General features: G+C 68.1%; 52 protein-coding genes and 10 pseudogenes. 32 read left to right on the plus strand and 30 right to left on the minus strand.

Going from position 1 to position 55,079, the window contains the following annotated elements:
• Positions 1-878: 878 nt before the first annotated feature.
• Positions 879-1,217 (plus strand): hypothetical protein, encoded by a 339-nt coding sequence (locus tag IE321_RS21080; RefSeq protein WP_190224113.1) that lies wholly within the window; start codon positions 879-881, stop codon positions 1,215-1,217.
• Positions 1,218-1,696: 479 nt separating this feature from the next.
• Positions 1,697-2,680 (plus strand): UDP-glucose 4-epimerase GalE, encoded by a 984-nt coding sequence (gene galE / locus IE321_RS21085; protein WP_268257416.1) that lies wholly within the window; start codon positions 1,697-1,699, stop codon positions 2,678-2,680.
• 223 nt (positions 2,681-2,903) lie between these two features.
• Here galE and IE321_RS21090 read toward each other — a convergent pair.
• Positions 2,904-3,713, minus strand: a pseudogene (locus IE321_RS21090) (transposase family protein).
• Positions 3,714-3,934: 221 nt separating this feature from the next.
• Here IE321_RS21090 and IE321_RS21095 point away from each other — a divergent pair.
• From IE321_RS21095 to IE321_RS21115, 5 genes and pseudogenes are all read left to right on the plus strand, one after another.
• Positions 3,935-4,360: pseudogene (locus IE321_RS21095) on the plus strand (ATP-binding protein); the annotation flags it as partial.
• Positions 4,361-4,394: 34 nt separating this feature from the next.
• Positions 4,395-4,919 carry a DUF1877 family protein gene (locus IE321_RS21100; protein WP_190224115.1) on the plus strand — a complete coding sequence of 175 codons (525 nt, stop codon included), beginning with the start codon at positions 4,395-4,397 and terminating at the stop codon, positions 4,917-4,919.
• Between the two features lie 138 nt (positions 4,920-5,057).
• Positions 5,058-6,713 (plus strand): ISL3 family transposase, encoded by a 1,656-nt coding sequence (locus IE321_RS21105; protein ID WP_226652889.1) that lies wholly within the window; start codon positions 5,058-5,060, stop codon positions 6,711-6,713.
• A 255-nt stretch (positions 6,714-6,968) separates the two neighbouring features.
• Complete coding sequence (locus tag IE321_RS21110; RefSeq protein ID WP_190224117.1) at positions 6,969-7,277, plus strand: hypothetical protein; 309 nt, start codon at positions 6,969-6,971, stop codon at positions 7,275-7,277.
• A 69-nt stretch (positions 7,278-7,346) separates the two neighbouring features.
• Positions 7,347-7,505: pseudogene (locus IE321_RS21115) on the plus strand (IS5/IS1182 family transposase); the annotation flags it as partial.
• 27 nt (positions 7,506-7,532) lie between these two features.
• Here IE321_RS21115 and IE321_RS21120 read toward each other — a convergent pair.
• Positions 7,533-8,108, minus strand: a complete 576-nt coding sequence (locus IE321_RS21120) for an Imm21 family immunity protein (protein ID WP_226652890.1) — start codon at positions 8,106-8,108, stop codon at positions 7,533-7,535.
• 141 nt (positions 8,109-8,249) lie between these two features.
• On the opposite strand from IE321_RS21120, the gene IE321_RS21125 reads away from it, so the two are divergent.
• Entirely contained in the window at positions 8,250-8,705 is a 456-nt protein-coding gene (locus IE321_RS21125) for a hypothetical protein (protein ID WP_190224118.1), read from the plus strand.
• A gap of 636 nt (positions 8,706-9,341) precedes the next feature.
• Here the strand turns inward: IE321_RS21125 and IE321_RS21130 are convergent.
• Positions 9,342-9,815 carry a DIP1984 family protein gene (locus IE321_RS21130; RefSeq protein ID WP_190224119.1) on the minus strand — a complete coding sequence of 158 codons (474 nt, stop codon included), beginning with the start codon at positions 9,813-9,815 and terminating at the stop codon, positions 9,342-9,344.
• Between the two features lie 454 nt (positions 9,816-10,269).
• On the opposite strand from IE321_RS21130, the pseudogene IE321_RS42115 reads away from it, so the two are divergent.
• Positions 10,270-10,445: pseudogene (locus IE321_RS42115) on the plus strand (ATP-binding protein); the annotation flags it as partial.
• A gap of 100 nt (positions 10,446-10,545) precedes the next feature.
• Positions 10,546-10,929, plus strand: a complete 384-nt coding sequence (locus IE321_RS21135; protein WP_190224120.1) for a barstar family protein — start codon at positions 10,546-10,548, stop codon at positions 10,927-10,929.
• Between the two features lie 76 nt (positions 10,930-11,005).
• Here IE321_RS21135 and IE321_RS21140 read toward each other — a convergent pair.
• From IE321_RS21140 to IE321_RS21170, 7 genes and pseudogenes are all read right to left on the minus strand, one after another.
• Positions 11,006-12,198, minus strand: a protein-coding gene (locus IE321_RS21140) for an IS3 family transposase (protein ID WP_226652891.1) whose coding sequence is annotated in 2 segments (ribosomal slippage) — positions 11,006-11,934 and positions 11,934-12,198 — 1,194 coding nt in all. Because the reading frame shifts where the segments join, the coding sequence is not laid out codon by codon here.
• Positions 12,199-12,741: 543 nt separating this feature from the next.
• The gene (locus tag IE321_RS21145) at positions 12,742-13,239 is read right to left on the minus strand and encodes an SMI1/KNR4 family protein (protein ID WP_190224121.1); all 498 of its coding nucleotides are present in this window, start codon (positions 13,237-13,239) and stop codon (positions 12,742-12,744) included.
• A 218-nt stretch (positions 13,240-13,457) separates the two neighbouring features.
• Positions 13,458-13,832: an ankyrin repeat domain-containing protein gene (locus IE321_RS21150; protein WP_226652988.1), complete on the minus strand. Its 375-nt coding sequence runs from the start codon at positions 13,830-13,832 to the stop codon at positions 13,458-13,460.
• Between the two features lie 609 nt (positions 13,833-14,441).
• Positions 14,442-14,666, minus strand: coding sequence for a hypothetical protein (locus IE321_RS21155; RefSeq protein ID WP_190224165.1), 225 nt, complete (start codon positions 14,664-14,666; stop codon positions 14,442-14,444).
• Positions 14,667-14,759: 93 nt separating this feature from the next.
• Positions 14,760-14,862, minus strand: a pseudogene (locus IE321_RS21160) (IS5/IS1182 family transposase); the annotation flags it as partial.
• A 75-nt stretch (positions 14,863-14,937) separates the two neighbouring features.
• Positions 14,938-15,432, minus strand: a complete 495-nt coding sequence (locus IE321_RS21165; protein ID WP_190224122.1) for a hypothetical protein — start codon at positions 15,430-15,432, stop codon at positions 14,938-14,940.
• A 49-nt stretch (positions 15,433-15,481) separates the two neighbouring features.
• Positions 15,482-15,664 carry a hypothetical protein gene (locus IE321_RS21170; RefSeq protein ID WP_190224123.1) on the minus strand — a complete coding sequence of 61 codons (183 nt, stop codon included), beginning with the start codon at positions 15,662-15,664 and terminating at the stop codon, positions 15,482-15,484.
• A gap of 523 nt (positions 15,665-16,187) precedes the next feature.
• Here IE321_RS21170 and IE321_RS21175 point away from each other — a divergent pair.
• Positions 16,188-16,550, plus strand: coding sequence for a hypothetical protein (locus tag IE321_RS21175; protein WP_229916489.1), 363 nt, complete (start codon positions 16,188-16,190; stop codon positions 16,548-16,550).
• 204 nt (positions 16,551-16,754) lie between these two features.
• Here the strand turns inward: IE321_RS21175 and IE321_RS21180 are convergent.
• Positions 16,755-17,733: pseudogene (locus tag IE321_RS21180) on the minus strand (IS5 family transposase).
• Between the two features lie 87 nt (positions 17,734-17,820).
• Here IE321_RS21180 and IE321_RS21185 point away from each other — a divergent pair.
• The 3 genes from IE321_RS21185 to IE321_RS21195 all read left to right on the plus strand — a co-directional run bounded on the left by IE321_RS21185 (position 17,821) and on the right by IE321_RS21195 (position 21,280).
• Positions 17,821-18,969 carry an AI-2E family transporter gene (locus tag IE321_RS21185; protein ID WP_190224125.1) on the plus strand — a complete coding sequence of 383 codons (1,149 nt, stop codon included), beginning with the start codon at positions 17,821-17,823 and terminating at the stop codon, positions 18,967-18,969.
• Positions 18,970-19,580: 611 nt separating this feature from the next.
• Positions 19,581-20,048, plus strand: coding sequence for an MSMEG_6728 family protein (locus IE321_RS21190; protein WP_190224126.1), 468 nt, complete (start codon positions 19,581-19,583; stop codon positions 20,046-20,048).
• A 53-nt stretch (positions 20,049-20,101) separates the two neighbouring features.
• Positions 20,102-21,280 (plus strand): spore photoproduct lyase family protein, encoded by a 1,179-nt coding sequence (locus IE321_RS21195; protein ID WP_190224127.1) that lies wholly within the window; start codon positions 20,102-20,104, stop codon positions 21,278-21,280.
• Between the two features lie 14 nt (positions 21,281-21,294).
• On the opposite strand, the gene IE321_RS21200 is transcribed toward IE321_RS21195, so the two are convergent.
• The 3 genes and pseudogenes from IE321_RS21200 to IE321_RS21210 all read right to left on the minus strand — a co-directional run.
• Complete coding sequence (locus tag IE321_RS21200) at positions 21,295-22,962, minus strand: ISAzo13 family transposase (RefSeq protein WP_190224128.1); 1,668 nt, start codon at positions 22,960-22,962, stop codon at positions 21,295-21,297.
• Between the two features lie 86 nt (positions 22,963-23,048).
• Complete coding sequence (locus IE321_RS21205; protein ID WP_190224129.1) at positions 23,049-23,360, minus strand: hypothetical protein; 312 nt, start codon at positions 23,358-23,360, stop codon at positions 23,049-23,051.
• 37 nt (positions 23,361-23,397) lie between these two features.
• Positions 23,398-23,630, minus strand: a pseudogene (locus IE321_RS21210) (LexA family protein); the annotation flags it as partial.
• A gap of 384 nt (positions 23,631-24,014) precedes the next feature.
• Here IE321_RS21210 and IE321_RS21215 point away from each other — a divergent pair.
• Together IE321_RS21215 and IE321_RS21220 are read left to right on the plus strand one after the other, a co-directional pair.
• Positions 24,015-24,953 carry an aldo/keto reductase gene (locus IE321_RS21215; protein ID WP_372470307.1) on the plus strand — a complete coding sequence of 313 codons (939 nt, stop codon included), beginning with the start codon at positions 24,015-24,017 and terminating at the stop codon, positions 24,951-24,953.
• 22 nt (positions 24,954-24,975) lie between these two features.
• Entirely contained in the window at positions 24,976-25,323 is a 348-nt protein-coding gene (locus tag IE321_RS21220) for a MerR family transcriptional regulator (protein ID WP_190224132.1), read from the plus strand.
• Positions 25,324-25,477: 154 nt separating this feature from the next.
• Here the strand turns inward: IE321_RS21220 and IE321_RS21225 are convergent, their stop codons facing one another.
• On the minus strand, positions 25,478-26,566 hold the full coding sequence (locus tag IE321_RS21225) for a peptidoglycan-binding domain-containing protein (RefSeq protein WP_190224133.1): 1,089 nt from the start codon (positions 26,564-26,566) through the stop codon (positions 25,478-25,480).
• A 346-nt stretch (positions 26,567-26,912) separates the two neighbouring features.
• Between IE321_RS21225 and IE321_RS21230 the strand changes: the two genes are divergently transcribed.
• Positions 26,913-27,152, plus strand: a complete 240-nt coding sequence (locus IE321_RS21230; RefSeq protein WP_190224134.1) for a hypothetical protein — start codon at positions 26,913-26,915, stop codon at positions 27,150-27,152.
• A 497-nt stretch (positions 27,153-27,649) separates the two neighbouring features.
• On the opposite strand, the gene IE321_RS21235 is transcribed toward IE321_RS21230, so the two are convergent.
• Both IE321_RS21235 and IE321_RS21240 read right to left on the minus strand, forming a co-directional pair.
• Positions 27,650-28,477 carry a HEAT repeat domain-containing protein gene (locus tag IE321_RS21235; RefSeq protein ID WP_190224135.1) on the minus strand — a complete coding sequence of 276 codons (828 nt, stop codon included), beginning with the start codon at positions 28,475-28,477 and terminating at the stop codon, positions 27,650-27,652.
• Positions 28,478-29,062: 585 nt separating this feature from the next.
• The gene (locus IE321_RS21240; RefSeq protein WP_190224136.1) at positions 29,063-29,413 is read right to left on the minus strand and encodes a DoxX family protein; all 351 of its coding nucleotides are present in this window, start codon (positions 29,411-29,413) and stop codon (positions 29,063-29,065) included.
• A gap of 95 nt (positions 29,414-29,508) precedes the next feature.
• Between IE321_RS21240 and IE321_RS21245 the strand changes: the two genes are divergently transcribed.
• Positions 29,509-29,940: a winged helix-turn-helix transcriptional regulator gene (locus IE321_RS21245; protein WP_190224137.1), complete on the plus strand. Its 432-nt coding sequence runs from the start codon at positions 29,509-29,511 to the stop codon at positions 29,938-29,940.
• Here IE321_RS21245 and IE321_RS21250 read toward each other — a convergent pair whose 3' ends face one another.
• Complete coding sequence (locus tag IE321_RS21250; protein ID WP_190224138.1) at positions 29,941-30,204, minus strand: hypothetical protein; 264 nt, start codon at positions 30,202-30,204, stop codon at positions 29,941-29,943. It lies immediately after the preceding gene.
• Between IE321_RS21250 and IE321_RS21255 the strand changes: the two genes are divergently transcribed.
• From IE321_RS21255 to IE321_RS42120, 3 genes and pseudogenes are all read left to right on the plus strand, one after another.
• Positions 30,203-30,643, plus strand: coding sequence for a hypothetical protein (locus IE321_RS21255; RefSeq protein ID WP_226652893.1), 441 nt, complete (start codon positions 30,203-30,205; stop codon positions 30,641-30,643). The two genes, IE321_RS21250 and IE321_RS21255, sit on opposite strands and share 2 nt — an antisense overlap.
• A gap of 248 nt (positions 30,644-30,891) precedes the next feature.
• Positions 30,892-31,377 carry a hypothetical protein gene (locus IE321_RS21260; RefSeq protein ID WP_190224139.1) on the plus strand — a complete coding sequence of 162 codons (486 nt, stop codon included), beginning with the start codon at positions 30,892-30,894 and terminating at the stop codon, positions 31,375-31,377.
• A gap of 107 nt (positions 31,378-31,484) precedes the next feature.
• Positions 31,485-31,772, plus strand: a pseudogene (locus IE321_RS42120) (HNH endonuclease); the annotation flags it as partial.
• 50 nt (positions 31,773-31,822) lie between these two features.
• Here IE321_RS42120 and IE321_RS21270 read toward each other — a convergent pair.
• On the minus strand, positions 31,823-34,024 hold the full coding sequence (locus IE321_RS21270; RefSeq protein WP_190224141.1) for a HEAT repeat domain-containing protein: 2,202 nt from the start codon (positions 34,022-34,024) through the stop codon (positions 31,823-31,825).
• 939 nt (positions 34,025-34,963) lie between these two features.
• Positions 34,964-35,728 (minus strand): class I SAM-dependent methyltransferase, encoded by a 765-nt coding sequence (locus IE321_RS21275; protein ID WP_190224142.1) that lies wholly within the window; start codon positions 35,726-35,728, stop codon positions 34,964-34,966.
• A gap of 315 nt (positions 35,729-36,043) precedes the next feature.
• Between IE321_RS21275 and IE321_RS42130 the strand changes: the two are divergent.
• Together IE321_RS42130 and IE321_RS42135 are read left to right on the plus strand one after the other, a co-directional pair.
• Positions 36,044-36,217, plus strand: a pseudogene (locus IE321_RS42130) (transposase); the annotation flags it as partial.
• A gap of 253 nt (positions 36,218-36,470) precedes the next feature.
• On the plus strand, positions 36,471-36,836 hold the full coding sequence (locus IE321_RS42135; RefSeq protein ID WP_350813764.1) for a transposase: 366 nt from the start codon (positions 36,471-36,473) through the stop codon (positions 36,834-36,836).
• Here the strand turns inward: IE321_RS42135 and IE321_RS21285 are convergent.
• The 4 genes from IE321_RS21285 to IE321_RS21300 form a co-directional block, all read right to left on the minus strand.
• A complete protein-coding gene (locus IE321_RS21285) occupies positions 36,793-37,338 on the minus strand; it encodes a hypothetical protein (protein WP_190224143.1) in 546 nt (181 codons plus the stop codon). The genes IE321_RS42135 and IE321_RS21285 overlap by 44 nt on opposite strands.
• A gap of 106 nt (positions 37,339-37,444) precedes the next feature.
• Positions 37,445-38,329 carry a site-specific integrase gene (locus IE321_RS21290; protein WP_190224144.1) on the minus strand — a complete coding sequence of 295 codons (885 nt, stop codon included), beginning with the start codon at positions 38,327-38,329 and terminating at the stop codon, positions 37,445-37,447.
• A 77-nt stretch (positions 38,330-38,406) separates the two neighbouring features.
• Positions 38,407-38,604: a hypothetical protein gene (locus IE321_RS21295; protein WP_190224145.1), complete on the minus strand. Its 198-nt coding sequence runs from the start codon at positions 38,602-38,604 to the stop codon at positions 38,407-38,409.
• 140 nt (positions 38,605-38,744) lie between these two features.
• Positions 38,745-39,242: a hypothetical protein gene (locus IE321_RS21300; protein ID WP_190224146.1), complete on the minus strand. Its 498-nt coding sequence runs from the start codon at positions 39,240-39,242 to the stop codon at positions 38,745-38,747.
• Positions 39,243-39,669: 427 nt separating this feature from the next.
• Here IE321_RS21300 and IE321_RS21305 point away from each other — a divergent pair, with 427 nt between their 5' ends.
• The 4 genes and pseudogenes from IE321_RS21305 to IE321_RS43215 form a co-directional block, all read left to right on the plus strand.
• Entirely contained in the window at positions 39,670-39,900 is a 231-nt protein-coding gene (locus IE321_RS21305; RefSeq protein ID WP_190224147.1) for a hypothetical protein, read from the plus strand.
• Entirely contained in the window at positions 39,893-40,963 is a 1,071-nt protein-coding gene (locus IE321_RS21310) for an RNA polymerase sigma factor (protein ID WP_190224148.1), read from the plus strand. The genes IE321_RS21305 and IE321_RS21310 overlap by 8 nt, the downstream gene beginning before the upstream one ends.
• Before the next feature lie 138 nt (positions 40,964-41,101).
• Positions 41,102-42,289: an RNA polymerase sigma factor gene (locus IE321_RS21315; protein ID WP_190224149.1), complete on the plus strand. Its 1,188-nt coding sequence runs from the start codon at positions 41,102-41,104 to the stop codon at positions 42,287-42,289.
• Positions 42,290-42,478, plus strand: a pseudogene (locus IE321_RS43215) (hypothetical protein); the annotation flags it as partial.
• A gap of 72 nt (positions 42,479-42,550) precedes the next feature.
• Here the strand turns inward: IE321_RS43215 and IE321_RS21320 are convergent.
• Complete coding sequence (locus tag IE321_RS21320; RefSeq protein WP_190224150.1) at positions 42,551-43,156, minus strand: TetR/AcrR family transcriptional regulator; 606 nt, start codon at positions 43,154-43,156, stop codon at positions 42,551-42,553.
• 148 nt (positions 43,157-43,304) lie between these two features.
• On the opposite strand from IE321_RS21320, the gene IE321_RS21325 reads away from it, so the two are divergent.
• Entirely contained in the window at positions 43,305-44,795 is a 1,491-nt protein-coding gene (locus IE321_RS21325) for an MDR family MFS transporter (RefSeq protein WP_190224151.1), read from the plus strand.
• 60 nt (positions 44,796-44,855) lie between these two features.
• The gene (locus IE321_RS21330; RefSeq protein ID WP_190224152.1) at positions 44,856-45,992 is read left to right on the plus strand and encodes an FAD-dependent oxidoreductase; all 1,137 of its coding nucleotides are present in this window, start codon (positions 44,856-44,858) and stop codon (positions 45,990-45,992) included.
• A gap of 574 nt (positions 45,993-46,566) precedes the next feature.
• Here the strand turns inward: IE321_RS21330 and IE321_RS21335 are convergent.
• Entirely contained in the window at positions 46,567-46,743 is a 177-nt protein-coding gene (locus IE321_RS21335) for a hypothetical protein (RefSeq protein WP_190224153.1), read from the minus strand.
• Between the two features lie 277 nt (positions 46,744-47,020).
• Here IE321_RS21335 and IE321_RS21340 point away from each other — a divergent pair, with 277 nt between their 5' ends.
• Positions 47,021-48,910 carry a hypothetical protein gene (locus tag IE321_RS21340; protein ID WP_190224154.1) on the plus strand — a complete coding sequence of 630 codons (1,890 nt, stop codon included), beginning with the start codon at positions 47,021-47,023 and terminating at the stop codon, positions 48,908-48,910.
• 472 nt (positions 48,911-49,382) lie between these two features.
• On the opposite strand, the gene IE321_RS43360 is transcribed toward IE321_RS21340, so the two are convergent.
• The 3 genes from IE321_RS43360 to IE321_RS21355 all read right to left on the minus strand — a co-directional run bounded on the left by IE321_RS43360 (position 49,383) and on the right by IE321_RS21355 (position 52,552).
• Positions 49,383-49,589 (minus strand): YobF C-terminal domain-containing protein, encoded by a 207-nt coding sequence (locus IE321_RS43360; RefSeq protein ID WP_491590497.1) that lies wholly within the window; start codon positions 49,587-49,589, stop codon positions 49,383-49,385.
• 840 nt (positions 49,590-50,429) lie between these two features.
• Positions 50,430-51,431, minus strand: a complete 1,002-nt coding sequence (locus tag IE321_RS43330) for a ParA family protein (protein ID WP_190224155.1) — start codon at positions 51,429-51,431, stop codon at positions 50,430-50,432.
• Positions 51,432-51,685: 254 nt separating this feature from the next.
• Positions 51,686-52,552, minus strand: coding sequence for a hypothetical protein (locus IE321_RS21355; RefSeq protein ID WP_190224156.1), 867 nt, complete (start codon positions 52,550-52,552; stop codon positions 51,686-51,688).
• 533 nt (positions 52,553-53,085) lie between these two features.
• Between IE321_RS21355 and IE321_RS21360 the strand changes: the two genes are divergently transcribed.
• Positions 53,086-53,340 (plus strand): hypothetical protein, encoded by a 255-nt coding sequence (locus tag IE321_RS21360; protein ID WP_190224157.1) that lies wholly within the window; start codon positions 53,086-53,088, stop codon positions 53,338-53,340.
• 101 nt (positions 53,341-53,441) lie between these two features.
• On the opposite strand, the gene IE321_RS21365 is transcribed toward IE321_RS21360, so the two are convergent.
• Positions 53,442-53,666 carry a hypothetical protein gene (locus IE321_RS21365; RefSeq protein ID WP_190224158.1) on the minus strand — a complete coding sequence of 75 codons (225 nt, stop codon included), beginning with the start codon at positions 53,664-53,666 and terminating at the stop codon, positions 53,442-53,444.
• Between the two features lie 445 nt (positions 53,667-54,111).
• Between IE321_RS21365 and IE321_RS21370 the strand changes: the two genes are divergently transcribed.
• On the plus strand, positions 54,112-54,993 hold the full coding sequence (locus IE321_RS21370) for a S1 RNA-binding domain-containing protein (RefSeq protein WP_229916493.1): 882 nt from the start codon (positions 54,112-54,114) through the stop codon (positions 54,991-54,993).
• Positions 54,994-55,079 lie beyond the last annotated feature (86 nt).

Consider the following 55,079-nt stretch of genomic DNA (forward strand, 5'->3'; position numbering starts at 1 on the left):
TCTGGCCGGCCGCGCCGGTCACGGTGACATTCACGGGAGTGCGGGTCATGGCGATGTCCTTCTATGTGGTGGAACAGCGGAGGCCAGAAGCACTGAAGGCAGATAATTGGATCAGTCGTAGCTACGAGTACGGGCTGAGGCAGCCCAACCTTCGTAGTTCTGCTCAGGGCGTTCCTGCTTAAGGGCTTGGATGGTCTGCGTCGCGATGGACCGTCTCGCATCGAGAGTCCTGCTGTGGCTCCGGTGCGGGTGTGTTCGCTGTATCAGGAGCTGCGGGGTGAGCCGTCCTGGTCGCACTCTCTCGCGCCGGTAATTCGGACCAAGCCTGCAGGATGGCGGCTCGAATGGTCGACGCACCCACCGCCGTACAAGAAGAGGCAGCAAGATGCCGCAGCAGACTGCGCGGAGAGGGTGCGGCCATGACCCACGGTCGCCGCGAGAGAGAGGACAAGTTGTCGTACGCACGGGAGCGCCCAGCCCTCTCTTGCCTGGCACGCGCGCCATTGGCACGCAAGCCGTTTCCTCCCTCCATCAGATTATTTCCTTTCTCTGGGGCTTCCCGTGAATTGCTGCTCCAGCCGACGAGGGGCACATGAGCTTGCGGAGACCACTACGATCTGGAATTTTCGCACCCTCTGCTAGCCACGATGGGGCAATGCATACCTAAATCAGTTCTATGCCAACTGAGCCTCTTTCACTCTCCAGCACAGGATGAAAGAGGCTCAGTTGGCTCGCAAGGCGCCCTGCCGGCTTTCGAAGGTATCAAGCGTTGCCATACACACGCTCTATGGGCCCATAGGAACCTCGGGACTACTGGTGTTCAGTGAGCCGAAGCAGACTCCTTCCTGACACCCCGCGATAACTATGAGGAGAACGCCATGACGCATCGGCAGCAAGATCAGGGTGAATACGACGAAGTCCGCAACCGAACCGACGCTTCCAGCGCCAACGCCAACGAACGAGTGGAGCGGAGGGGCGACGTCTGCGAGGCGGTCTCACCTCAGAACTCTGGCCCCCGACGAGGCGCTTCCAACTACGCCAGTTCCAACCAGCCTCACCAGTCTGCTGAAGGGGACGCGGTCACTCAGGCGACCCAGCACCACGGCTCCACTCTCGACTTCCGCCCGGTGCAGAAGATCGCCGAGCACCTGCGGGCCGATCAGGACAACGTCGATCCCACGTTCGGTGGAGCTGCGCACCAGTCCCAGGAGCGCTGATCTAGGGATGTGACGTGGAAGGTGCCCGCCTTGGTGTAGCAACCGAGCCGCAACCTCGTGGTGGCGGCACCTTCCCTTTTGCTGACCCGGCAGCACGCCACGGCCGACTGCCGGTGGCCTTCCCCAGATTCTTCAGAACCCCGTCTACGGCTCTCGCCGCCCTATCGGCACGTCAGACATTTATGAGCCCAAGTCGAAGGGGCCCAGGAGCAAGCCGTCGTGGTGCCCGCGCCCGCGATGATGACGAGTCAAACCCGCTCAGGCTCTGGCGCCAAAAGGGGCAATCGCAGGATAGGAAACGGCAAGAAGATGCCGAATGATCGGTAGCAGGAACCAAGCGGTAGCGAGCAGATCGCCGTGGATCCTGTGACCGACACCGGATTGCCATGGTGCATCGCCGACACGTGGGCCCTGTGGCATGCGTTACCCGAAGTTCTTCATCGCATCGAAGAGGCATGAAAGATGAGAGGCGTAGGCGCGTGAAAGTGTGGCTCGTTGCAGGAGGAGCCGGGTATATCGGCTGCCACGTAGTAAAAGCGATGCGCGAGGCCGGGGAGAATGTTCTCGTAGTGGACGATCTGTCTACGGGGGACAAGGAGAAGCTGCCGGACGGCGTCCCGGTGATCATCAAGAGCATCCTGGATGAGCGAGCCCTCGAATGGATCTTTGGCGAATACGAAGTGGAAGGTGTAGTCAATCTGGTGGCGCGGACACAGGTTGGCGAGTCAGTGGAGCACCCGCTGGCACACTATCGCCAGAACGTCGAGGGGTTCAGGGTCCTGCTCTCTGCCATGCAGCGGGCGGGAGTGCGCAAGCTCGTGTACTCTTCCAGCGCCTCGGTCTACGGCACGCCGGAGGTAGACCTTGTCACCGAGGACACCCCATGTACACCGGTGAGCCCCTACGGCCAGACGAAACTGATCGGCGAGTGGCTCGGAGAGGCTGCCCACCGGGCGTTCGGGGTTGACGTCATCAATCTGCGCTACTTCAACGTAGCGGGGGCCGCAACGCCGGCGATGGCGGACAAGCGGGTGCTGAACCTGGTCCCGATGGTCTTCGAGAAACTGACTGCTGGCCAGGCTCCCGAGATCTTCGGGGACGACTATCCGACCCCAGACGGCACCTGCATACGCGACTACATTCATGTCGCCGATATCGCCTCGGCTCATGTGGCTGCCGCTCGCTATCTGAGGGAGCACCAGGGAGTGGCGCGGACCTTCAACGTAGGGCGTGGTCAGGGGCTGTCCGTGCGGGAGCTGATGCAGGTCATCGCGACCGTCACCGACCTCACCGAGGTCCCGGCGGTGATCGGCCGCCGACCCGGCGACCCAGCCAAGGTCGTCGCAGACGCCACCAACATCCAGCGGGAACTCGGCTGGAAGGCGGACCACAGCATCGCTGACATGGTCACCAGCGCCTGGCAGGGCTGGTGCACCCAGCAGGCTGAATCTCGGTCCTCCTGACGCCCAAAGCCTTTCCAAGGAGGCACGTGCCGGTCCTTGCCAGCAGTACAGGGGACACCGCTCCAGCCAACCCGTTTGCCGCTGCCGGCGTACTGCCTCACCCAACAAGAACGTCCACCTCGACGGCAAAGATGCTAGGACACCTCTTTGCTGGCCAGTCTTCCCACCAGGGCCAGCCCACTTGCTAGGGGCCCTGCAGCGCGCTGCCGCGACTGAGCCTCTTTCATCCTGAATAGTTGCAGGTCAGCAGGGTGTGGACAGCTTGGACGACGGTGCTGATGCGGCGGGTGGAGCATCGGGCCCGGCGGAGGATGCGTCAGGCCTTCAGCTGTGCGAAGGCCCGTTCGCCAGGAGCTCTCAGACGGGCGTGGTCGCGGTTGAACTGCTGGTAGTGCTCGGGTTGTTCGCGGTGGTGGTAGTAGGGGGTGCGGAAGGTGGCGCCGGCACCCTGGTAGGCGCGGTCGGCGAGGACGAGGATCTGCCGGGTGAGGCAGGCCTGGACGACGGCTGTGGGAGCGGACCGCGGTCAGGCCATGGGTCCTGCCTGGAGTGGCGCGGGAGAACCAGAGCGGTGTGCCGTCCGGGCGGGCGATGACCTGCACGTTCACGGCTGTGTTTGCGGTGTTTCATCGAGTAGTCGGCTCGTCCGCGCGTATCCGGTCGATCGGGATCAGGGCGGCTGTCAACGATGCCGTGGTCGCCTTCACCGACCCCGGTGAGGGCTTCCTGGAGACCGGGTGCCCAGCCGGCCAGCACGTCCAGGGTCTCGTCGACGTAGCGCCAGGCGGTGGCCTGGGATATCCCGAAACCGGCCCCGAGCTGCGAGAACGTCTCGTTCTTCCGCAGGTGCACCAGCGTGAGAAGCGCCTGCTGGAAGCAGCCGAGCTTGCGCCGGCGGGTGTTGCGGGCCTGGCGGTGCTCGTGCAGCAGCCAGGCGACATGCTCGACGAGCTCATGAGGGACATCGAGCACGGCAGGATATGGAAACCTTCAGGGCCCCTTCGGTCGCCGATGTGATGAGTGGAATCACCACGCCAACAACCAGGGGCCTTGCCTCGTCACCACACCCTCTGACCAGCCCATTTCACCCACCAGCACAGGATGAAAGAGGCTCACTGAGCTCTTTCAGAGTGGCCACTGGCCGGGTGACGGGCAGGTGTCCCACAACGCACGAGGCTCCTGTGCCGTTGAGAGAGGTGTTCGACGTCTCAACTCATCAGCGCAGGAGCCTCGTTGGTTCCATATCCTGCCGCACTCGACAAGACCCACATCGCCCAGGCCCTCGGCCACCTCGCCGTCCGCCAGGGCGCCCACGTCCGCTTCGCCAAGACCAGCCGCATCCTCGCCGGCCTCGCCGGCGGCCACGCGGACCGCACCTGGGAGAAACGGATCCGCGAACTCGTCCGCCCCGACGTCCTCATCCTCGACGACTTCGCCATGCGGCAACTGTCCGCGGCCCAGGCCGACGACCTCTACGAACTCGTCTCCGAGCGGCAGGGACGCTCGCTGATCATTACCAGCAACAGGGCGCCCAGCGACTGGTATCCCCTCTTCCCCAACCCCGTCGTCGCCGAGTCCCTCCTGGACAGGCTCATCAACACCAGCCACCAGGTGATCATGAACGGGCCGAGCTATCGGCCGAACAAGCGGCCCAGGAACCCCACCGACAAGACCAAGTAGGAAAACCGGTGGACGTCGTCGCGATACTGCCGTCATGGCCGTCACTCAGCAACTCGCCCGCATCCCGGCAGAGTATCTCGCCTCCTGCCGCCAGTCAGCCGACGCATCGCCGGATGGAGATCCGCTCTGGGATCCACCATTCGCGGACGTCCTCGACCTGGACTGGGCACCGTTCCCGATCGAACGGATCTGCGAGATGGGAGGTCTCGGCGGCGTCCGTCGAAGTGCTCTCCGGCAAGCTCTCAAGGGCGACACTGCCATCGACCTCGCCTTCCTCAACACGCCTCCGCATTCCATCGCCCCCTTCGGGTCAGACCCCACGGCCCTCTCAGCGGCTCAAGTGGACCGTGTTGCGCAACTGCTCGGGCAGATCGACTTTCCGGCCCTCCTGGCCGCCCTGCCGCCAGAGGAAGCCGAGGCCGCTGCCTTGATCGACAACGGCGCAGACAAGATCGTCGGTGGCCCGAAGAAGTACGTGCTGGGGCACTTCAACGCCCTGCGCAAGTTCTACCATGCTGCATCCCAACGGCAGCTCCTCGTCGTGCTCTGGTGGGACTGACCCGGACCGCCTCACCGTCGGCTCACGTCAGCAGCTGGGGAATTACGTGAACTTCCGCCTGGGGAATTATGGGCTCTGTCGGGGATCTTGTGATGTCACAGGGCTGAGCTGGGCAGTCTCCGGGTGTGCGGTTCAGGGGTGTTGGGGCGGTTGTTGCCGCATCTGTCCGGTGTTGTCATCGAGTCGATCAAGCGAACGGCCGGGGTCATCACGCTTCGCGCGGGGTGCCAGAAGTCTCCGGTGAGATGCCCGGGATGCGGTATGCCGTCGTTTCGGGTGCACGGCCGGTACGTCCGCCGGCTCGGCGACGCGCCTGTGGCCGGCAATCCGGTGGTGATCGAGCTGACCGTGCGACGGTTCAAGTGCCTGAGCAGCCGGTGTCCGGCGGTCACGTTCGTCGAGCAGATCGAGGGGCTGACCAGGCCGCACGCCCGGCAGACGCAGGTACTGCGGTCGATGCTCACCTCGATCGCCCTCTGCTTGGCGGGCCGGCCCGGCGCCCGCCTGGCCGCGGCCCTCGGGATCCGCATCGCCAAGGACGCGCTGCTGGACCTGCTCCGCTCGGTTCCACAGCCACCGGTCGGCGCCGTCAGATTCCTGGGAGTGGACGACTTCGCTCTACGCAAGGGCGACTCCTACGCGACGATCCTGGTTGATCTGGAAGCCCGTCGCCCGGTCGACGTCCTGCCCGGCCGGGACGCCGAACCGCTGGCCGCATGGCTTCGCCGGCACCCGGAGGTGGAGGTGATCTGCCGGGACCGGGCCGGCGCCTATGCGGAGGGGGCCCGAAACGGTGCCCCGCAGGCGATGCAGATCGCCGACGCATGGCATCTGTGGCGGAACGTCGCCGAGGCGGTGGAGAAGACGGTCGGTTCCCACCACGGTTGCATCCGGGCCGCGTTCGCGGCGACCCCGGTCATGGCGGAGGCGACCGCGACGGACCTGGGCACGCCGGAGCCGTCTGAGGCGGTGGCCGTACCGTTCGTTCCGCCGGACGGCACCCTCGACGTCAGCGGCCAGCCCCGGCGTCTGGTGGCCCGCACGACCCAGAGATACGAGGCGGTCCAGGCACTGTTGGCCGAGGGGAAGCCGCTGGCGGCGATCGGCCGGACGCTGCGGCTGGACCACTCCACCGTCCGCCGCTTCGCCCGAGCCGGCAGCCTCGACGAACTCCTGGTCAAAGCCACCAGCCGGCTGTCCATACTCGACGAGCACAAACCCTATCTCCATGCCCGCTGGCTGGAGGGCTGTCACGACATACCCCAGCTCCACCGGGAACTGGTCGAGCGCGGATTCACCGGCAGCGTCCAGTGCCTCCGCCGCTACTTCCGCGCCTTCCGGCCTGCCCGTCAACCAGGACGGAAGCGGCAGCCGGTGTCCCGGCCGCAGCCCAGGCCGGCCCCGAAGCCCCGGCGCATCGTCCGCTGGATCATGACGAACCCCCAGCACCTCGCGGCCGCCGACGCCGCGGAGCTGAAGGAGATCCGCACAGTCTGCCCTCACCTCGACGCCGTCACACGGCACGTCCACGACTTCGCCGAGATGCTCCACCACCTCCGGGGAGACCAGCTCCCGGACTGGATGGAACGCGTCCTCGCCGACGACCTCCCGGCCCTGCACTCCCTGGTCAGCGGCCTACGGCGAGACTTCGACGCCGTCACCGCCGGCCTCTCCACCCCATGGAGCTCCGGGCAGGTCGAGGGCCACGTCACCCGCGTCAAGCTCATCAAGCGCATGGCCTACGGCCGAGCCAACCTCGACCTCCTGCGCCAACGCGTACTCCTGGGACCATAACCCTGCGCCAGGGACCTCCCGCTGTGAGATCGTCCGAACCTGCCGTCTATTCTGAACGCGTTCAGTCGGGTGGCGGGTGGGATGCGGATGAGCACTTCAGCGAGACGGTGGTCGGCTCTGGTCGCCGCGTTGGCGTGGGCTTGCGTTGCTTGCGCTGATGCAGGTGGAGACGCGGCTCGCATTGATCAGTCGGCGCTTACGGGCGAGTGGAGTAGCCCTGGTGGCGCTCTTCTTCACTTGCGGGCGGACCACGGTATGACGGGTGAAAGCCTGAACAGTGCGATGCTGGGAGGCACATCGTGCCCGGACGCTGTAACCGGCCACTGGAGCTTCTTCAGCGCATCCGACGAGGCGGGTTCCTCCTTCGCTGACGACGCGCTCACCAGCGGCGACACCGTCTCCCTGAGCATCGACCCTCCGAAAGACTCCTGTCTCTTGTCGGCTCTGGTCCGGCGGGACGAGCACGGACTCAATCTCTGCCTGGTAGAAGACCCTGATTCCGACTGTTCCGCCGAAGAACTTCTCCGCCTTGAGTCAGCATCGGCAGAACAGGCTGCGAAGTGACCCACCACCCCTGCCTTTGAAGGAGCATCACAAGATCCCCGACAGAGCCGAATTATGTGAGCGTCCACAGCGGGGAACCGGTCCCACGCGAAGATCTGAGCCCTGGCCGAGAAGGCCGTCGCCACCCTCAAGTCCTGGCGGCTTCTCCGCAAACTGCGGTGCTCGACCACCCGGATCACCAGCCTCGTCCAAGCCGTCCTCGCTCTGCATCTGACCAGCTCAGGATGAGGATGGAAAAGGCTCAGTTGAGACCTATTACGCAGGAAGGAGCTGGACGATCCCTACCCACGGAAAGTCGGCCGTCTTGTGAAATGCGCGAACGCTCCAGCGTCCCGCCGGCACGGAAACTTGGGCCTGCTCCGGCAAGCCCCTCTGATCCGGGTACTTCACGGCCAGGTCGGCTCCGGCTACAGCGGTGTCCAAGAGAACCGCTGCCCCATCGGTCTCCCAGACACCGCAGTCTTCCCATTCGGTTGCGGGGTCCTCCATGACGGTCTTGGCGGCTTCAAGCAGCTCGGCATCAGAGTCGGCGGCAAGCCATCGCAGGAAGACGTTCTGCTCAGAGAGGTAGCAGGTCGTGGCGGGCTCGTCGGCCAGTACCAGCCCGGACCCCTCGGTGCCGACGGCGACGATCCCAGCCCAGCCCTCCACATCACAGGCACGGTCGTAGTCGTCGGGCACATCGGTTCCGCCGACGATGACTCCGTCTTCCGTGCATCCGCCCCACTGGTCCAGCGCAGTGACCGGGACAACGATCAAGGGGCCACCCATCGACTGCACCCAAGCAAGATCGGTATGGGCGTGACGAGCGAGGTTGCGAGATGCGGTCATGCGATCAGTCTGCCGTGGTCGACTGACAGTGCCTGCGGCGCCATTCCACACCGACGAGCGTGTGTGACTGGTCGAGACAGCGGTCACGTGGCCACGATATTTGTCACTCGTGTCGGCTCGGCGGGCTGCCATCATGCTCAGATGGCCCAAGACATAGTGTTCTTCCTTGCCCCCGACGACGAAACTGCCGCTGGGACGCGCCTGCGGGGACCTGGTGAGGCCTTTGAGTCAGTGGCCTGCCGTTCTATTGAGCCGGACAGTGCCATCGCCGAGTGGGACATGTACTTCGAGGAGCCTTCGGCTGAGGCCCCGACGCTTGAGCAGCTCTATGCGTGGCGGCCGTGGCCGGAGTGGGTCACCGCCCCACTGAACGATGGCGTTGAGGTGTTCGCTCTGCCGAAGCGACTGACCCGAGCGCTGGGCAACGCGAGCTCTGCCGAACTTGAAGAGCTCGCAAGCCGCTGGATCGCGCGGCTGTGGTCCGAGGACGGGGACGACATGACCGAAGATGATCTATTGGCCGTCCTGCAGGAAGTTGCCCGGCTCGCGGCCTCTGCGGTGAACACGGGTGGCGGCCTCTACAGCTGGAGCTTTTGAACGCCGGGTCTGGTGCAGCCCAGGCGTTCACCCTTTCAGCGACCGTGAATGCTGTTCGCCAGCCGCGCTGATGCCGAAGCACCCCCGCCTCGTCTTCAGTAGCCAGAGGCGTGAGGCTCTCATGCCGAAGCCGTCCGGGCGAGCGAGATGTCTGTCCGCCACACCGCATCGCCTTTCGCTGCCGTAGGCCGTGCAACAGCAATGGGCTGAGGAAGCGGATGCTACCGATCCAGGAAGCGACCGGCCGAAGCGATAGGGGTTGACCAGGAGCGCCCACCCAGGGGCAGAAACGGACGGGCTCCTTCGGCGGCTCTTCACCGGAATACCGCAGCTCCGGAACAAGTGCACTTCGCCAGTAAAGACGAAGAGGTCGCGAAGTAGGTGCGAGGGCCGTGCTGATGCGCACGGCCCTCGCACGGGTGTGGGGCCCCGTTCCCGCCCTCGTCGTACGGATCTGCACATGGTGGTGAGCTGTGCGTTGTGCACTGTCACTTGTACGCGGTGCTGAGCTGCACTGTTGATGGGGAGTTGAACCCCTGCGTTGCTCTTCACGCGCCAAGGGCCGGATAGACCGCCGGCCCGCGGTGTGTGCACGCCTCCGTGGCGACTATCTGCTTCCCACACCCAGCTTGGGGGTCACTCCTCGATCAGGTCGATCTCCCAGTTCGTGCGCTGGATCAGGGTGTCCACCTCGCGGAGCTCCTTGGCCATGACGTCCGCCTGAGCGCGGAGCTCGGCGACCGGTAGAGCAGAGAGGATCCTCAGCTCGGACCGCATCTGCCGCACCGCACCACGCTGGTCGTGCCCGGAAGCGGCGTCGGCGGCGGCAGTGGTCACCGAGTGGCGCAGCCGTAGGACGTCCCGGCGAGCGAGGGCATCGGTCAGGGTGCCGCCGCCCTCGATGATCGTGGTGGAGTTGGTCCGGTTGATCTGACGGATCAGCCGCTCCAGCTCCTCCAGCACCTCGCCCACCTCAGCCAGTACCGCTGCGGCGTTCTCGGCCGGTTCCTCGCCCTCCTGGTAGCGGGCGCTGCCGATGACGCGCGCCCGCAGCTGCTCGACGCGTCGTACCGCAGCCGCGCGCTGCGCGAGTGCTTCAGCCAGTTTCACCGCGACATCACCCCAACGTCCTCCTGATCGTCCGGTAAGTATGCACGTCAGAGCCTGCGGCATGGTGTGTGGGGCAGGGGCAGTCGGACTGACCCTGCAGATGCCGGCCGGGCACGGGGAACAGCATCGGCCACAACCTCCCCACCTAGGAACGGAGGGTCCATCCCCGCGGGCGCAGGGAGCACACAACCGGCGCCCCGCACATGCCCTCGTCGCCGGGGCCATCCCCAAGGGCGCGAGAAACAGGCGCCCTCCGACGCCTGCTGGTGCTCCAACTGGAGCCCATCCCCGCAGGCGCCGAAAGCATCGGCGGGCGGCCTCCTTGTGGGCCCACACCGAGGGCTCATCCTCACGGGTGAGGGAGCAGGGCTGGCTCAGGGTGGTGACGAACCCGGCCCGGGGGTCATCCGCGCGGGTACGAGGAGCAGGCGGCGGGCGTTGGGGCCATCCCCGCGCAGACGGGGATCAGCTGAACAAGACCGTCGCCCGCTACGGCCACGTCGACCTGCTCTGCATCGACGAACCCGGCTTCATGGAACTCGACGGCACGGCGCCGAACTCCTCCTCCAGGTCCTGGCCGAACGCGAGGAGAAGAACAGCACCGCCATCACCTCCAACGAATCCTATGGAAAAGCGCACATGTTCCGGCGAACCCGTGCGAGGTACTGCCTGAACAGCGCAGGTTCAAAACGGATAGGCGGGCCGCCAGGCCGGACGTAATCTGAGGGCTGTGACGGTGAGATACGTGGTGGACGGCAGCCGGGTCAAGACGCTGGAGGACTTCTGGCAGGTCGCTGGCGAGAGCATCGGCTGCGGTGGTTACTTCGGCCGCAACCTCGATGCCTTCGCTGACTGCCTCCGCGGCGGCTTCGGGACTCCGGACGACGGCGACTTCATGATCGAGTGGCGCGACCACGAAGTCTCCCGCCAGAACCTTGGACACCACGAAGCCGCCCGTCAGCTCGAGATGTGGCTCGCCCGCTGTCATCCGACAAACAAAGACCACATGGCCGTCAGGCTGGCGGAAGCCCGTGCTGGACGCGGCCCGACCGCCTTCGACTGGCTGGTCGAGATCATTGAAGAAGAACTACCGGGGGGCCTGCTCCTTCGTTAGCCAGGCGGCCTGGTCACGGAGCCGGCAGACGGCCCTCTGAGCTGCCCCGAGTTTCGTAGAGTCCGGTGGTCTTGGTTCAGGCGGACTGCGGGGTCTGCTCCTGGGTTCGCCAGAAGGCTTCCTCGTACTCGGCGGGCGGAACGTAGTCGAGCGCGGAGTGAAGGCGTTCTTCGTTGTACCAGGTGATCCACTGGAAAATCGCCCGTTCGACCTGGTCGATGTCCTTCCAGAGGCCCTGCATCTCGATGAGTTCGGCCTTGAAGGTGCCGTTCAGGGCCTCGGCCATCGCGTTGTCATACGAGTCCGCGACCGACCCGACGGAGGCAGAGGCGCCGATGTCCGCGAGCCGGTCGGTATACCGAATTGACACGTATTGCGACCCGCGGTCGCTGTGATGGATGAGGCCGGAGTCCTTCTTGATCCTCCGCCTCCACAGCGCCATCTCCAGAGCGTCCAGCGGGAGCTCGGTTCGCATGTGGTTCGCGACCTGCCAGCCGACGATCATTCGCGAGTACACGTCCAGGACGAACGCCACATACGCCCACCCGGACCAGGTGCGGACATACGTCATGTCCGCCACCCACAGCTGATCGGGCCGCGAGGCGGTGAAGTCGCGGTCGACCAGGTCCGGCGGCCGGGGTGCAGACGGCTCCGGGACCGTGGTGCGGCGGCGCCGGCCACGGATGACGCCTTCCAGGCCCAGCTCGGCCATCAGCCGCTCGACCGTGCAGCGGGCCACGACGACGCCTTTGCGCCGAAGCGCGCGGGTGATCCGGCGGGTCCCATAGGTGCCGCCCGACTCCGCATGGATCTCCTCGATCAGCGGCATGAGCGTCTCGTCGCGGAGCCGGCAGGCCGACTTCGCCCGCTTCCTGCGGGCGAAGTACGTCGACGGCGACAGCTCGAGAACCCGGCAGATGGGATCGACCCCGAGACCCTTCTGGCGCAGGTGGTCTATCACCTGCTCGGCCTCGTCCGGGAACGGTCGATCTCCTGGGCAAAAAACACCGACGCGGCCTTGAGGATCTCGTTCGCCCGCCTCAACTCGGCATTCTCTTTGCGAAGTTGCCTGAGTTCGTCCTGATCGGCGGAGGTCAGCCGGTCGTCGCGTTTACCCCGGTCGGCCTCGGCCTGGCGGACCCAGCCACGCAGGGCCTCCTTGTGGATGCCGAGGTCCTTCGCGACGTGCGCGATCGGGCGGCCGGTGCTGCGGACCTCGCGGATCGCGCGCTCCCGGAGTTCGTCCGGGTACTTACGTGGTGCAGGCATGGTGCTCGTGGATCTCCTTCGCCAGGATCGTAACCCTGGCATCAGGGACTCCATGAAACGCAGTACGGCTCACTCGTCGACATGATCGGCGAGATAAATCAAAGTGGCCTGAGAGTCTATCCCCGCGGGCGCAGGGAACAGGTGCTGCGGTCCCACCCTGTGGCCCAGCAGTTGGGGCCATCCCCACGAGCGCGGGAAGCAGCACTGGGCGAGCCTGATGCCGGCCCCAGGCCGGGGTCCATCCCCACGCCGGCGGGGAGTGGATCAGCATCGCCGCCTTCAAAGGTCCACCCCTGCGGGCACAGGGAAACAGATCGGGGACGGCTTGCCGTCCGGGCCGACCCGGGTTCCATCCCCGCAGGAGCAGGGAGCAGCGATCCAGATCGAGGCCGTCAAGATCGACGTCAGGACCATCCCTGCGGGCTGATGACGCTCTTTGAGATCAGCTGCCCTCTGCTCAGTGGTGCCCCCGAGACCTGCTCGCGATTTTCCAGTCTGGAGTGAGGTGGCCTCCGTGGGGCTGGTTTGTTCCTCGGCTGGTGGTCAGGGCTGGTTCACGATTCGTCGGCCGAGCTGTTCGAGGAACTCCTGCAAGCTGGACGCGGCGACCTCGAAGTCGTCAGACCAGGAGGCCGTGGTGGACCTCCAGACCTGTCCGCTGTCTCCGATCGCGAGCAGACGGCCCCCGCCGTCGCCGGCGAAGACCAGTGCGATCGATTCACCGTCGATCGGGGCAGGGCCGTACTCGCGGAAGTGTTCCGCCACCGTTGCCGGCGAGTGGATGAAGTACCCGTTGTCGACGTCGGGCAGGGAAGCCTCGCTGATCACCCAGTAGAGCGTGGTCAGGTCGGAGGGGATCGGCGTCAGGTCCACGAGCGCGTCCGTCGCCCGGTGGCTGTCGTCGCTCGCGAGCATCACGGCGTTGAGGCCGGGCGGGAAGCCGTGCGTGGAGAGGAAGGACTGCATCAGCTTCGTCAGCGCCGCGTCGGCCTGTTCCCGCCAGGTCCGGACCCATTGCGCGTCAAGCCGCTCACCAGGCACGTTTTCCCCTCAAATACGCGTGGGACGCGCCGGCGCGAGCCCGGAAGAACATATCGGAGGGGGGTAGCCTGGCCCCCTCCCCGGGAAGCGGCCAGACCCATCATCGCTAGCAGGGCTCCCGAGATCACCTCCCTGCGGCGGACTTCCTGAGCACCGCGGGCAACGACTTCGTCTGACCGTCACCGATTGGGACCTGCCCGGTCGATCATCGGCAAGAGCTACCGCCGGCGGATCCTTCTGAATCGAACTTTCAGCTTGGTGGGGCGGGTGCTGAACCGGTCCATCAGCCTGATCGCCATGTCGTGGCGGTGCTTACCGGCCCAGTCGTAGGCGGCTTCGCCGTTGACCGCGAGATGTGGATCAGCACCGTATGCCAGGAGAATCGCGGTCAGTGCGCTGTCGATCGGTTCCCCCGACTGGTTCGCCACATCGACTTCCGTGTCGATGGCGTGCATCAGCAGAGTCATCTGGCAGCAGACCTCGTCAGCGTCGACTCCCTCGTCGAGGATGCGCGTGAGCGTGGCGTGGTCGCTCAACTCCACCGCTTGGTGAGCGGGCGTCCAGGGGCTCTTCAACGTCAGGGCATCCTCCATCTTCACCCCAGGCATTCTGCCCGATGGAAAGCGACCTTGATCGGCCGGACAGGCCCTGACAGGGCCCGGCGGCCTTCAGCCGCCGGGCCCTCACACGCGCTCTTCGCTCCCCAGACTCCCCCCTCACTTCACACTGCAACGAAGTGGAGGGAAGAGCATCCCTGGCTGTTTTCGGAGATCCTCATCAAGGCCTACCAGCAGTCGACGCAACGGACGTGAGCAGATGTTGGAGCGGGCCCAGGAGCTGCCGGGAGGAGCGTGGGCGGTGGACGCGTCCGGGTCGGTCACAGCCGGCCGCGGAGAGCGGGGGCTGACTGTAAGGGCTGGGCGGCTCTCTGGATGGCCTCCGGGCAGGAGCATGTCTGGGCCACGACCGATTTCGGCACCACAGCGAGATAGCTCCGTTCCCGTCCAGGCCACCGAGACCGTGTACGAGCCGTGTACACCCCGCTCCCGCTGACTGGCCCGGGCGCGGCACTCTGGAGACCGTGCAGGAAGCCCCGGAGCCTCCCGCACTGTGCGCAAGGCGAGGCCAAAACACAGGGCAGGACCCGGCCGGGGTGACTACGGGGCCCGGCCGGGTCCTGGTCGTGTGGGCTGTGGCCGCTATCAGAGCCCGGCGTCGCGTGTCCTGTCCTCGTCGCGCTCGCGGTTTGTCTCGGCCCGGCCGCGGCGCTTGAGCTCCTCAGGGCTCTCGCCTCGCGTCCTCTCCCGGCCCGCGCCGGAGCCGACGGGATCCTGGCCCGGGCGGCGCAGGTGCTCCTGCTCCTGCTCCTGCTCCTGCTCCTCGCGACCTTTACCCGGTTCCTGGCGCTTGTCCTTCATACCACCCATGAGGCGCCTCCTCCGCGATGCGTATTTGCCTCGACTTCATGCTGACACGAAGAGTGACGGTTCACATCATTTGTGCCACTGAGGGAGCCTCTTTCATCCTGAATAGCTGCAGGTCAGCAACGTGTGGACGGCCTGGACGATGGTGCCGATGCCGGGTGGAGCATCTGGCCCGGCGGAGGATTCTCCAGGACTTCACCAAGAACCTCACCTGACCGTCCCGTTTCCCGGCGATCGGTGCGAAGGGGCTGCTCGCATTCAGCGGTCGACGGTGTCAGCGGCAGGCGCCCTCGTTGAAGGTCGCGTGGGAGACGTAGAAGGCGAGCATGTCGGGGCCGGGTGGCGGCAGGTCCTCCGTTCCAGGGAAAACCACGGGCGGCTCCTTGTCCGGAGTCAGTGTGACGCGGACGCAGTACTCGGCGTCGGTGTCCTCAGTGCTCACGGTGTAGCCGCCGTCCTCCTCCTTGCGCATCTCGACGCCGTATCCGGGTCCGATACCGCTCTCCCGGATTGCCTCGGCAATCAGGAAGCCATGGTCGCCCGCGAGACTGGTGTAGTGCCTTTTCCCATCCAGATCCGCGACGCCCTTGCGGACGGCGTCGCGGATCTCACCCTCGCTCCACGTCGAGTCGGCCCACATGCCGAACAGCCCGCCGAGCGCGATGAGCGGCGCCAGAACGATCAGCGCGCGACCAACCGGATTTCGATGGTTGTAGACATACCGGCCGCTCCCCCACCCGCTCCTGACGAAGACCGGCTCCTCGCTCACCACGCCTCCCATCCAGGATCGGCCCAACCCGGGCCCGTCCTCACGACGTTCACCCGCGACCAGCGATGCGCGCGAGGTTCGCGGCCGCTTCCCGGACGATCGCCGCGCTGATGTGGACCGGGATGTCGTGGTTGACGAGTTCCTCCTCCTGTTCTTCGCCCTTCTTCCAGGACACGATGAAGGGCTCCGTGGTGTACGCATTGGCCACGGCCCACTCGCCCTCGGACGACATCGTCGCCACCCCCGTGTTCGGACGGCCGGAATCGTGCCATCGGCCAGGGGCGCCGCACAGGGCCTACAGGCCGAGCACGAGTAATCGATCATACATACGGGAACTCCCGGCATGGCCAGCCCGCGTTCCTCCCGTACGAGAGAAGCCCACATCAACGACAGACCCGAAGCCGAGGAAAAGAATCCCTCCAACTTCGCTCCTCAGGCTGTTGGTTGAGTCGGCAGCACAGCGAAGCCCTGATGGACGGGCTCTCGACCAGGAGAACGATCCCCACCAGAGGCCTCGCACGCTTGCCCGCCCGCCAGGGACCGACGTATCAAAGTGAGCAGCGGCCGCCGAAAGCAGGCGTGCTTGCGTCGGCGGATGTTGCGGGCTTGGTGCTCACAGAGCGGCCAGTCGGCATGCTCGACGGGCGCATGCGGGACGTCGAGCATGGCTCCATACGGAACCCACAGGACCCCTCGGCCACCGGTGCGATGACCGTACTGGGCAACCTTCCTGCCGCCTGGGCGGTCAAGCTGTCATGCTCCTCTCGTCTGAAGACGCCGGTATTTGGATCCTGCCCGTGGTGCTCCTGTTCGGGGTTGTTGTCGTCTCGCCCATCGCCTGTGCGGTACTTGCCGGGCGAGTCGTCCTGCGCATCGCGCGGTCTGCGGTTGCGGGTGACGCCTGGGCTGCGTTCACCCCCGGAACGTGGCTGCTCGCCGCGGCATCGGGCACGTGCGGCGCGATGTGCCAGTTCACGGCCTCATTGTTCGGCAGGCCTGCCGCATGGGTCGAGTCCGCGAGCTTCGTCTGCGGCTGCTTCGCCCTGGCCGCCGGGGCGATCGCGACGTTCACGGCAACCCTTAACCGGTGCCACAAGGACGGCGTAGACCGTTCGTAAGAGCACCTGACGCGATCCTGTTGAACGTTCCCGGTCAGCCGTGACCAGTGTGAATACCCGGCTCCGGATCATGAGCGATGGCCCGCGGGCGATAGTCGAGCCGTTGCCGCCGCCCTGACTCGAGAAGGCTCCTGGCCCACGGCCGGTTCCGGACCGGTTGTGCCTGCAGGGCGCCTTACGAGTTGGGCCTGTGTGATGTCGTGATCACGCGGTGGTCTTAAGCAGGTCGTCGATCCAGATCATGGAGGCTCGGAAGTGGAGGCCGGCGAGGTAGCTTTCGGGTGCCTTGTCGTAGCGGGTGGCGATGCCTCGCCAGGCTTTCAGCTTGTTGATCAAGCGTTCGACGGTGTTCCGTTCCTTGTAGAGGCCGGCATCGTGGCTGATGGACCGGCCGCCTCGTGAGCCCTTCTTCTTGCAGTCTGCGGCCTGGTTCTTCTTCTCCGGGATGACTGCTTTGATGCTGCGTTTTCGCAGGTAGCTGCGGTTTCCGCGCGACGAGTAGGCCTTGTCGCCGGCGACTGCGCCGGGTCTGGCGCGGGGACGGCCGACCGGCAGACGGACTCGCACCTTCTCGAGCACGGGGATGAACTGCGGACTGTCCGCGGCCTGCCCGGCGGTCAGGACGAACGCGAGCGGACGGCATCTGCGGTCCGCCGCGAGATGAATCTTGCTGGTGAGGCCGCCCCGGGACCGGCCGAGCAGGGCTTGCTTCAGGCGGAGCTTGCGTCGGCGCCGGATGCGCCGGCGCTCGGCCTGTCCGTTCTGTTCCTGCGTGCCACCCCTTTTTGCCGGGCTGTCTCCTGCTCCTGCGCAGCTTCCTCCAGGGCCGACATGAGGTGCTTGCTGACGCGGAGCCCCGCGGCGTCATGGTGGGCGCGGATCGTGGTGGAGTCCACGCTGACCAGCGACAAGTCTGTGTGCTCCACGCGGGCTGCCTGAGCGATCAGGCCTTCCAGCAGGGCGGTGAACACACCGGCGTCCCGCCAGACGCGGAAACGTCCGTAGACGGTGGCCCATGGGCCGAACTCGGCAGGCATCTCCCGCCACTGACCGCTGGAGCGGAACCGCCAGATCACCCCTCGAACTGTTCCCGCAAACGCTCCGGATACGGGCCGTACCTACCGATCGACAGATACGGCTCGATGAACTTCCACTGAGCATGGGTGAGTTGCCTACGTGTCACGACCACAGCCCTACCGAGCCCCTCCCCACGAAGAGCGCAGAACCCGGCAACTGATCACAACATCACACAGGCCCTAGGGTGACCGGCATGTCTGCCTCTCTCAGTCCCGCGAGAACCCGTGCCGCACTGCACGCCTCGGCCCGTATATCGGCGGAGCTGCTGCTGGTCCTCTTGGGCACCGCGGTGACGATCTGGCTGCTCGGCCGGATGTGGTCGATCGTGTGGCCCCTCGTCATCGGCCTGCTGATCACTACGCTGACCTGGCCCTTCGCCCGCTTCCTGCGCCGCCGCGGCTGGCCGCCGGCGCTCGCCGCCGCAGTGGTCACCGTCCTCTTCCTCGCCGTCACCGCCGGCGCCGTCGCGCTCATCGCCGTACCGGTCGCCTCGCAGTCCGGCGAGTTGAGTGACGGAGTCGTCGAGGGCATCCAGCGCCTGCGCGAATGGACCGCAGGTCCGCCGCTGAACATCGGCGACGACCAGATCACCAGCGCCCTGGACACCGCCACCGACCGCCTCCAGAACAGCGTCGGCTCCATGCTGACGACGCTCGCCACCGGCGTCGGCACGGTCTTCAACGGCGTCGTCACGGCCGTGCTCGCGCTTTTCCTGATGTTCTTCTTCCTCAAGGACGGGCCACGCTTCCTGCCCTGGCTCGCCCGTCAGCTCCCCGGCCGCCTCGCCACCGACGCCACCACGATCGCAGAACGCGGCTGGGACACCCTCGGCGCCTTCGTACGCTCCCAGGCGGCGGTCGGTCTCCTCGACGCCGTCCTCATCGGCATCGGCCTGTGGGTCCTGGACGTCCCCCTCGTCCTGCCGCTCGCCGTGCTCACCTTCGTCAGCGCCTTCGTGCCGATCGTCGGCGCGCTGTTCGCCGGGTTCGTCGCCGTGCTTATCGCCCTGGTCTCCAACGGCCTGACCGACGCCCTGATCGTGCTCGCCATCATCGTGGTGGTGCAGCAGCTGGAGGGAAACGTCTTCCAGCCCATCATCCAGAGCCGCGGGCTCGGTCTGCACGCCGCCGTCGTCCTGCTGGCCGTCACCCTCGGCGGCAGCCTGGCCGGCATCGTCGGCAGCCTTCTCGCCGTGCCCGTCGCCGCCCTCATCGCGGTGGTGTGGGGGTACGTGCGCGAGCAGTTGTCCGAACCGCCGCGCCACGACCCCGACGGGGGTACGGAGCCGGGCCCCGGCGGCGGCCCTGAGGCCGTCGCCCCGGCCGTGCCCCCGGCGTCCTGAGCGGGCCGTCGCCCGCCGCGTACCGCGTGCCGAGCGATACGGGTAGGCGGCAGGCGCCCTCCGCTCCCCCGGGCGTCGCCCGGACGTCGCTGATGCCCCCGTCACCACCAGGGGGCGGGGGCGGGCGGGGCACTGGTCGCGGGACGGTGCCGCGGTGGGAAGGTCGCCGCCCTGCCGGCCTTCGGAGGGTCTCCCCCGGCCGAGAGGAGGAGGCGGGTTCTCTCGCCGTGGGCCCTGCCGCCGGGCGGGAGGCCCTGCTGGTGCGCGAGTGCCGTCGTCCTCTCCGTGTGCCCGTGAGACCCGTCGGCTGTCCGTGGACATGCGGCGGCCCGCGCGCCCCGCGGGAGGGGTGAGCGGGCCGACTGCTCGCTCATCGAGGTGCCTCGAACCCGAAGGAGGACCTTCAGGGGTTCCGGGGGCCTCGGAGGGAGTCCTTGACGCCCCTGGCCTGTTCCTCCGACTTGCCCGCGGCCTCTCGCGCCTTGCCCTTGACCTTGTCCGCCATGGGTCGACTCCTTTCCAGGATGAACATTCACCTACAAATTAGGGCAGATGCGGGGTTTCCGATTATCCAGTCGAGGGGGCGGGCCGGGGGCGGGGAGCAGATATGCATGCAGACTTTTCTTCCGTACGAGAGTTTCTCCGCCTCCGCCGCCGTGCTGGACCCGAAGCGTCTGGGGAAACAGCGCGTCGAGGCGCTGCAGGTGTTCCGGGGGCTGACCGTGCCGACGTACGGGTGGCGGCGGCACCCGGCGGTGCGGATGTGGGCCGGGTACGAGGAGGCGCTGGTGCGGTACGGGCTGGACGTCTGCGCCGTGTGGACCGGGCAGGGGTGGGCCGACACCTGCGCGGTGACCCTGCTGGACGACTACCGTGCCTGGCGGCCCTCGGGCACGGTGCGCGAGCAGGCCGAGCTCGCACGGGCGGGTGAGCTGCCGCCATGGCTGGGGAACCCGGCGTTCCACCGCAGTCACCGTTCGGCGCTGGTGCGTAAGGACCCGGCGCACTACCGGGGCCGTTTCCCCGACGTGCCGGACGATCTCCCGTACGTGTGGCCCGCGTCCGACCGGAAGGGGTGACGGGCGGGGCTCGTAGACTGGGCAAAGACATCGGAATCGGCGGCGGAGCGGGTATGGAGCGGCCTCAGGAGACGGACGGGGAGGCCGAAGGGCTGTTCGGGGTGGCGGAGCTCGTCGCCGCGTCCGCGCCGGCCGGGGCGCGCGAGGGGCGGGCGTTCCGGGACGGGCCCGAGGCGGCGCGGCTGCTGCGGGTGGCGGAGATCCACACGGAACCGGGCGCGGCGGCGTCCTGGCGTGGGCGGCAGATCATCGCGCGGTTCCCCGGTGCCCGGGTCGTCGAGACCGGCTCGCACTGGCGCATCCCGCACCTGCACGGCAACGAGGGGAATGTCGAGCACTGGGTGCGGGTGAAGCGGGAGACGCTCGTCCTGGGCGAGCGCTCCTCCCTCAGCGTCCGCCCCAACGGCCGCTCCGCCGACTGGATCGCCCCCGGGCTGTCCAACGGCTGCGCCATGGCCTGCGCGTACTGCTACGTGCCGCGCCGCAAGGGCTTCGCCAACCCCATCACCGTCTTCACCAACGTCGAACGGGTCCTGGCCGCGATCGGTCGACACATCGCCGCGACCGGACCGAAGAAGGAACCCAACCAGTGCGACGAGCGGGCGTGGGTGTACGACGTCGGCGAGAACGGAGACTGTGCGGTCGACGACCTGATCAGCGACAACACCGCCGACCTCGTCCGCGCCTTCCGCCGCTGGCCCACCGCCAAGGCGTCCTTCGCGACCAAGTTCGTCAACCCCGACCTGCTGCGGCTCGACCCCCGCGGGCGTACCCGGATCCGTTTCTCCCTCATGCCGCCGGACGACTCCCGGCTCCTCGACATCCGCACCAGCCCCGTCCCCGCCCGCCTGGAGGCCGCCGGCGACTTCCTGGACGCCGGGTACGAGGTGCACTTCAACCTGTCGCCAGTGGTCGTCCGGCCTGGGTGGCGGAAGGCCTGGGGCGAGCTGCTGCGAATGATGGACGACGTGCTCCCGCGGCGGGTGAAGGAACAGGCCGCGGCGGAGATCATCATGCTCACCCACAACGAGGACCTGCACGGGGTCAACCTCGGCTGGCACCCGCGCGCCGAGGACGTCCTGTGGCAACCGGACCTCCAACAGCCCAAGAGGTCGCAGAACGGCGCGCTGAACGTCCGCTATCGCACCCCGGTCAAACACGAGGCCGTCGAGTCACTGACCGGCATGATCGCGGAACGGACGCCGTGGCTACGAGTGCGCTACGCCTTCTAAGGGCTCGCAGAGAATCAACATGCTGACTTGATCTCCGTGGGTCTGCTGGTGGCGAGGAACGCGGTGACGTCGGCGGGTGTGCGGAACCTGGCTGTCGAGGGTCGGACGGTGTAGCCGTGGTCGGCAAGGAGGGGCTGGACTTGGTGAACGGCCCTGGTGATGGTGCTGGCGTTGACGCCGAAGAGCTGGGCGATCAGGTCTCGGGTGCCGAGTTTGCGCAGGTAGAGAATGGTGGCCAGGACTCGGTGAGCGGCGGTCAGTTTGTCCTTGGCGCCGGCGCCGCGAGCCCGGATGCGGTCTCCTCCTCGCTGCTGTGACCGCCCGTGTTCACGTAGCTCATCGAGTCTCCGGGACAGTTGCTCGACGAGTACCTCCAGTGCCGGCTCGGTCATGCCGGTCAGTTCCGGGTTGCGCAGCCCGCCGGCGCGGGACTGTGGCGGCAGGCCCTCGGCCACTCCGGCAGTGTCGTCGCGCTGTGGATAGAGGGTGTAGTTCCAGTCGCCGTGGAAGCGGTGCCGGTGGATGGGCAGGGCGTCGATGTCTGTGTCGGTGACCTTGATGCCGGTGTCGTAAGTGCTCGGGTCGAGTTCGGCGTGGACGGTCAGTCCGGTGTGGGTGGTGGTTGCTTTGATGCTGTTCACGATGACGTCGTGGCTGGTCAGGGGCCTGCCTCGCCAGTTCATGGAGATGTGGGAGAACAGCCGGTGCTCAATCTTGTTCCACTTCGAGGTGCCCGGTGGCATGTGGCAGACCGTGATCTCCAGGCCGGTTTCGGCAGCCAGGGCGGCGAGTTCGGTCTTCCAAGCGCGTGTGCGGTATCCGTTGGAGCCACCCGCGTCCGCGGTGATCAGCAACCGGGTGGCCCGTGGGTAGTCGCGGCTTCCACGGGCCTGCCACCAACGGCGGATGGAGGCGACGGCGAACGCGGCCGTGTCGTGATCGGTGCCGACGCTGACCCAGCCGGTGTTCGCGGCGATGTCGTAGATCCCGTAAGGAATCGCCTTGCCCGGTCCTTGGCGGTCAAGGAAGTCATGGGTCCTGACCTGGGCCGGCAGTCCTTTCGGATGCCACTCGCGGCCTCCGTTCTTGTACTGGCCGACCAGCTCCTTCTTCTTGGTGTCGACGCTGATCACCGGGTCGCCAGCGCCCATATGTTCCTTGGCCCGGTCGTTGATGTAGCAAAACCGGGCATCCCGGTCCGGATGCCGCCTCCCTTCGAGGGTCTTGGCGTTGGCCTGGAGACTGAACCCCTCCTCCCGCAGCAGGTCGGCGACGGTATCCGCCGAGATGTGGTGGCCCCGCCCGGTGAGCTCGCCGGCGAGTCTGCGGGTGGACTTCGTCGTCCACCGCAGCGGCGACATCGGATCCCCTCGCATATCCGGCTCGACCAGCGCCAGCAGTGCGGGCCGCAGTCCTGGATCCACCTCGGCCGCCCGCTTGCGCCCGCCACCGGGGCGGCGGACCCGGCCCAGCGGTTCGGCCCCCGCCTCCAGCTCGTCCACTCCCTTGCGCACGGTGGTCTCGCTGACCTGAGCCGCCCGGGCGACCGCCCGGATACCGCCGTGGCCCAGGATCCTGGCCTCGGCCCCCATCATCAGGCGGCGCTGCCGCTCGTTCAGGTGCGGGAACAACACCTGGAATTTCAAAGCAAGTTGACCACGGACCTCGTCAGATATGCGCATACCACACCAACGAGCCGAACCGAGGGAAGCAACACCTTGATTCTCTGCGAGCCCTAAAACGACGGGCTTCTCTGCGCCGGAGCGCTTCAGAACCCCGCCATGGACTTGTCGAACACTCCACCCAGCGCGCCGTAGACGCTACAGCGAGCCGTGTGCCGCGCCTTGCGACGTAGCCCGAACCCCACGATGAACGACAGTGCGAAGAGCCCACCGAGGACCATCGCTGCGAGCGGGCTGTGAACGAAGCCGACGAAGCCAGCGATGCCAGTCCAGAGGAAGATCGGCAGGAGCGAGCCTCGCAGCACCGTCCAGAACCGGATCCGCTCCGGCCCAGACGGCAGCGCACGGTTGTTCCACAGGTTGATGTGGTTCCTGGTCGCGCAATGCTCGGGTCGCATGCTGCCATCCCACCACCGACAGTCAGGAATGTGACAGTTACGGCATGCGCAGAACTGCGACTACATTGCCGAGGATGGCGGCGTGGCTGCCCGAGGTGTGCGCATATACGGGGTTATGCGGCATGAGCCAGACGTGGCCGTCCTCGCGACGCAGTCGCTTCACGGTGGCTTCGCCGTCCAGCACCGCGGCGACGATGTCGTTGTGGTCCACAGTGTCGGCCTGTCGGACGACGACGGTGTCACGTTGCAGATGGCCACGTCGATCATGCTGGCCGTCGCCCTGCTGCCGCACTGGGCAGGGCGCACCTCCTCGACCACGACCTCGAAGCGGCCTGGCTGCCGCACGGCACCGCGCTCGCCCCCCGCTGGACGGGCGACGCGCCGCCGGAGGACGTACGGGCCCTGGCACGGGACAAACTCCTGCTCCAGGGCGACCGGTTGTAACCCTACGCGGTCGCCACCGAGGGCGGCTGGTGGTCCTCGTCGTACCGGCAGGACCACAACTGGAATGCCAGGACGACACCGCCGCGGACCTCGCCCCCGCAGGCCGGACAAGGCGTCGAGGAGATGACACGAAGGCCGACAGGGCCTGCCCGCACGTCCGATACCAGGGCTCTTGACCTGGAGCGCGCTCCAGGTCCGAGCATGAAGGGCATGAACACCAACGACCCCCAGATCGTCCTCGGAACGATGGACTTCGGCACCCGCGTCGACCGTGACCGGGCCTTCGCGATCCTCGATTCCTTCGTCGCAGGTGGCGGCCGCTGGCTGGACACCGCGAACTGCTACTCCTTCTGGACCGACCCCAGCGGCGTCGGCGGCGCGAGCGAGCGCGTCATCGGCGCGTGGCTGCGGGCCCGCCCGGGCTTGCGCGACCGGGTGCGGATCGCGACCAAGGTCCGGCAGAATCCGCTGGTCCCGCACTCCTGGCCACAGAGCGCCGAGGGACTGTCCGCCCGAGCCATCGGCGCCGGTGTGGAGCAGAGCTTGGCGCGGCTCGGCGTCGATCACGTGGACCTGCTCTGGGCCCACGCCGAGGACCGCTCGGCGCCGCTGGAGGAGACGGTCGGCGCGTTCGGTGAACTCGTCGCCAAGGGAGTGGCGGGACGGGTCGGGGCGGCGAACCACGCCGCCTGGCGCGTCGAGCGCGCCCGGTCGCTCGCACGGGAGCAGGGCGTGGAACCGTGGACGGCCCTGCAGCTGCGCCACTCCCTCGTCCAGCCGCGCCCGCTCACTCCTCTCGCGGAGGCCGGTCACCGGATGCTCGCCGCCGAGGACCTGGATCTCGCCCGGGCGGAGGGACTCTCCGTGTGGTCGTACAGCTCACTGATGTGGGGAGCGTACGGGCGAGCGGACAAGCCGATGCCGGAAACCTATGATCATCCCGGGACCGCCCGGACGCTCGCCGTCCTGGAGGAGATCGCCGGCAACCTCTCGGCCACGCCAAACCAGATCGTCCTCGCCTGGCTGATGCGGCAAGGGATCGACCCCATCGTCGGCGCGAGCCGGGTGGAACACGTCGAGGAGGCACTCGCCGCACGCCATGTGCGGCTCGACGATGAGCATCTGACGCGCTTCGCCGAAGCGCGGTAGCCAGAGGTCACCCAGGAGACCCATGACCAGCCTTTCCCCGGCAGCGACCGCCGAGCGCAGCGGCGTCTCCATCGACACGCTGCGCTACTACGAACGCGAAGGACTCATCGGCCCGATCCGACGGACCGCCGGCGGCCGCAGGGAGTACACCGAGGACGACCTCTTCTGGATCGGTCTGATCACGTGCTTCCGCGAGGCCGGTCTCGGCATCACGGACCTGCGTGGATTCGTCGCCATACTGCGCGCCGAACACTCCCCTGAGGACCGGGTCTCCTTCCTCCGCGAGCGCCGCACGGCCCTGGAGCAGCGGGCGGCGGCACTGCGCCGGGCCATGCAGGTCCTGGACGAGAAGATCGCCTACTACAGCTGACCAGCAGAGACAGCAGAACCACCACGGGGTCGCGCCAGAAGTGGGGTTCTCGGCACCGCTGCCGACCGGATCCGGCGCCATCCTCAGAGCGGCACGCCCGACGGCCCTCCAGCTGTACGCCGCGGGACCGTCGGGCGTGGTGGCGGGATCGCCGTCAGCGGCTCCCGAGGAGGGTGCGCCAGGTCTGCGGGCCGACGACGCCATCGACCTGCAGGCGATGCTTCTGCTGGAAGGCGATCACCGCCGCCTTGGTGTTCGCGCCGAAGGCACCGTCGACCTTGAGGCCGTAGCCGTAGACGTTGAGCTGCGCCTGTGCTGCCTTCACGGCCTGGCCGGAGGAGCCGTGCTGGACCGTCTTGACCAGCTGGGACCAGGTGTTCGGGCCGATGACGCCGTCGGCGGCCAGGGACCGGGACTTCTGGAACGCGATCACGGCGGCGCGGGTCTTCGTGCCGAAGGCTCCGTCGGCGTCGAGCGTGTGGCCCCGCAGGGTGAGCAGGTGCTGGGCGGTCCGTACGTCGGCCCCCTGGGAGCCGCTCTTGAGGACCGGCCAGGAGACGCTCGGGGCCGGCAGCTGGCCACCACCACCGCCTGCCAGCTTGATCGGGCGGAACGGGTCGTAGTTGTCGTTGCCGAGCCCGTACTTGAGCTGTCTGTGGGTCGTGCCGTAGGTACCGCGCTGTTCGTAGGCCCAGTAGGCGCTGTGCGCGGCGTCGGCCCACTTCTCGAAGATCACGACGTGTCGGAAGTCGCCGTCGTCGGTGCGATAGTCGATCAGCAGGTCGCCCTTCTGGAGCTGGCTCACGCTGCCCAGTCGCTTGGTGACGCCGCTGCGGGAGTCGGCCAGGCCGACGGTGTTCAGGCCGGGCTTGCCCAGGCCGAGCGCCATGGAGACGTAGCCGGAGCAGTCCTGACGGTAACCGTCCTTCCAGACGCGCTCCATGCTGTACGGAACGGGCTTGCCGTTGTTGGCGGTGAGCCAGGTGCGCGCCCGGTTGATCATCGTGTCGGGCGAGAGTGCGGACGTGGCCATGGTCGTCAGCTCGTTCGGCTGGGTGACCAGCTTGCCGTCGGCCTCGGGCTCGGGTCCGTAGGCGGTGTCGGCGGCGACCGTCACGGGAGCCGGGGTCGGGCCGTCCACGAGCGACGGCACGACCGCGATCACGGCTGCGGCGACGCCGCCCGCGGTCACGCCTATGACGGTGAGGCGGGCGCGGCGTGTGAGTCGGCTGCGAAGAGACATGCTTCCCCCGGGGGTGGCTCTGGAGTGAAGTGTGGGCCGGATGTGTCGAACGGGCCCTGCGGAGTGGGTTGTTCGGCGGGCGCCTGCGGTGGCTCCCGGTGCGGCATCACGTTGCCAGGCGTTCCGGCCGTCGCCCAGTGTCGTGGGAAAGCAGCATCAGGCGGTGACGCGTTCCCGACAATTTCGGGGATGTGTGCCTGTTCGGCGACGGGAGCGGTCGGCTGCGTCCCAGCCCCTTCTGGTCGCTGCCGCGGGATCGAGGGCGGTGCCGCGCTCTCATGGCGTTGGCTGGTGCTGTGACCGGGAAGGTTCACCGGGTTGGGGCGTGCGCTGGCAGGATCGGCTTGTGGATCTTTCCGAGGGCTTGGCTGGATGGACTGATGGGGACGGTGCGGCCTTCGTGATGGGCCGTTCGCTGGGGATCTTTGACGAATCTGTGACGTTCACACAGGTCAAGGGCGTGTTCTGGACCGACAACCCGTTGGGGAACGCTCTTCACGAGGTGCTTCTTCAGCTGGTCACCGCAGGGGGGCTGGAGCGGCGGGTGGAACCGGAGGACGAGCAGTTCCGGTGGTCGGGGCGGTGATGTCAGGCTGCGGTCGGTACTGGTCTGCCGCCCCAGCGGACACCTCGACGCCCTTGGGTCCATCCCCGCGGGTGCGGGGAGCAGCGGATAACGTACAGGTCGCCGAGGCCGGTCACGAGGCCAACCCCACGGATACAGGGAGTAGAAGCCTCGTCGCGAGCTCGTTCTGAGAGCGCAAGGATCATCCTTACGGACGCAAGGAGCGGATGGTCCAGCGGGACTCCGAGACCTGGCGCACGGGCCCGCGGGCGCGTCGGCGGCCGACCCACCGTCGTCAACGACAAGCTGCTGCGCGCCGCTCGCGACATGCTGCCCAACCCGGACAACAGCATCGAGACCATCGCAGCCCTCCTCGGGTCTCCGTCGGCACCCTCTACAAGCACATCCCCGACCTGAAGGAACTACGGGTCTCCCGAGTTCCGGCCCAGTTGAAAGAAAGCCGCCGGTGACGACATCGGCTTCGGCCGACCACCCGTCGGCAGGGCACGCAGCGTTCGTCAGCCTTGGAGGGGCTTGAGGTGACAAGCCTCGGCTGCCCGTTCACGAACATATGGGTCGGCATCCGCCGCCAGCCGGGCGAGGACGGCCGAGGTCGAGAGGTCTGCGGGCTCCAGGGCGGGAAAGCGGCCCAAGGCAATCGCGACCCAGGCACGCACACGGGGAGTGCCGTCGTTCGCGAGGAGACGGATCTTCCGCAGGGTTCTGGGTTCCCGGATAAAGCCGAGAGCGCTGAGGGCGCTGATTCGTACCTGCGGGGAGGAGTCGTCCAGCAGGTCCAACAGCAGATCGACGGCGGCCGGGTCTGCTCCGTGGCTTTCGAGCGTGCCCGCGACCGCGCGCCGGATCTGCTCGTCCGAGTCGTGCGCGGCGAGGGCGAGCAGGTTGAGATCGGTGGGCTGGGGGACGAATCCGAGCAGCCAGATCGCCGCCCGGCGAAGATCCCCATCGCCGCTGACTGCGTACAGCAGCAAGATCTCGCGCGCGGCAGCCGGATCTTCCCTCGCCCATACGCAAAGCGTCGTCGAGAGAGAGTTCTGGTCGTCACCAAGATCCCGGGAGTATGCGCGCAACAGACTGGCCAGCGACGTGCGGCCAGCCGTCTTGGCCAGGATCCGCGCGAGCACATGCCTGGCGTACCAGTCGCCCGCTTCCACGGCGGCCGCAAGATACGCCTCGATGGAGGGAATCAGCTCGCGTCGTCCAGCGGTTACGAACTCCGCCTCGATCGCCGCGAGGTCATCGAGGTCGCGGTCCGGGTCCGCAAGGCCATCCGCTAGCTCCTTCAGGCGCAGCACTAGACCGCCCGCCGACCTCTGCTCGTCCAATCCGTCCTCCTCGTGCTCCTTCCGCACCGTACCTAGCCAGTACTCACGGGCCTCGACCAGCCTCGCCCCTGCGGAGTACCAGCCTGTGGCCGGTACTGGTGAAAGTCCGCACCGACTACCGTGTCTGGAGGCTGGCGGGACGTGCACGAGCGGACGTGCAAGGCGGCAGTACGCTGGCGTCCTTCTGGCATTCCCGTGGCAGGACCACTGACGTTCTGGTGGCAGACGACAGCCGCCCGGGCCATCCCCGCAGGCACAGGGAGCAGGTTCCGATCGCCGGGGGCTGCTGCGCGGCGGCGGGGCCATCTCCGCGCGTGCGGAGAGCAGGAGGTACGGCCCGACGAGGTGGACAGGGCCGGGCGGGCCATCTTGCCAGGGCGGCCGTTCAGCCACACAGGGGCGGCGGGCCCTCCTCGTACCCCTTGATCTCGTAGGTGCCACTGAGCAGGGTCTGCGCTGTGGCCCACGGCCACCGGCTGATCTTCGTCTGTCGACACAACTCACGATGATCGACGGTGGTCGTCCTCATCGGAGACCGACCTCGCTCGGCACGATCAAGGCCGGTGCCAGACCGGCTGTCCCCTGTCAGAGGGTGGCAGCACGCAGCACGATCAGGGCGATGGAGGCCATAGTGAGGACCACCGCCGGCGACGCGCCCCTGCGGTCGCCGACACGCAGGTGGAAGGCGACCGCCCCAGCGAAATAGAGCGTCAGGCCGATCGCGGCGGCAATTCCGACGGGTCCCCACCAGAGTCCGGCGATCACACCGGCCGCGCCCGCGACCTGAGCGCCTATCAGGAAACCCATCATGCTCTGCGGCACTCCGAGGGTGGACATCTGCTCTGTGATGTGACGCGTCCGCAGAGACTTGGCCCCGGCCGATACCAGGAGAAGCGCCGCCATGAACACGGTGACGACGGTCAGGGAGACGAACATGGCTGAAACCTCAATCGTGCGAGGGGCGAGTAGGGGCGTGCGCACCTCGACGACGATAGGCGGCCGACAGGTACCTCCAGGTAACCTTCGGGGGCATGAGCCTGCGCCCCGGAATTGCCTTCCTCGCCGACTGTCCCGCTCTCCTGGCCATGGAGATCATCGCCAGCAAGTGGTCCATGGTCACGCTCTTCGCACTGACCGACGGCCCGTTGCGCCACGGCGAACTGGTCGAGCTGAGCGGTGGCATTTCGCGCAAGGTCCTGACCCAGACGTTGCGCCGGCTCCAAGCCAACGGGCTCGTCGAGCGGCACGCGTACGCCGAGGCGCCGCCGCGCGTGGAGTACGGCCTGACCGATCTCGGGCGAACCCTGGAGGAACCCATCCGGATGCTCACCGCATGGGCGCGGGAGAACGGCGAGGCGGTCGTCACCTTCCGGGAAGCAGCCGAGGCGGCCAGGACCATCGAAGCGGATCAGACGACCCCGGTGAAGGCCCCTCATGGTGATCAGAACCCGAGCCGTTTCTGATCAATACAGCTCGAAGGCGAACTGCTCGGTGTCGGTCAGCTCGACGTCGAGGCCGTGGGCGCGGGAGCGGCCTTGGCGGAAGTAGACCTCGCCGAGGGCGTCGGCGGTGGCCTGCTGGAGGTCGCGGTTGGTGGTGCCGGCGGCCTGTACTTCGAGGAGGCGGGCTGCCTGGTGGGGCGGAAGGGCGAGGAGGGCGGTGAAGGCTGCCGAGTCGATAGTTGGGCGGCTGCAACGCAAGATGGAGGGACGAGGAGGAGCAGCCATGCGCGTTCACCGTCGTCACGCCTTTTCTTCAGCGCTCATCGCCGTGGTCACGGCCTCGGGTCTGGCCTTTGGTACTGCATGCAGCAGCGATGAGAGCAGCACACCTGCCCCGGAGGGAGAGACCAGCGCCCAGAGGTCTCCGGGGGGCGCGAGCGAACGAGCTGATCTGGTCAGCTTCAAGCTCGACGACCGTTCGCAGGCCGGCATCACCGACGTCTGGCTGGTTTGGACGATCAAGAACAGCAGCAGCAAGAAGTCGAACTACTCGTGGGACTGGGAAGCGATCGACGCCAGTGGCACCCGGGTGGCGAACGGAACTCAGCTGGAGACCGACGTCCAGCCCGGCCAGAGGGCGAACGGTGAGTTTCCGACGACGCTCAAGAGTACAGAGGGCGTGAAGCTGAACGTCACCAGCTTCGACCGTACTGCCGCCTCCTGATCAGACGCCGAGCGCTGTGCCGGGCTACGCGGGCCGGCCAGGAAGAGACCAGGGGCAAGGTCTACGCGGGATCGTCGGCCAGCGTGATCGTCGTGGGTTCTGGCCTGGGTCGGCTTCATCTGCCGCCACGACAGGTGGCCCCGCCCGCGGGGCCGGGAACCCGGAGGGGGTGTCGTGGCAGATCTGTCGGGTCCTCGGCATGATGCACGTAGACGGCAATGCGTCAGGGCGGGAAGTGGGGGCTGTTCATGAGTGGGAACTCGCGCGCGGGGACATCAGGCGCGATCGGCCATGGACCGCTGCCGCCGCGCTCGGCCTGGGGGCTGCGGTGCCAGTTCTATCTGCAGTGGTTCTACCTTCCCATCGGTTTCACCGTGATGACGGTCCTGCTGCTCTTCGGTGGTGGCGGTGGGTCACCTCTGTTCGGCGGCACGCCGAAGGGGGTGCCGAAGGATCCGTATGGTGACGGCTTCCTGCTGTCCCGGCGTCAGTACAAGCTGGAGCTGAACGGCACACCAGAGCAGTGGCGGGAGCGTGCAGGCTTCGCTCTGAGACGGGCCATCGCGGAAAACTCTCAGAGTTCTGACGAGACGATCTCGCTGCCCGCCCGCGCCTACCGTGGAATGGGTCTTGAGGGCCTCGAAGAGCTGGCCGGCGAGCTGAGTTGGCGCCTCGACCGAGAGAGACTGCGGTTCGGGGCAGTGGTCCTCAAGCGGATGGCTGCGCCTCATTGATGCTCAGTGAGACCAGCTGCCGCCAAGCGCCGGTCGTCACCGGGCAGAGTCATCGCTGTGATTTGGGGGCTCCGAATACCGCACCTCTGGAGTGACGTCCCCTGCCAGCTGGGGCCAGCGCCTGGGATGCGAAGCGGCGTGAGGCGTACGCCAACGACCAGGACGCCGCCGTCTCGCTGGTCGCGGTCACCGCGCGGACCAACCGGCAGAAGGCCGACCAGGACCCGTCGACCTGGATGCCGCCGCGCCCGGACACCCAGTGCCGCTACACCGGTGAGTGGACCGCCACCAAGCTCTGCTGGGGCCTGGCCGCGGACCAGGCCGAGGCCGACGCCCTGAAGGTGTATGCGGAGGCGTGTGAGACCACGGTCGTCCACTACACCCCCGCCCCGTAGCCGTCCGGCTGTGTGCAGGGCCTGAGCACTGCACACACAGCGGATGGCGCCTATGCCTGCTCGGCGAGGGTGGGCTCCGCATGATCCTGCAGACGCATCAGGATGGTCCGGCAGGTGTGCTCGATCTCCAGGTCGAGAGCGACGGAGCCGGTCCACAGCTGCTCGTAGCGGTGGGGCCGGGCGAGAGCGGCGTGGACTTGAGGCAGGGCGGGGTGGGCGGCCGGGCCCATGCGGTCGAGGCACGCGACGACGGCGTGGGCGCTGGAGTCGTCGTTCTTCCAGGCGGCCAGCAGCACTGGCAGCACGGTGTCCGTCTGATTGGCGCCGCCTATCTCCCATAGCGCTGACGCGACGCGGATGATGGTCCACCAGTCGTTCAGCACGCTCGAACCGTTCCGTTCGTTGCGCGCGTTCTCGGCGAGTTGTTCGTCGAGAATCTGCCGCAGGCGCGGCAGGACGGGGACGGAGGCAGGGCCGATCCGGCCGGCGAGGTCGATCGCGTCCGTTGCACAGCGTGTCTCCAGAAGCCGGTCCAGCAGCGGCACTACCTCCTCGGGGCAGCGCCCGATCTCCCAGACCGCGCACAGCGCCGCTGTCCTCAGGGAGAGGTCGTCGGCTTCGCTGAGGCGGCGGGCCGCGTCCAGAGCGGCTTCGGCACGGGGACCGAACGAGGCGAGCGCCTTCAGGATGGGTTCCGCGAGGTGCGACTGCTTGTGCTGGATCGCGTTCTGCAGGGCGGCGGTGAGCGCCGGGATGGCCGCCGGGTCACCGAGTTGGGAGAGGGCGACCGTGAAGGAATTGAACCCGAAACCGTAGGAATCGCCGGAGTCAGGGTTGATGGCGGTGAAACGGCTGATGAGCCTGGGAGCGAGTTCGGCAGCGGACTGAGGAAGGCGCCCGGCCACTGTCACCGCGCGCCAGGCGTCGGTGCCGGTGTCCAGTGCGACCAGCAGGCTGGGCAGGGCTCGTTCGTCTCTGAGGCCGGCCAGCGCCACGACAGCTTGCTGGTGCGCACGGCGCAGCCCGCGGTGCGGGCTCGCCCATGCATCGGACCGGTGCTCGGTGAGCTGGTTGCTGACGTAGGCGGCGAGGGCTTCGCGGGCGGGCTCGGCCAGGCGATCCAGGGCGGCGAGCGCTTCGGCCGCTGCCGCGGAGGTGTAGGAGTCGCCCGGCTGCAGGCAGTCGCCGATCAGCCGCACCAGATCGGTGTGGTCACCCCGCCAGGAGGCGATCAGACGACGGGCCATGTCGGTGGCGTCGTACCGCGTGGCCCGGTCCGCACTGCGCAGCTGCTCGGTCAGCAGCGCCTTTCGGTCGTCGAACCGCGCGCCCAGTGCCTCATGAAGGGCTTTCAGAAGCGGGGTGGTGGGGGCATGGATCCGGCCGTGGCGTTCGAGGTCGTCGAATGCTGCGGCGACGTGCCCGGGAACAGTCGGATTGCCCTCCGCCTCGGTCTCACATGCACACAGCCGTGAGGGCCTCCGGTCGTCTGGCGCCGGGTCCTGTTCGGGCGGGGGTGCAGGGGTGACCCGGCGGAGCAACTCGATCATGACCGGCACTGTCCGGTCGTCGATGGAATCGGGAGCGCAGCGGGCCCGGTGGGCGAGCGCCGCCAGACGGGTGTCCGCATCCGTGCTACCGCTGTCGGCCAGCGCGTCGAACCACGCCCTCGCCGGCGCTGCGGCCGCAGGCAGACGAAGGACAAGGTCCGCCATCGTCTGCACCACCAGCACCCGCTCGGCGACACCGCTCTCGTGCACGAGGCGTTCTTGCAAGAGTCCCACCGCCCGTTCGGCGTCCTCCAAGAAGAGCCCCAACCCCTCGATCGAAGCCCTGCGCACCCGGGGGTCGGGGTCGCTGGCGTAAGCGATGAAGGCGTCGGCATGCGCCCGCATCAGGTTCGCGGTGTCGGGGTAGATCGTGGAATCCTCCCCGTTCTCGCCGCAGACCACGGCGTAGACCTCCTCGGCATCCACCGCCTCCCGACCGATGCTGAGCAGCAGTGCGACGACCTCCGCCCGGTCAGGCGTCGCCGGGTCATCCGCCATCGCGAACAGGAACGGCACACTGGCCACCGTGCTCGAATACACACTCCCCTGGTGGAGCGCACTGTTGTAGAAGCTGCCGAACGCCTTCTCTCGCGCTTCAGCGTCCGGCGACACCATGCCGCACAACCATCCAGGAACGTCGTCGGCTGCCCCGTAGGCGTGGCCCAAGGACGCCCAGTCGATGCTCTGCAAGTTGTTGATCATGCCCAGCACTATGCCGGGCAGCACTGACACTCCTGGCAGAACCGGCCTCGACGCTCATCCCACACAGGCACGGAGCCGAAGGAGTAGGCACCGAAGCTCACGGGATACCGCTCTCTCGAATGACGCTCCCTGCCAACTGAGCAGACGGCGTGGGGTGCGGCGCGGCGTGAGGCGTACGCGAACGACCAGGACAGTCCCGACACTCTGATCGCGGTCACCGCGGCCTCGAACCGCAGCAAGGCGGACAAGGATCCGGCCGAGTGGCTGCCGTCGGACGCCTCCTGCCACTGCGCCTGTGCCGCGATCTGGGTCGGTACGAAGCTGCGCTGGGACCTGGCCGCTGATGAGGCCGAGCGGGAGGTGCTGCTGGGGCTCGCCGAGGACTGTCCGGCGACGGTCGTCTCTTACGAGCCGGCGCCGTAGTCCTGGCGGCATCCCGCTTTTGCCCTCGTCTTGCTGGTTGCCTGTCCGCCCGCGGGCCGGCAGTGCGGGTGAGTTCAGGCGCTGGTGGCGACCCTCATGAAGACGGCCGGTTCGGTGTGTTCGTTGAGGTGCGGGGAGCGGTGCTTTCCTGTGACAGGCACGTTGAGATTCATGGGTCCATCCCCGCGCGAGCGAGGAGCAGCGGCGGATCGCCGCCATGACCCACCAGAGCCCATCACCGCCGAGAAGCAGGACCGGGAGCCCAGAGCGATGCGCGGGGCATCGGCAGCTGGGAACCATCCCCGCAGGCACGAGGAGCAGAGCAGAGCGATCCCGTTGCGAACATGATCTCAGTGGCTGTTGTTGTTCCGATCTTGAGCAGTGTCGCTCGAACGAAAGTCTCTGTATCGGGTGACCGAGGTGGGTGCCGGGCAGGAGAAGGCGGCGTACATGGCCGTCTCGGCGCAGATCATCGCGTGTAGCTCGCCGTGGTCCCCTCAGAGTGGAGTGTCGACGCTACTCGGATCGTCGACGCGCGAGATGGGCGATGATGTCGGCGGAGATCTCGACCCTCTCGGGCAGGACCCGTGTGATCGCGTTGTACGCCTGCTGTCTCTTCGGCGGAGGCAGTTGGAGATACGCCGAGACGGTCGACAGGTAGCCGACGTAATCAGGAGCGCTCATTGTCAAGCGCCGTTTGACGACGGCCTGCTGAACGTCGAGAAACAACGGAGACTGCTGCAGCTCCGTACCCGGCCACTGCATTTCCTCGCCAGGAGCAGTCCCGTCGGGAGATGGGACCTCGTCGCTTTCCAGGAACGGCGCCCGCGCCGCACGCACAGCCTCCGCAACAGCTGGGTCAGCCAGCTGAACCTGGCCGCCGAATGAGGCGAACACGCCCTCCGGTTCCAGTAGCGCGGCCGCTCTTGACCACCGACCCTCCGGGCGTGTCCAGTGCAGGGCTGCCGCTGCATAGACCAACCCATAGGTCTCACCTGACCGCAGGTCCTCGAATGCGGCCCGCACTGTCGTCACGTTCGGGGGCACGGTCTTGTTCAGCTCGGCGAGCATGGCGGCGTCGGGCTCCGTCGCCGTGATCGTGACCCCTTGGTCAGCGAACAGGCGGGTTGCTTTGCCGGTCCCCGCACCGATCTCCAGGGCCGTCCGGACCGGCCGGCCCGCGTACGTCATCACCAAGTCGAAGAGCTCCTTGGGATACCCCGGCCGGAACCTTTCGTAGGCTTTCGCGGTTGCGCCGAAGCTCAGTGCACGAGCAGACATGCCGACCATCCTCACACGAGCGGTGCAGACAGCGCTTGGAAGTACTCAGCGGCTTGGCTGTCCGATCTTGAGGGGCGCTGGTCGAACGGGAGTCTCGATCGAGTGAGTGTGGCAGTCGTTGTGCATGAAAGCAGGGCCTCTTGGTAGCTCGAGGGGTGTCTACGCCAAAGAGCGGCCCAGGAGGCCCTGTTGTCGCATTCGTACGGCATCGCGGGAACGGGGTCCACTTCGGTCACTTTCGGGTGTGACTGTCTGGCACACCGGTTCGGGAACGCCTCCGACCACGGGGTCCGTGTGCGCCGCTACCCGACGGACATGTCCGATGCAGAGTGGGCGGTGGTGAGGCCGCTGCTGCCAGCGCCGGGCCGGCTGCGCGGGCGGGGCGGGCAGCCGGAGGCGTACTGCCACCGCGCAATGTTGGACGCGGTCCGCCACCTCGTCGACAATGGAACGGAGTGGCGGGCGATGCCGGCCGACTTCCCGCCGTGGGACCGGGTCTACGCGTTCTTCCGCCGTTGGCGCGACCATGGTCTGGTCAAGGAGTTCCACGACCGGCTTCGCAGCAAGGTCCGCGAGCGGGCCGGGCGGGACCCGGAGCCGAGCGCAGGGGTGACCGACTCCCAGTCCGTCAAGGCGGACGCCGTCGTCGGGGCCGACAACCGGGGCTTCGACGGCGGCAAGCTGGTCAACGGCCGCAAGCGGCACGCCGTGGTCGACACCCTCGGCCTGCTGCTGGGGGGTGATGGTCACCGCGGCGGATATCGGCGACCGCGCCGCCGCCCATGTCCTGCTTGCCCAGGTCGCGGCCTCGCATCACCGATTGGCCCTGCTCTGGGCCGACGGCGGTTGCACGGGCAGCCTCGTCGAGTACGGCCTCACCGTCCTCGCCTTGGTCCTCGCCATCGTCAAGCGCAGTGACGACATGCGCGGCTTCGTGGTGCTGCCCAAGCGGCGGATCGTGGAGCGGTTCTTTGCCCATCTGATGCGGAGCCGCCGCCTGGTGCGGGACTTCGAGAGGTCCACCAGCAGCGCGGAGGCGATGGTCTACTGGTCGGCGACGATGCTCATGACCCGCCGCCTGGCCCGGCCACGGCCTTCGCGAGCGTGAACCGGCCCGGCGCCGGCTCGGCCAGCCACCCGCGCGCTGTCAGCCGCTTCGCCTTCGACCGCAACGCCTCGATCTTCGCGGGCACCGGGTCCAGGCCGAAGCAACTGGCCATCTCCTGGCAATTCAGCGGGCCTTGACCGAGCCGGCGCCGGTCCGCGAGAGCCTGCACGATGCGCTGGTAGTCCGTCGACAGTGCCGACCGGGCCAGACCCACACGCCACATCGGTACCACCGACTTCGGCTTCGCCGCCTGCGAAGATGCAGGAAGCGCGGGCGGCTCACCGCGATCCGACGGCTCCTCGGCGGCATCCGGGCCGACGACGTTCTCTTCGCCCGGGGACAGCACCTCGCCGACGCGTGAGCGGGCGATGATCCACTCGTTCCACTCCTGCTCGGCCGCGACCAGCTCGGCCTGGATACGGTCCGCCTCCTCCCGCAGCGCGTCAACACGACGGCGAGCGGTCAGCTCACGCTGTTCCAGCAGCCCCACGACCGACGGCATCCCCGACCTCCTCCCAAGCGACGACACGTCACGACTCCCCGAGACCGCCGACCCCATGTATGAACAGCGGAAAGGCAGCCCTCAAGCCCGGAAAGACAACAACCACTTACACGGGCGGAGCGTCCTGGGGCTGCTCGGCGCTGCAGAACTGCTCCACGAGGAGCGGGGTGCCGAGGACGGTCGCGGTGAGCTTGCGGTGGGCGGATTCGAGGGTGCGGATGGTGGCGGGCAGGCAGGCCGACGGGGCCGGTGCGCCGCCGCGCGGGCGGCCGGGGGCGGTGGTGACCCAGAGTTGGTGGACGTCGCCGCCCTTCAGGTCCTTGAGGTGGCCGGCTGTCAGGGCCTGATGGGTTCGGGACCAGCGTTCAAGGGCGTGGGCGCTGGTTTCGTCGGTGATCGGGTGCCAGGTGCCACGGACGCGGATGCGCGGGGGCTGATGGTCGAGGTCGAGGTCGTCGCGGCGCAGGGGGTGGAGGACGGCGAGGCCTTCGCCGGTGGTGAGGGCGGCGGCGATGACGGCGGCGGAGCGTTCCCAGGTGGTCTGGAGGATGCCGACGGGGTGGAGTTCGGTGAGGGCCTGGAGGGCGCGCCGGGCCTCGTCGGGGGTGAGGCGTGGGGCGAACTGCCCGGCCGGGGGGCGTAGGTCGAGCGGGCGGCCGTAGTGGGCAGAGAAGGCGTTGGCCGTGGAGACCCTGGCGGCCATGGAGTTCTGGGAGGCCTCGGAGCGGGAGCTGCTGCGGCGCCGGGTGTGTCCCTGGGCGGCTGCGTGTAGCCACCGGGCGACGTTCTCCTCGTCCAGGAGCTCGGCGGTGGCGACGAGGCTGCGGGGTCGGTCGTGCGCTTCAGCGATCCAGGCGAGGTACTCGTCGAGGAAGGCCTTGCGCTGGCGCCGGGTGGAGGCGGTGTTGAGCGAGGCGAGAAACGTGTCGATGGCCTGGGCGGCGCGGGAGGGGAATTGGCTGGTGGGGGCCGTTCGCTGGGGGGTGTTCATCGGCTGCGGTCTCCGCGGGGTCGGGCTCGACCGTCAGGGTACGTCGCCGCGGCCTGAGGTAGTCCGGGAACCGGCGCCTACAGGTCGGATTCCGGAGCCTCGGGCTCGGCCTTGAAGAAGGGTCCCAGCCAGTTGAGCAGCCGGAAGCCGCGGTCGCTCTTCTTGGGAGCCCAAAGAGCGGTCGCGGCGCCGGCGACGACGAGCGCCAGGAAGGTATAGACGACGACATCGTGCGTGTTGTTGTTCTGGGGCTCGGGCTCGTTCGGGGTGTCCATCCGTGTCCTCGGTGAGGCTCGGGGAACAGCCTAGTAGAGCCGTTCTTGCGGCAGTTCGTGTGATGGTCTTGAGCGTATCGCCCATGTCCTCTGCCACGTAATCTTGACCGAAGCGGGAAACGCTGCCGGGCTGTCAATTGTCAGGCGAGCGGGCCGGCCAGCAGCTGAACTGCCAGGGCGTGCAGTTCAGTCAGCAGTTCCTTCGACGGGCCTCCGCAGCACTCGAGCTGGTCCTCCGCGCGGTGCAGCCAACTGCGGACCGGCCACAGCGGGGATTCCGGATCGTCGGGATGCCATAGCTCGTAGCCGATCCGCTCGGCCGCCGCCAACGGTTCGAGGCGGCCGTCCAGCAGGTCCCGCAGGCAGTACCGGGCCAGCGCCAGGCTGCGAGCCTCAGCGGTGACCGGCAGCCGCAACGCAGGCCAGAGTTCCTGCTCCAGCTCCGACAGCAGGTGACGCGCTTCCAAAGCGTCCCACTCGGGCAGCACGCCGAGCTCCCACAGGCGCGGGGTGTCCACCCCGCCGGCCAGAGCAGACTGAGCGGCCTCCACCGCCGCGGCGACCGTCGTCGGATCGCCGACGGGCCCACGCTCCAGTAGCACCCGGCGCAACGGTTCCAGTGCCTCGTCCGACTCCATGACCCGACCCTAGACGCCAGCTCTGCACCGGTTCGGCCACCACGGCCTCCCCGCCCCGTCGTCCGGCCAGCCGTTCGTGTCGGCTCGTGTCGAGCCGAGTCGTACGTGACGTCCCGATACGGACAAGGCGGGGCACCGGGGTGGGGCGGGGGCGCTCCGGGCTGCCGGGAGGGGCTGGTCGCGGGTTTCGGCAGTTTGCTGTTATTGAGGTTCAGTGCGGTGCGGACGTCAGGGCCCCTGCCGGTGAAGGGGGACGGGGACGGCTCCTGCATGACACCCCGCCCAAGATTCTTTTCCGACCCTCCCCCGCCGCGCCCCGCCCCGAAAAACCCCCGCCGGCCTGTCATGCAGAACCCGCCCCCCACGCCCCTTCCTGTGTGAACGGCCTGCGCGGAACAGCCGCGCGAGCCCCGCCGGAAGGAACACAATGGAACTCGTCATCGCCGCCGTCCTGGTCGTCCTCGTCCCGCTCGCCGACAAGCTCATCAAGATCCTCCAGGACCGCAGCCACACCCGGGGGGAGACCGAGGTCATCCACGCACACGTCCTCGCCGACCTTGCCCGCGCCCAGGGCGAAGCCGAACTCATCCGCGCCCGCGCCACCCTCCCCGCCACCCGCACCACCGCGGACAAGAAGGGCACAGGCCGCCGTGTCTGACCTCTTCGCCGAACGGCTCCAGGCCGTCCACCACGACAAGGGCAAGGCGCTCCGGCGCCTTGCCCGGCGCGAGCTCGCCTCCGAGAACCTCCCGTCCTGCCGCGCCGACGCCGAGGACATCGTCCAGGACGCCCTCGTCATCGTCCTCACCAACAGCGACCGAACCGAGATCGACAGCGTCTACGACTACCTCTGCGCCGTCATCCGCAACCGCGTCCGCGACCTCAGCCGCCGCAAGGCCGCCGCGCCCCTCGACACCACCGCCCCCACCGCCGAAGGCCACACGGCACTGTGGGTCTCCGACGTCGAACTGGACATCGACGCCGCGCTCGACGCCGAACGAGAGGCCGGCCGCGTCCTTGGCAAGCTCTCCCCCCAACAGCGCCGGCTCATCCTGCTCGCCGAAGGCTGGGAGTACACCCACGCAGAGATCGCCCAGATCACCGGCCTCAACCGCGGAACCGTCGCCACCCACATCCGCCGCGCCAAAATCGCCCTCACCATCGGTGCCGCCGTCGCCGCCGTCATCGTCACGGCCCTCATCAACTGGCTCCCCCGCAGCAGCACTCGGCCCCGCTGGTACGACATCGGCTCCGCACCCTGGCTCGGCGGCCCCACCCTCGCCGTTCCCGTCCTCGCCTTCGCCGCGTTCCTCGCAGCGGCCGCCCTCATCTACTTCTTCGAGTACAGACGAATCGCCCGCCGCAGCGCGGAACGCGCACGCCACACCGAAGTCCTCAACCTCATGATCAACACCACCGGCGAACTCGCCGCACGGCGCCCCCACATGGCACCCACCCCCGCCGACTACGCCGCCCACCTCGGCATCCCCGAAGAATGGATCACCCTGGACACCCTCTACCACGGAGACACACGCCAGCCCCCCGGCACACGGATCGCCCTCCTGTGCAGATTCAGCGACAGGATCGTCGACGGCATCATCGCCGACACCCCCCGCAACACCCTCCCCTCCCGCACCCCCTACTCCAGCTCATACCGCCCCTACGACAACCAGCCGACAGGACGCGGCTACGGCGGAGACGGAGCCGAAGGAGCGCCGTAAGCATGCGCGCACCCGGTCGCGCCGAGGGCAGAGGAACATCCGGCGCCGGACCGTGTCATGCAGACACCGCTCCCATCCCCCTCCCCCGGTGAACAGCTCACGCACCACCGCCGCGCGAGCACCCCCGAAAGGAGCACCATGCACCCCGCCGCCGGCCCCGCCCGCACCGGAGCCACCCGCCCCCATGCCGCCGCCGCGGTGGCGCCGGTCGCGTCCGAGGACTCCTTCGCCGAACGTCTGCTCGCTGTCTACCAGGACAAGCGCCGAGCGCTCCACGGCCTCGCCCGGCGTGAGCTCGCCGCCGAGAACCTGCCCGCTTCCCGCGCCGACGCCGAGGACGTCGTCCAGGACGCCTACCTCATCACCGTCGCCAACCGCGACAAGATCCAGACCGGCGAGCTCTACGCCTACCTCTGCACCGTCATCCGCACCCGCGTCCAAGACCTCGACCGCCGCAAGGAGAGCGTCCCCCTCGACCCCACCGACCCCGCCGCCCCCTACCGCGCGCCGCTATGGGTCTCCGCCGTCCAACAGGACACCGACACCGTCGTCGACGTCGAACGCGCCCTCCAGCAGATCTCCCCCCAGCAACGCCGCCTCATCATGCTCAGCCACGGCTGGAGCTACACCCACGCAGAGATCGCCGAACTCACCGGCATCCACCGGGGAACCGTCGCCACCCACATCCGGCGGGCCCAGACCGCCCTCACCACCCTCCTCGCCCTCTCCCTCGTGGTTCTCATCGTCCTCACCCAGTGGACCCGCAAACTCGCCGAACAGATCGGCGCACAGATCCCCTGGGTCGAAGCCAGCTCCGACGGCCAGCCGGAGTCGCTCGACCTCGGGCTCACTCTCACGCTCCTGCTGTACGGCGCCCCGGCCGGCCTCACCGCTCTGGCCCTCTGGCAGCTACGAGCCCTCTACCTCCGACAGCGCGAACGTCGTGAAGCCGCGCTCGAAGCCCGCCACTCACACATCCTCCAGGGCATGGTCCAGGTCAGCGACGAACTCAGCAGCACGCACCCCGCAGGACCCACCTGGTACGACTACGCCGCCAGGCTCGGCGTCCCCCCTTCCTGGGTCACCGCTGACGCTCTCGCCAACGGCCGCCTCGACAGCAGCATCCCGGCCGGAACAGTCATCACCCTCCACCTACGAAGCATCCGAACCCCGTTCACCCACGTCCGCGTACTCGAAGACGGCAGGGTCAGACCCGTCATTGAGCCACCGGTGTCCGCACTTCGCTGGTCGTCCGACAAGGGCTGGGTGGAACGCCCCTCGTACGCCTCGCCGCATTCCGGCGACGGCGCCGAAGGAACACCGTAGATCCGGGACGAGGACATCGCCCGGCTCTCCCCGCTCAAGCACCGCAACCTCAGCCTGCTCGGCCGCTACAGCTTCACGGCCAGCGCAGCGGCCCCAGGTGCCCTGCGGCCGCTGCGCGACCCGGACACGCCGGAGCTGGACACGCCGGGGACGAGGACGACAACGGGGAGGAGTGAGTCCCTGCCATAACTGGGACTGGGCCGTGCCGGCGACCCGGTGCCGGGCAGGGCGGTGTGGCGACTGCTCGCGCTGCTGTGCTGGTCAGGCCGGGGCGGTGTTCTGCCAGCCGTGTTCGAGGAGGTCGAAGGCGGCGTTGAGGGCCGCGGCGCTGTCGGGGTGGCCGCGGGCGATGCGGGGTGCTTCGAGGGCGAAGCGGGCGAGGGCAGTGCTGGCGGGGTCGTCGGCGGGAAGGCCGCTCTCCTCGGCGATGACCTGTGCCAGGGGGGCGGTGTTCTCCAGCCAGGTGTGGTGCTGGTAGTCGAGCAGTACCGGGGTGCTGGTCACCAGGTTGAGGAAGGCGTTGATGTCGGGGTCGTCTCCGTGGGTGAGCAGGCGGTAGTTCAGGGCGTGCTCGCGCAGGGCTGTGGGGACGGACTGCCCTTCCGGGCGGTTGCGTACGGCGTCGAGCTGGTGGGCCTTCATCTCGTCCTGTTGGTCGAAGACAAGTGCTTCCTTGCCCGAGAAGTGCTTGAAGAGCGTGGTGGTGGACACGTCCGCGGCGTCGGCGATCTCGCGGATGCCGACGTCGTCGTAGCCACGCTCCAGGAACAGGCGCAGGGCTGCGTCGGCGATCGCTTGTCGAGTGGCGGCCTTCTTGCGTTCACGGCGGCCTGTCGGGGCGGGCGCTGCATTTCTGTCGTCGGGCATGCACTCAGCCTACACCATTAGTGGCACGGTTAAAAAAGTTGCACCGTTGCACTTATGGATCGGTTGTGTTTTTCTGGTGTGGCGGGCTCCTGGATCTGTCCCGCCTCTCTGCGCGCCCCCTCTTTGTCTCCGGAAGGAGTGATCCGTCATGCCCGCATCCGCCCCCGCAACGGCCCTCGAACCATCCGCTCCGCCCAAGAACGTGCGCTGGGTGATGCTCGGCGTCATGCTCGCGATGCTGCTGTCGATGCTCGACAACATGGTCGTCAGCACCGCCATGCCGACCGTCGTGGCCGAGCTCGGCGGTCTGGAGCACATCTCCTGGGTCGTCACCGCGTACACCCTCGTTACTGCGGTCACCACGCCCATCTGGGGCAAGCTCGGCGACCTCGTCGGCCGCAAGTCCACCTACCTGACCTCGATCGCCGTCTTCATCGCCGGGTCCGCCCTATGCGGCGCGGCGCAGTCCATGGACCAGCTGATCGCCTTCCGCGTCATCCAGGCCATCGGAGCCGGCGGTATCGGAGCCGGGGCGTTCGCCCTGATCGGCGCGCTCGTCCCGCCGCGCGAGCGCGGCAAGTACCAGGGCATGACGGCCGCCGTCATGGCGATCGGCACCGTCGGCGGCCCGCTGTTCGGCGGGTTCATCACCGGCCACTTCGACTGGCGCTGGGCCTTCTACATCAACCTGCCCATCGGCCTGCTCGCCCTGGTGTGGCTGGGCTGGAAGCTGCATGTACCCGCCCAGCGCCGCAAGGTCGTCTTCGACTGGCCCGGCATCGCCACGCTCACCGTCTCCATCTGCGCGCTGGTGCTGGCCGCGAGCTGGGCAGGCACCACCTACGCCTGGACCTCCTGGCAGATCCTCGGCCTCGGCGCCGCGGCCGTGCTCGGCCTGGTGCTGTTCGTCCTCGCGGAGAAGCGAGCCGCCGAGCCGCTGGTGCCGATGACCGTGTTCACGGGCCACCGCAACTTCCCCCTGGCGATGGCCATCCTCCTCGCCGTCGGCGTGGTCACCTTCGGAGCAGGCCTGTATCTGCCGCTGTTCCAGCAGGCGGTGCAGGGCGCCTCGGCGACCAACTCGGGCCTGCTGATGCTGCCCATGATGGTGCCGGTCCTCATCGTCTCGACCATCGCCGGCAAGGTCATGTCCTCCACCGGCCGCTACAAGATCTTCCCCGTGCTCGGCACGCTCTTCCTGACCGCCGGCCTGGGCCTGCTGGCCACCATGGACGCCGACACCTCACGCCTGGTCACCAGCGCCTACATGGTGCTGGTCGGCATCGGCCTGGGCTTCGCCATGCAGATGGCAGGCACCATCGCCCAGAACAGCGTCACCCTGCGGGACATGGGCGCCGCCAGCAGCTCCATCAACCTCTTCCGCACCCTGGGCGGCTCCCTCGGCGTCGCCGTCTTCGGCTCCCTGTTCACCCGCGCCCTCCAGGGCGCCAACCCGGCCGCGGGCGACGCCTACCTCCAGGCGGTCTCCACCGGTACCAGCCACATCTTCCTGACCGCCGCGATCCTGTGCGCCCCCGCCGTCGTCGCCGCGCTCTTCGTGATCGAGGTGCCGCTGAAGAAGACCGGGCCACCGCCCGCCGCCGATACGGACGCCGACAGGGCTGCCGCCACCGCCTGACCCCTCACACCCACGTATCACCGTCCGGCCTGTGCCGGACCACAGGAACGGGGCATCACCATGACCACCACACCCACCCCCCGCATCGCCATCATCGGCGCCGGCCCTGGCGGACTGACCTGCGCCCGCATCCTCCAGCGCAACGGCATCGACGCCACCATCTACGACCTCGCCTCCGGTCCCGAGGACCGCAACCAGGGCGGCACCCTGGACATGCACGAGGAGGACGGCCAGGCCGCACTGAAGGAAGCCGGACTGCTGGAGGAGTTCACCCGCCTCGCCCGCCCCGAGGGCCAGGAGATGCGGCAGTTCGACGCCGCCGACGCAACCATCCGCTTCCACCACCGCCCCACCGAGGAACAGTTCTCCGCCCCCGAGATCGACCGCGGCCAGCTGCGCGATCTCCTGCTGAACTCCCTCACCCCCGGCACCGTCCACTGGGGCCGCACTCTCAAGAGCGTCGAAGGACCCGACGGCGGCCCCCGTCGGCTGCACTTCACCGACGACAGCGTCGTCGAGGCCGACCTCGTCATCGGCGCCGACGGCGCCTGGTCCAAGGTCCGCCGCGTGCTCTCTTCCGCCACCCCCGAGCACATCGGCATCAACTACCTCGAAGCCTGGTTCAACGACGTCGAGACGAAGCACCACTTCATCGCCGACTTCGTCGGCCAGGGTAGTGCCATGGCGGCCGACGGCGAGCGCTGCCTGTTCGCCCAGCGCAACAGCGGCGGCCACATCCGCGTCTACATCATCCAGACCGACCCCGCCGACTGGCTCACCCAGGCCGGACTGGACAGCCAGGACACCGAGCAGATCCGCGCCCTGCTCCTGGACCGCTACCGCGACTGGGCACCCAGCCTGCGCCGCCTCATCACCGACAACGACGGCCCGTACGTCGACCGCCCCCTCTACGCCCTGCCGGTCCCGCACGCCTGGCAGACCAACCCCACCGTCACCCTGCTCGGCGACGCAGCCCACCTCATGCCCCCGCTCGGAGTCGGCGTCAACCTCGCCATGCTCGACGCAAGCGAACTCGCCCTCGCCATCGCGGGCCACGACACCATCGCCGACGCCATCCGCGCCTACGAAAAGACCATGGTGCCCCGCTCCCACAAGATGCAGGCTGCCCTCGACGGCGCCGCCGCCGGACTGCTGTCGGACGAAACCTTCGACCCCAGCCAGCACGACGCCAGCTGATCGCACACCCCGCGGTGAACAACCCCGGTGGCGCCGTCCTGCCGGCGGCCCTCCGCGGCCCGAACCGGGGCTCGACAGCACCTGGATCGTGACCCGGTTGGGTGCCTGCCTCATCATGGCGACCCTGTGGGCGGTCGCCGGGGCATGCGCGGGGGTGGATCCAAGCGCCTTCCCCGCTCCGCTGGCGGGGTACTTCGCGGGCGCCGCAGTCCTGTCCTTCTTGGTCTTGATGGAGATGCTGTCGTCCGCGCGGCACACCGAGCGATCAGCGATCGAGTTGTCCAGCGGGCTCGGCCCAGTGCTCGCCATGTCCCTGGGGTACATCCTTCCGCAGTACCCCGCCTTCGAAATTGTGGGGACGGTGGCCGGCAGAACTCATCGGGCTGCTGTAACCGCCTCTCCGTTTCCGGGAAGACGGCACACGGTCCGTCTTCCCGGAAACGGGGAGCAGCGCGGACCGTGGCCCGCGCTGCTCCCCGGCTTGGTGAAGGTCTTCCCAGGTCCTTTGGGCGCGAGCCGTGAGCGCGCCCGGAGGGTGCCGCCTGAGACGGAGGTGCTGTGGCGCTCGCCGGTGTCATGCGCCGTCGTGTGGTCCCGCCCGGACGATGAGGGCGATGAGGGCCAGCAGGGCGGTGGAGAGCTTGATGATGTCCGCGGCGGGCCAGCCCGCGCTGAAGGCGAGGACGAGGATGACCACGACGGCGTAGGGCCAGCCCTTGCGTGCGGGGCCGGGCGGGGTGGGTACAGGCATGACGGTGCCTCCGGACAGTGAGGTTCGGTGGGTGACTTCACTGTGACTGGCCGTGAGATTGTTCGGTCGGAGCCGGAATCGTCGGCGCAGGTGGGAACCGAAGATTGCGAACAACGCGCAGCTTTTCGCGGGATTTCGCCGTAGGGAGGGGGACGTTTTGCCGGAGCGGCAGGAGCAGACGGTGGGTGAGGAGTCTCCGCGACGGCGACGCAGGGCCGGCCGGAGGCTGACGGAGTTACGGGGGCTGACCGAGCAGGCCAATGAGCTCGCCCGGTGGGTGCGGCTGGTCACCTTGAACATGACGGTGTCCGAGCTCGAGACCCGGTTCTCCTACGCGAAGTCGACCTGGACGCCGCTGCGCAACGGCTCGCGCAACATCTCCGCCGACCTGATCGACACCCTGCTCGACGAGCTGATCCCCGAGCCGGAGATGCGCGAGCGGCTGCGGGAGGAGGGCCACCGGCTCCTGCAGGACGCCGTGGAGGCCGAGAAGCTTCGCGTGGCCGGCGCTCCTCTTCCCGCGGCGCGTGCCAGGGCGGTCGTGCCTGTCGATGTGGCGCGCCTGGACGATGCCCGCCTGCAGTATCTGGAGGCCGCGCACAAGCAGGACGGCCTGGAGAAGCTGTGCGCGCGTCTGATGGGGATGGTGTCCGTGCTGCAGGACCAGAACGTGCAGCTGCGTGCCGACCACGAGAGGGCGTTGGAGAAGGCGGAGGCCAGGGCGGATACCGAGACCGAGCGTCTGCGAGTCGCTCTGGAGCGGGCCGAGGCTCTGCGCCGGCGGGCCGAGGACCAGCTGGAGCTCGCCCGGCGCGCGGCCAAGAACTCCTACCGGCTGCGGCGGGTGGCGGAGGAGAAGGTGTCCCAGGCGCTGGCCGCCGCCCGGCACGCCACCGAAGCCGATCCTCCCGCGCCGCTGCCCGCGCCTAAGGAGGAAATGGACTCGCTGCTGCTCACCTTCGACAAGATGGGCGACGCGCTCGACGACTCGGCCGCGGAGATCGTCGAGCGGACCCAGGGGGTGGCCGAGCTGGAGGACGACCTCGACGCGCCCCCGGCAGAACCCGGCCCCGCCCCCGGCCTTGTGCCGCCGGCCGGAGCCGAAGACCCACTCCCTGTCGACGGTCCCGGCGACAGGCCTGTGCTCTCGCCCTGGAAAACCGTCATCATCCCGCCTGCGACGACGGTGTCTGTGCCGGCGCCTGCCGATGACGCCGAGGACGATGTCGAGATCATCGACGACGTACCTGCTGCGGACCACGCCGAGATCATCGAGGACGCTGAGATCGTCGCGGTCGTGGACTACACGGTGCCCCGGTTCGGGTCCGCAGCGCGGCCCGCCGGCAGCGCTCCGGCCGACAGGGCCGGCCTCGCGGCCGGCGGCACGGACGCGACGTCCGCTTCCGGCGCCGCAAGCGGGCTGGCAGTGAACAACACGAACAACGTGAACAACGCGGTGAGCAGCGAAGATGCCGGGAAGGCGGGGGCTTCCGGCGGGCTGGTGGAGGCGTTGTCCACGGTGGCGCTGATGCGTCAGATGGGGGGCCTGATCGAGGTCCTCAGGCGCCGGGCGGGCGAGGAAGAGTGGAGCCGGATGTCCATGGCCAAAGCGGCCACCGGGCAGGCCTCGGACGCGAACGCCGAGCTCGTCCACCAGTGGACGCTGGGGACCCGGATCCCGTCCCGGGAGGAGCTGGAGCGTCTGGTGACGGCCATGGGAGCCACGGCGAAGGAAAGGAAGGCGTTCCGTGCCGCACACGAGCGGGTCATCGCGCCGAACTTTCCCCCGCCGGACTCCGCCTTGCCCGATCTCGGCCGGTGGAACACGGCCCTGATCGTCGTCCTGTTCTGTCTGCTGCAGGCGCTCGGCCTGGCGCTCTTCCTGTTCGACGTCGGGCTGGCCGTATGGAGCGGTGCCATGATCGACGCGCTCTTCGACGCCGATACCGACCTGCGCGCGTGGAAGGTTGTGCTCGTCGTCCTGGTGAACCTTGTCGTCGCCATCGCGGCGGGGAGGCTCGCCTCGGGCGTGACCGGCATCGACAACTGGTTCGGGCTGATCTTCATCGCCTGGCTGCCCACCCTGATCCTCGCCCTGCTCGTGACGGACCTGGGCGGCTGGGAGATCGGCGGAAGAGCCGCCGCCGTCTTCTTCCATCTGATCTGAGATCCCCATCCGCCCGGCGGCCGGACGCCACCACCACCGCCACGAGGCCAGTAGGACACGAAGCGGCGCCCCACCCCGTGGAACGGGTGGGGCGCCGTCGTGTACGCGGCCGCGCTCAGGGCATGAGCGGCGCCTGCGAGCCGGGGACCCTGGTCTGCTCGGCCAGGACCCGGCCGGCCTTGACCAGGCGGGCGAGATCGCCCTCGGCGCGGGCCGGGTCGACGGGCGGGCCTCCGAGAGCGAGAGCTTCTTCGTAGAGGGCCAGAGCACGCTCGGCAGCGTCAGCGGCCGCGACCGGCTTCGCGGTGATCTTCTCGGCCAGGCCATCGTCGAGCTGGTCCTCGAGCTTCCGGGACCGGCCCTGGGCGGGGAGCGTGGAGGAGTACCCGAGCCGCTTGACGGCGGTCTTGAGGGCGGCGTGGGAGACAGATGAGGTCGCTGAACGCAGTCAACGGCGTGCTCCGCATGTCGTTCAGATGACGTTGTCCAGTGCCGCAGCCACCGCCGTGTGCAGTTGCGCGTAGAGGGGGGCGAGGTATCGCAGTTGCGCTGCGGCAGTCTGGTCGTCACCGCGTGCCAGCGGATACTGCAGGCTGCCCAGGATCCGGGCCTGACGCTGCGCGAGGGAGGCCGCGTGCGACAGCCCCAGCTCTTCCAGGCACGTTGCCGCGTCGTTCATACGTCGTGCTCCCACCCGGACACCGAAGGCGGTGAGCAACGTGCGGATGCTGGGGGGGCGTCCCCCGGGCGACCATGTCGGCGAGCGCCTCGACGGCGGCGGCTCCGCCCAGTGAGCCGGGAGGCATGAGCAGGTCGTCACGGCCGGCCAGCCACCGCTCGGCTCCTGGAAGCGACTGCCTCAGCGCGTCGGCGGGAGTGAGTCGACGATGGCGCACGAAACCGGCCCGCAGCACGAACGGGGCATCGATGTAACTGATCGCTTTCGCTTCCCATGCGGAGAGGAAAGCCTGTGTGGGCAGCGTCGCGAAGGGGTGGCCGTGAGGGTCGTGCAGCTCGACGGCGTCCTGGTCGGCAGCCAGTAGCACGACGTAGTGGTCACCGCCGTCGGCGTTCGGTGTGCCGGGCTGGTACAGCAGCAGGCCCATGTCCACAGGCCCGACCAGGACCGGCCCGTGCGAGCAGGCGCTCCGCAGCCGGTCCAGTGCCTCGGCCGGAGTCCCGCCGTCGCTGCGCTCACAGGTCCAGCCCAGCAGTGCGATCGCGGCGTCGAGGCCGGCCTCGGGATCCCAGCCGTAGGGGTCGAACAAGGGCAGGGAACCGGCGATGAGCTGGGCACCGAACGGTGAGCCGGTCAACGTCTCGATGACTGCGGTGGGGGGAGAGTCCCCACCCAGCATCATGGCCAGCGAGTTCGTGTAGCAGTACGGGCCAGAGCCGATGTAGCTGAGCACAAAGAGCCCTTCGAAGAGACAGAGTCGACCTCCGCCGGCGGATCGCCGGACAGGTGGGACCAGCCGACCCCCTCACACACTGTCAGGGTCAACTCCCAACCCGGCCATCACGCTCCGGCTGGCCCGCCATCACGAGAACAGGCAGCCATCAGCAAAGCCCGACAGGTTCGCAACTGGGCATGAAACTCACCCGAATCTTCCTTTGACGACAACCAAATGCGGCGAACCCCGCCTATCGGCGGTCCAGGCGCGGCCCGGGCCGCGTGCCAAAGCCCGGGCACGTTCACCCGTACCTGACTGGGCACATTCAGGCGTACGCCGACACAAGCACCGCCTTGAGGAACGACTGGCCCAGCAGCTCGTACATGGCTCGGGGCTCGGTGGTTCGGATGTCGGTGAGCGGCAGCATGTCGGTGTTGGCCTCGGCGAGGGTGGTGCGCGACTTGATGGCCGGCTCCCATACGAGGTCCCCGAAAATCTGGCGGATCGAGTCGCGCTGTTCGGCCTGGAGCGCGGTGGTCGTGAGCGCGTTGACGACCACGCCGCGCACGGCGAGGGTCGGGTTGGCGAGGTCCCGGGGGGCGCGCTGGGTGGCAAACTCGTAGATTCGCTGGCGGCCTCGACGGAGTAGATGTCGCCTCGGTGACGATGACGACGTCGTGGGCGGCGGCGAGTGCCATCTGGGTCAGGTGGAACACGCTGGGCTGACAGTCGATGAGCGTGGAGTCGTAAGTGTCGTCGACACCCTTGAGGGCCATGTCGAGCCGGCGCCAGGCGCCGGAGACGCCGGCCTCGGACATCCGGCTCTCCAGGTCGAGCGTGGCGGGCGCGAGCGCGATCCGCTCCGCGTAGGGGGCGTCCCATGCGATCGGCTGGATCACCGTGCGGGCGGCGCCCTCGGTCACGGCCTGGATGGCGTGGCTGATGGTCGGCTGCTGTTGGGAGGGGTCCCAGACCCAGCCCAGCATGCTGGAGGCGTTGCCCTGCGGGTCCATGTCCACGACCAGAACCCGCTTGCCCTCCTTGGCAAGGGCCTCGGCCAGGCGGACCGTCGTGGTGCTTTTGCCGACGCCGCACTTGTTGTTCACGAACGCGACCCGGCGCGCCATCCGGTCCTCCTGGTGTGGTGCTGACTGCTCTGGCCCGTCAGCACGCCACCCGGCCGTCGCACGGCGGCAGAAGGAGGCCTTGCGGCGTGGCACAAGCTAGCCGGAGCGTGGGTAACGCACCCGGCGAGCGGGCTACCGCAGAGGCCTGTGCAGGGCTGGGCTGCGGCGGCTGTGGAGAACGGTTGTGCTGCCTGAGGGGCTGCCTCCAGGCCTCACCCGGCCTTGCCGTGGTGAGAAACCCGGGTGTGGCGTGCTCAAGCGTGCAGGCCGAAAAGTCTGAGAAGGGGGATGGCGAGAACATCGAGATGGAGGTGCTCCCCATACTCGAGGCCCAGCGGAACCAGCAAGACCGTCGGCACTGCTAAGACGATCATGCCGTAAGGGTGCGTGCGGCGACGAAGACGTCCCTCGAACCAGATCACCACACACGCCACGAGAATTTGGAAGAGGAGGATCCCGGCAACGATGTAAGTCCACTCCGCGGCCGTGGGTTCGACCGGACCGTCGTACATGAGGTCCATCCACTTCCCGTCTGACTTCTGGGCCCCGGGCAGGAAGTGGAAGCTCGTCCCCAGAAGCAGGGCCGGGAAGGCGCAGACAGCGAAGGTGAACAAGGCCAGAGCGAGGGCATCGAGGTCTTCGGCGTTCTTCTCGGAGTGCCGCCACTCGACATACATGCGGCGTGCGCGATCCGTACTGATCCCGAGGTCGAACAGTCCCGTGGGACGTCTTCCAGGCGTATGGCGAAGAGGCCCTGATTGCACGGCCTCCCTGGCGTGCACGGCGCTGACCTGCATTGACGGGTCGGCAACCTCCGACCGGGCCGCCTGCTGCGCATCGTGGTGGAGCAGTTGGACCTGGTGCTGCAGGACGCCGATCTCCTGCCGCAGACGCTGGACCTCGTACCGGCTGCCGGCGAGCTCGTTCTCGACCTGTCGGCTGTAGGCGGCGGCCGCGGCGAGCTGCCGGCCCTGTTCCTGCGTCTGGTGGTGCAGCCGGTCGCGTTCGTTCTCCGCGGCCGCTGCCCGGGCCATGGCGCGGGACAGTTCCTCGTCGAGCGCGGTCAGGCGGTTCCTGAAGTCGTCGAGCTTCGCGGTGGTGGTCCGGTGCAGATTGGTCATGGCGGACAGCTCACCGCGCAGCGCGGCCAGCTTCTCCTCCCAGGCCCCTTGCTGGGTTCCGCGTTCGAGCCGGACGTCTTTCGCCTGCTGCCGTAAGCGGCGCAGTCCTTCGATGTCCTGGGGGGCGTGGCAGGTGGCGGAGCACGCTGTCGAGGTCTTCCTGGGTCGGGATCAGCGTGGCGTTCTTCCACTTCGACAGCTTCGAGGGGTGGAAATGGCATGCCTGCGCGATCTCGCCCTGGGTGATGCCTGCGGCCTGGGCCGTGTCGAGGAGCGTCTTCACCGCGGCGGCGAAAGTCAGCTCCTGCGGAGTTCTGCTCTGCGGTGGCTCCGCCTCCGGTGTCATCCCTGGTTCTCCTGCCTGCGCGGCTCTGGTGCCCGCAGGGGCATTGTTGCCGACACGGCAACCCCTCCATGACGTGTTGCGACTTGAACGGGCAACCGATTGCTGATTCTGCATCTGCTGCGCGCCGCTGATCGTCGGATCACGGCCACACCGGGTGGCCGGCCGAGAGAAGAAGGAGGCGATCGGGATGGCGGTCACGCAGAACCTGGTGCCGGCCGTGGTGGTCAGCGTCACCGGGCTGGGCGCGGCACTGGTGGGAGCCCCGTGGTGGGCGGTGGTGCTCTGCCTGGGGCTGAGCCTGGTGGTCGTGGCGGTGCAGGTGGTCTTCCCCCAGGAGTCCGAGCACCGGCTGGGCTGGTGGAAGGACCGCCGGGAAAGCCGCCACAGGCGTCACCAGCTCCGTCAGAGCCGCCGGGACACCCACGATTCCGCGGGTGTCTGAGAAAGGAGAAAGGGCCGGCCCGGCGGTACTGCCCCCTGGATGACCTCCGGGGCGCCGGGCCTGGCCCGCGCACGCCATATCGGCGCGGGCTGGAGCGGACCCTACCGGCGCGGTGCGGGCGAGGTGGAGTTGGTGCCGGGATCTGCGGGGCCGTCCCCGAGCGGGCGACGGGCGGTGCGCGGCGCGGGCAGGGGGCGGTCGGGAGCGGCGGTCCACTCCCCCGCGGCAGCGAGGCCGGCGGCGGTACGGGCCCACCGGTCGGGCGGGAGCTGGTCGAGGACGTCGGGGCCGTCCCCGAGCGGGCGGCGGGGCGGTGCGGTGGTCACCCGGTCAGTCTCCCCCGCTCTGACGGTACGCCGGAACTTTCCGGCGGGCGGGCCGCCGCCGCTCCCGCACGCGGCAAGGAGGGGGAAGAAGGACAGCTCTCCTGGTCTCCAGAAGAGGTGTCGGCATCGGAATCGGCTGGCCCACCGGTCCTGACCAGCACGGACTGAGGGAGCGGCCCGGAGGGTACGCAACCGGTGAGGCAACTGTTGGTGCAACCGGTGAGGCAACTGTTGGTGCAACCGGTGACGCAACTGGTGAGGCAACCGGTGACGCAACCAAGTGCCGGGCTGTGCCCCGCAGCGATAGTTGTCACTTGGCAGAGGCAGCTGTCACCGAGTTGAGCCGTGACGCGCTATTTGGAACCTCATCACGGAAGTTGGAACCACAGGACCGCGGGCGCCGACTAGGCTCACCTCCATGTCCGAGCCAGCCCCCGACCCTCGCATGCAGTCCTTGATCAACCAGCTCTGGCCGGGGGCCGTGAGAACGGCGAGGGTCACCGGGTTCGACGAAGCGGATGTCCTGGTGCAGCTTGTGGGTGCCGAAGGGAAGGAAGCCGAGATCGGTCGGATTCCTCGACATGAGGCGTCGATGCGCCGGATGGAGCATCCATCTGAGTTGTTTGAAGTCGGCCAGGAGATCGAGGCTGAAGAGATCGGACGTCGGCGCGGAGGCGAGCTTCAACTCTCCGCCAGGGCGTGCGAGATTCCGGCCTTGCGGTCTTTCCTCCTGTCCCTCGAAGGAGGGCAGGTCGTCGCGGGGACGGTCTCCGGGGTGCACAACTTCGGGGTCTTCGTTCACGTCGACGGCGAACCGGCCGGTCTGTGCACCGGGTTCATCCGGGTGCCGGATCTGACGTGGGGCTGGATCGAGCATCCCTCCGAGGTAGTCGAAGCCGGCCAGCGAATCACCGCTGAAGTGATCATTGCCGAGACCCGATCCGGCCAGGTCACGCTCTCCTTGAAGGCTCTGCAGGAAGATCCACTCATTCGGTTCGCGGATCAGGCCGGCCGGACCCTCACCGGTCCGATCACCAAGATCGCCCCCTTCGGCGTATTCGTGCAGCTTGCTCCCGACGTCGTGGGGTTTCTTCGTCTCTCTGAGCTGACTGACGAACCCGTCGATACCCCGGAACAGCTTGTCGATGAGGGCGAGCTGATCACGGTGAGGGTCGAAGAAGTCGATCTCCAGCGCCACCGTGTGCGGCTGGGCGCCGCCGGCGGAGCGGGCACCGCCCCCGGCATCGGCCGGGCGCCGTTCTCCGGAGCTGGTGACAGCACGATCGAGAACAGCCCAGAAGTGACAACAACCACGCGCATCCAGTGAGCTCTTTCAGCGTGGCCACCGATCGGGTGACTGCGGCGAGCCCGAGGTGAGGGCCGCAACGCACAAGGCTCCCGTGCCGTTGGGGG

The sequence above is a fragment of the Streptomyces hydrogenans genome, from assembly GCF_014656075.1.
GTDB classification, from domain to species: domain Bacteria; phylum Actinomycetota; class Actinomycetes; order Streptomycetales; family Streptomycetaceae; genus Streptomyces; species Streptomyces hydrogenans.

Excerpts from the sequence above, each read along its gene's own strand:
- IE321_RS21080 (WP_190224113.1), top strand. The coding sequence starts at position 879 with ATGACGCATCGGCAGCAAGATCAGGGTGAATACGACGAAGTCCGCAAC.
- IE321_RS21100 (WP_190224115.1), top strand. The coding sequence starts at position 4,395 with ATGGCCGTCACTCAGCAACTCGCCCGCATCCCGGCAGAGTATCTCGCC.
- IE321_RS21110 (WP_190224117.1), top strand. The coding sequence starts at position 6,969 with ATGACGGGTGAAAGCCTGAACAGTGCGATGCTGGGAGGCACATCGTGC.
- IE321_RS21120 (WP_226652890.1), bottom strand. The coding sequence starts at position 8,108 with ATGACCGCATCTCGCAACCTCGCTCGTCACGCCCATACCGATCTTGCT.
- IE321_RS21125 (WP_190224118.1), top strand. The coding sequence starts at position 8,250 with ATGGCCCAAGACATAGTGTTCTTCCTTGCCCCCGACGACGAAACTGCC.
- IE321_RS21150 (WP_226652988.1), bottom strand. The coding sequence starts at position 13,832 with ATGGAGGATGCCCTGACGTTGAAGAGCCCCTGGACGCCCGCTCACCAA.
- IE321_RS21155 (WP_190224165.1), bottom strand. The coding sequence starts at position 14,666 with ATGGGTGGTATGAAGGACAAGCGCCAGGAACCGGGTAAAGGTCGCGAG.
- IE321_RS21170 (WP_190224123.1), bottom strand. The coding sequence starts at position 15,664 with ATGTCGTCCGAGGGCGAGTGGGCCGTGGCCAATGCGTACACCACGGAG.
- IE321_RS21175 (WP_229916489.1), top strand. The coding sequence starts at position 16,188 with ATGCTCCTCTCGTCTGAAGACGCCGGTATTTGGATCCTGCCCGTGGTG.
- IE321_RS21185 (WP_190224125.1), top strand. The coding sequence starts at position 17,821 with ATGTCTGCCTCTCTCAGTCCCGCGAGAACCCGTGCCGCACTGCACGCC.
- IE321_RS21190 (WP_190224126.1), top strand. The coding sequence starts at position 19,581 with ATGCAGACTTTTCTTCCGTACGAGAGTTTCTCCGCCTCCGCCGCCGTG.
- IE321_RS21195 (WP_190224127.1), top strand. The coding sequence starts at position 20,102 with ATGGAGCGGCCTCAGGAGACGGACGGGGAGGCCGAAGGGCTGTTCGGG.
- IE321_RS21200 (WP_190224128.1), bottom strand. The coding sequence starts at position 22,962 with ATGCGCATATCTGACGAGGTCCGTGGTCAACTTGCTTTGAAATTCCAG.
- IE321_RS21205 (WP_190224129.1), bottom strand. The coding sequence starts at position 23,360 with ATGCGACCCGAGCATTGCGCGACCAGGAACCACATCAACCTGTGGAAC.
- IE321_RS21215 (WP_372470307.1), top strand. The coding sequence starts at position 24,015 with ATGAACACCAACGACCCCCAGATCGTCCTCGGAACGATGGACTTCGGC.
- IE321_RS21220 (WP_190224132.1), top strand. The coding sequence starts at position 24,976 with ATGACCAGCCTTTCCCCGGCAGCGACCGCCGAGCGCAGCGGCGTCTCC.
- IE321_RS21225 (WP_190224133.1), bottom strand. The coding sequence starts at position 26,566 with ATGTCTCTTCGCAGCCGACTCACACGCCGCGCCCGCCTCACCGTCATA.
- IE321_RS21240 (WP_190224136.1), bottom strand. The coding sequence starts at position 29,413 with ATGTTCGTCTCCCTGACCGTCGTCACCGTGTTCATGGCGGCGCTTCTC.
- IE321_RS21245 (WP_190224137.1), top strand. The coding sequence starts at position 29,509 with ATGAGCCTGCGCCCCGGAATTGCCTTCCTCGCCGACTGTCCCGCTCTC.
- IE321_RS21255 (WP_226652893.1), top strand. The coding sequence starts at position 30,203 with ATGCGCGTTCACCGTCGTCACGCCTTTTCTTCAGCGCTCATCGCCGTG.
- IE321_RS21250 (WP_190224138.1), bottom strand. The coding sequence starts at position 30,204 with ATGGCTGCTCCTCCTCGTCCCTCCATCTTGCGTTGCAGCCGCCCAACT.
- IE321_RS21260 (WP_190224139.1), top strand. The coding sequence starts at position 30,892 with ATGAGTGGGAACTCGCGCGCGGGGACATCAGGCGCGATCGGCCATGGA.
- IE321_RS21270 (WP_190224141.1), bottom strand. The coding sequence starts at position 34,024 with ATGATCAACAACTTGCAGAGCATCGACTGGGCGTCCTTGGGCCACGCC.
- IE321_RS21275 (WP_190224142.1), bottom strand. The coding sequence starts at position 35,728 with ATGTCTGCTCGTGCACTGAGCTTCGGCGCAACCGCGAAAGCCTACGAA.
- IE321_RS42135 (WP_350813764.1), top strand. The coding sequence starts at position 36,471 with ATGGTCACCGCGGCGGATATCGGCGACCGCGCCGCCGCCCATGTCCTG.
- IE321_RS21285 (WP_190224143.1), bottom strand. The coding sequence starts at position 37,338 with ATGCCGTCGGTCGTGGGGCTGCTGGAACAGCGTGAGCTGACCGCTCGC.
- IE321_RS21290 (WP_190224144.1), bottom strand. The coding sequence starts at position 38,329 with ATGAACACCCCCCAGCGAACGGCCCCCACCAGCCAATTCCCCTCCCGC.
- IE321_RS21295 (WP_190224145.1), bottom strand. The coding sequence starts at position 38,604 with ATGGACACCCCGAACGAGCCCGAGCCCCAGAACAACAACACGCACGAT.
- IE321_RS21300 (WP_190224146.1), bottom strand. The coding sequence starts at position 39,242 with ATGGAGTCGGACGAGGCACTGGAACCGTTGCGCCGGGTGCTACTGGAG.
- IE321_RS21305 (WP_190224147.1), top strand. The coding sequence starts at position 39,670 with ATGGAACTCGTCATCGCCGCCGTCCTGGTCGTCCTCGTCCCGCTCGCC.
- IE321_RS21315 (WP_190224149.1), top strand. The coding sequence starts at position 41,102 with ATGCACCCCGCCGCCGGCCCCGCCCGCACCGGAGCCACCCGCCCCCAT.
- IE321_RS21320 (WP_190224150.1), bottom strand. The coding sequence starts at position 43,156 with ATGCCCGACGACAGAAATGCAGCGCCCGCCCCGACAGGCCGCCGTGAA.
- IE321_RS21325 (WP_190224151.1), top strand. The coding sequence starts at position 43,305 with ATGCCCGCATCCGCCCCCGCAACGGCCCTCGAACCATCCGCTCCGCCC.
- IE321_RS21330 (WP_190224152.1), top strand. The coding sequence starts at position 44,856 with ATGACCACCACACCCACCCCCCGCATCGCCATCATCGGCGCCGGCCCT.
- IE321_RS21335 (WP_190224153.1), bottom strand. The coding sequence starts at position 46,743 with ATGCCTGTACCCACCCCGCCCGGCCCCGCACGCAAGGGCTGGCCCTAC.
- IE321_RS43360 (WP_491590497.1), bottom strand. The coding sequence starts at position 49,589 with ATGAACGACGCGGCAACGTGCCTGGAAGAGCTGGGGCTGTCGCACGCG.
- IE321_RS43330 (WP_190224155.1), bottom strand. The coding sequence starts at position 51,431 with ATGGCGCGCCGGGTCGCGTTCGTGAACAACAAGTGCGGCGTCGGCAAA.
- IE321_RS21355 (WP_190224156.1), bottom strand. The coding sequence starts at position 52,552 with ATGACCAATCTGCACCGGACCACCACCGCGAAGCTCGACGACTTCAGG.
- IE321_RS21360 (WP_190224157.1), top strand. The coding sequence starts at position 53,086 with ATGGCGGTCACGCAGAACCTGGTGCCGGCCGTGGTGGTCAGCGTCACC.
- IE321_RS21370 (WP_229916493.1), top strand. The coding sequence starts at position 54,112 with ATGCAGTCCTTGATCAACCAGCTCTGGCCGGGGGCCGTGAGAACGGCG.